The organism is Bacillus sp. AFS098217, from assembly GCF_002551815.1.
Lineage (GTDB): Bacteria > Bacillota > Bacilli > Bacillales > Bacillaceae_G > Bacillus_A.
In genome coordinates this window covers 1-57,671 of record NZ_NVPR01000163.1, presented here as the reverse complement: position 1 = coordinate 57,671, position 57,671 = coordinate 1, and the positions used below count along the sequence as shown (strand labels likewise).

At 36.2% G+C, this 57,671-nt stretch carries 62 protein-coding genes and 4 pseudogenes; 13 read left to right on the top strand and 53 right to left on the bottom strand.

Annotated features, from left to right (window positions below; all coding sequences use genetic code 11):
* Positions 1 to 132: 132 nt before the first annotated feature.
* On the top strand, positions 133 to 1,005 hold the full coding sequence (locus tag COO03_RS24900; protein WP_097899642.1) for a quinone oxidoreductase family protein: 873 nt from the start codon (positions 133 to 135) through the stop codon (positions 1,003 to 1,005).
* 29 nt (positions 1,006 to 1,034) lie between these two features.
* Positions 1,035 to 1,673: a zinc dependent phospholipase C family protein gene (locus COO03_RS24895; RefSeq protein ID WP_097899641.1), complete on the top strand. Its 639-nt coding sequence runs from the start codon at positions 1,035 to 1,037 to the stop codon at positions 1,671 to 1,673.
* Between the two features lie 60 nt (positions 1,674 to 1,733).
* On the opposite strand, the gene COO03_RS24890 is transcribed toward COO03_RS24895, so the two are convergent.
* From COO03_RS24890 to COO03_RS24870, 5 genes are all read right to left on the bottom strand, one after another.
* The gene (locus tag COO03_RS24890; protein ID WP_097899651.1) at positions 1,734 to 2,561 is read right to left on the bottom strand and encodes a sugar phosphate isomerase/epimerase family protein; all 828 of its coding nucleotides are present in this window, start codon (positions 2,559 to 2,561) and stop codon (positions 1,734 to 1,736) included.
* Positions 2,562 to 2,752: 191 nt separating this feature from the next.
* Positions 2,753 to 3,922 (bottom strand): DEAD/DEAH box helicase, encoded by a 1,170-nt coding sequence (locus COO03_RS24885; protein WP_097899640.1) that lies wholly within the window; start codon positions 3,920 to 3,922, stop codon positions 2,753 to 2,755.
* A 25-nt stretch (positions 3,923 to 3,947) separates the two neighbouring features.
* Positions 3,948 to 4,469: a hypothetical protein gene (locus COO03_RS24880; RefSeq protein WP_141523283.1), complete on the bottom strand. Its 522-nt coding sequence runs from the start codon at positions 4,467 to 4,469 to the stop codon at positions 3,948 to 3,950.
* A 90-nt stretch (positions 4,470 to 4,559) separates the two neighbouring features.
* The gene (locus COO03_RS24875) at positions 4,560 to 6,248 is read right to left on the bottom strand and encodes a formate--tetrahydrofolate ligase (protein ID WP_097899650.1); all 1,689 of its coding nucleotides are present in this window, start codon (positions 6,246 to 6,248) and stop codon (positions 4,560 to 4,562) included.
* A 99-nt stretch (positions 6,249 to 6,347) separates the two neighbouring features.
* On the bottom strand, positions 6,348 to 7,025 hold the full coding sequence (locus COO03_RS24870; protein WP_097899638.1) for a class I SAM-dependent methyltransferase: 678 nt from the start codon (positions 7,023 to 7,025) through the stop codon (positions 6,348 to 6,350).
* Between the two features lie 204 nt (positions 7,026 to 7,229).
* Between COO03_RS24870 and COO03_RS24865 the strand changes: the two genes are divergently transcribed.
* Positions 7,230 to 7,568, top strand: a complete 339-nt coding sequence (locus tag COO03_RS24865; protein WP_097899637.1) for a permease — start codon at positions 7,230 to 7,232, stop codon at positions 7,566 to 7,568.
* A 29-nt stretch (positions 7,569 to 7,597) separates the two neighbouring features.
* Here the strand turns inward: COO03_RS24865 and COO03_RS24860 are convergent, their stop codons facing one another.
* The 4 genes from COO03_RS24860 to ytfJ all read right to left on the bottom strand — a co-directional run bounded on the left by COO03_RS24860 (position 7,598) and on the right by ytfJ (position 9,614).
* Positions 7,598 to 7,810 carry a hypothetical protein gene (locus COO03_RS24860; RefSeq protein ID WP_097899636.1) on the bottom strand — a complete coding sequence of 71 codons (213 nt, stop codon included), beginning with the start codon at positions 7,808 to 7,810 and terminating at the stop codon, positions 7,598 to 7,600.
* 69 nt (positions 7,811 to 7,879) lie between these two features.
* On the bottom strand, positions 7,880 to 8,200 hold the full coding sequence (locus tag COO03_RS24855; protein WP_097899635.1) for a hypothetical protein: 321 nt from the start codon (positions 8,198 to 8,200) through the stop codon (positions 7,880 to 7,882).
* A 51-nt stretch (positions 8,201 to 8,251) separates the two neighbouring features.
* Positions 8,252 to 9,028 (bottom strand): oxalate:formate antiporter, encoded by a 777-nt coding sequence (locus COO03_RS24850; RefSeq protein WP_097899634.1) that lies wholly within the window; start codon positions 9,026 to 9,028, stop codon positions 8,252 to 8,254.
* 160 nt (positions 9,029 to 9,188) lie between these two features.
* Positions 9,189 to 9,614, bottom strand: coding sequence for a GerW family sporulation protein (ytfJ, locus tag COO03_RS24845; protein WP_097899633.1), 426 nt, complete (start codon positions 9,612 to 9,614; stop codon positions 9,189 to 9,191).
* A gap of 133 nt (positions 9,615 to 9,747) precedes the next feature.
* On the opposite strand from ytfJ, the gene COO03_RS24840 reads away from it, so the two are divergent.
* Positions 9,748 to 10,533 (top strand): GNAT family N-acetyltransferase, encoded by a 786-nt coding sequence (locus tag COO03_RS24840; RefSeq protein ID WP_097899632.1) that lies wholly within the window; start codon positions 9,748 to 9,750, stop codon positions 10,531 to 10,533.
* Positions 10,534 to 10,990: 457 nt separating this feature from the next.
* On the opposite strand, the gene COO03_RS24835 is transcribed toward COO03_RS24840, so the two are convergent.
* The 13 genes from COO03_RS24835 to COO03_RS24785 form a co-directional block, all read right to left on the bottom strand.
* Positions 10,991 to 15,439, bottom strand: coding sequence for a hypothetical protein (locus COO03_RS24835; protein ID WP_097899631.1), 4,449 nt, complete (start codon positions 15,437 to 15,439; stop codon positions 10,991 to 10,993).
* A 2-nt stretch (positions 15,440 to 15,441) separates the two neighbouring features.
* A complete protein-coding gene (locus COO03_RS24830) occupies positions 15,442 to 15,693 on the bottom strand; it encodes a hypothetical protein (protein ID WP_097899630.1) in 252 nt (83 codons plus the stop codon).
* 112 nt (positions 15,694 to 15,805) lie between these two features.
* Positions 15,806 to 16,555: a hypothetical protein gene (locus tag COO03_RS24825; RefSeq protein ID WP_097899629.1), complete on the bottom strand. Its 750-nt coding sequence runs from the start codon at positions 16,553 to 16,555 to the stop codon at positions 15,806 to 15,808.
* Between the two features lie 50 nt (positions 16,556 to 16,605).
* Positions 16,606 to 16,767, bottom strand: coding sequence for a hypothetical protein (locus COO03_RS27280; protein WP_154724619.1), 162 nt, complete (start codon positions 16,765 to 16,767; stop codon positions 16,606 to 16,608).
* A gap of 250 nt (positions 16,768 to 17,017) precedes the next feature.
* Positions 17,018 to 17,638 carry an HNH endonuclease gene (locus COO03_RS24820; RefSeq protein WP_097899628.1) on the bottom strand — a complete coding sequence of 207 codons (621 nt, stop codon included), beginning with the start codon at positions 17,636 to 17,638 and terminating at the stop codon, positions 17,018 to 17,020.
* A 31-nt stretch (positions 17,639 to 17,669) separates the two neighbouring features.
* Positions 17,670 to 18,095 carry a hypothetical protein gene (locus tag COO03_RS24815; protein WP_097899627.1) on the bottom strand — a complete coding sequence of 142 codons (426 nt, stop codon included), beginning with the start codon at positions 18,093 to 18,095 and terminating at the stop codon, positions 17,670 to 17,672.
* Between the two features lie 98 nt (positions 18,096 to 18,193).
* Positions 18,194 to 18,418, bottom strand: coding sequence for a helix-turn-helix transcriptional regulator (locus tag COO03_RS24810; protein WP_097899626.1), 225 nt, complete (start codon positions 18,416 to 18,418; stop codon positions 18,194 to 18,196).
* A gap of 130 nt (positions 18,419 to 18,548) precedes the next feature.
* Positions 18,549 to 19,496 carry a hypothetical protein gene (locus COO03_RS24805; protein ID WP_097899625.1) on the bottom strand — a complete coding sequence of 316 codons (948 nt, stop codon included), beginning with the start codon at positions 19,494 to 19,496 and terminating at the stop codon, positions 18,549 to 18,551.
* 265 nt (positions 19,497 to 19,761) lie between these two features.
* Positions 19,762 to 20,346: a hypothetical protein gene (locus COO03_RS24800; RefSeq protein WP_097899624.1), complete on the bottom strand. Its 585-nt coding sequence runs from the start codon at positions 20,344 to 20,346 to the stop codon at positions 19,762 to 19,764.
* A gap of 89 nt (positions 20,347 to 20,435) precedes the next feature.
* A complete protein-coding gene (locus COO03_RS24795; protein WP_097899623.1) occupies positions 20,436 to 20,852 on the bottom strand; it encodes a hypothetical protein in 417 nt (138 codons plus the stop codon).
* 322 nt (positions 20,853 to 21,174) lie between these two features.
* Positions 21,175 to 21,465: a hypothetical protein gene (locus tag COO03_RS24790; protein ID WP_097899622.1), complete on the bottom strand. Its 291-nt coding sequence runs from the start codon at positions 21,463 to 21,465 to the stop codon at positions 21,175 to 21,177.
* A gap of 159 nt (positions 21,466 to 21,624) precedes the next feature.
* Positions 21,625 to 21,750 carry a DUF3961 domain-containing protein gene (locus COO03_RS27275; protein WP_170958174.1) on the bottom strand — a complete coding sequence of 42 codons (126 nt, stop codon included), beginning with the start codon at positions 21,748 to 21,750 and terminating at the stop codon, positions 21,625 to 21,627.
* Positions 21,751 to 21,764: 14 nt separating this feature from the next.
* Positions 21,765 to 22,070: a hypothetical protein gene (locus COO03_RS24785; RefSeq protein ID WP_097899621.1), complete on the bottom strand. Its 306-nt coding sequence runs from the start codon at positions 22,068 to 22,070 to the stop codon at positions 21,765 to 21,767.
* A 162-nt stretch (positions 22,071 to 22,232) separates the two neighbouring features.
* On the opposite strand from COO03_RS24785, the gene COO03_RS24780 reads away from it, so the two are divergent.
* Both COO03_RS24780 and COO03_RS24775 read left to right on the top strand, forming a co-directional pair.
* Positions 22,233 to 22,421, top strand: a complete 189-nt coding sequence (locus tag COO03_RS24780) for a hypothetical protein (protein WP_097899620.1) — start codon at positions 22,233 to 22,235, stop codon at positions 22,419 to 22,421.
* A gap of 118 nt (positions 22,422 to 22,539) precedes the next feature.
* The gene (locus COO03_RS24775) at positions 22,540 to 23,007 is read left to right on the top strand and encodes a stress protein (RefSeq protein WP_097899619.1); all 468 of its coding nucleotides are present in this window, start codon (positions 22,540 to 22,542) and stop codon (positions 23,005 to 23,007) included.
* Between the two features lie 59 nt (positions 23,008 to 23,066).
* Here the strand turns inward: COO03_RS24775 and COO03_RS27270 are convergent, their stop codons facing one another.
* The 4 genes from COO03_RS27270 to COO03_RS24760 all read right to left on the bottom strand — a co-directional run bounded on the left by COO03_RS27270 (position 23,067) and on the right by COO03_RS24760 (position 24,941).
* Entirely contained in the window at positions 23,067 to 23,216 is a 150-nt protein-coding gene (locus COO03_RS27270; RefSeq protein WP_154724618.1) for a hypothetical protein, read from the bottom strand.
* Positions 23,216 to 23,539 (bottom strand): hypothetical protein, encoded by a 324-nt coding sequence (locus tag COO03_RS24770; RefSeq protein ID WP_097899618.1) that lies wholly within the window; start codon positions 23,537 to 23,539, stop codon positions 23,216 to 23,218. The genes COO03_RS27270 and COO03_RS24770 overlap by 1 nt, the downstream gene beginning before the upstream one ends.
* 134 nt (positions 23,540 to 23,673) lie before the next feature.
* Positions 23,674 to 24,045 (bottom strand): hypothetical protein, encoded by a 372-nt coding sequence (locus COO03_RS24765; protein WP_176524438.1) that lies wholly within the window; start codon positions 24,043 to 24,045, stop codon positions 23,674 to 23,676.
* Positions 24,046 to 24,392: 347 nt separating this feature from the next.
* Positions 24,393 to 24,941 carry a tyrosine-type recombinase/integrase gene (locus tag COO03_RS24760; protein ID WP_097899617.1) on the bottom strand — a complete coding sequence of 183 codons (549 nt, stop codon included), beginning with the start codon at positions 24,939 to 24,941 and terminating at the stop codon, positions 24,393 to 24,395.
* 622 nt (positions 24,942 to 25,563) lie between these two features.
* Here COO03_RS24760 and COO03_RS24755 point away from each other — a divergent pair.
* Entirely contained in the window at positions 25,564 to 27,075 is a 1,512-nt protein-coding gene (locus COO03_RS24755; RefSeq protein ID WP_097899616.1) for an RNA-directed DNA polymerase, read from the top strand.
* A 1,072-nt stretch (positions 27,076 to 28,147) separates the two neighbouring features.
* On the opposite strand, the gene COO03_RS24750 is transcribed toward COO03_RS24755, so the two are convergent.
* From COO03_RS24750 to COO03_RS24725, 5 genes and pseudogenes are all read right to left on the bottom strand, one after another.
* The gene (locus COO03_RS24750; RefSeq protein WP_097899615.1) at positions 28,148 to 29,278 is read right to left on the bottom strand and encodes a site-specific integrase; all 1,131 of its coding nucleotides are present in this window, start codon (positions 29,276 to 29,278) and stop codon (positions 28,148 to 28,150) included.
* A 688-nt stretch (positions 29,279 to 29,966) separates the two neighbouring features.
* Positions 29,967 to 30,992, bottom strand: coding sequence for a tyrosine-type recombinase/integrase (locus tag COO03_RS24745; protein ID WP_097899614.1), 1,026 nt, complete (start codon positions 30,990 to 30,992; stop codon positions 29,967 to 29,969).
* Positions 30,993 to 31,268: 276 nt separating this feature from the next.
* Positions 31,269 to 31,424: pseudogene (locus COO03_RS24735) on the bottom strand (GNAT family N-acetyltransferase); the annotation flags it as partial.
* Entirely contained in the window at positions 31,405 to 31,794 is a 390-nt protein-coding gene (locus tag COO03_RS24730) for a cupin (protein ID WP_097899613.1), read from the bottom strand. The gene COO03_RS24730 and the pseudogene COO03_RS24735, both read right to left, overlap by 20 nt.
* Positions 31,795 to 31,863: 69 nt before the next feature.
* The gene (locus COO03_RS24725; RefSeq protein ID WP_097899612.1) at positions 31,864 to 32,424 is read right to left on the bottom strand and encodes a GNAT family N-acetyltransferase; all 561 of its coding nucleotides are present in this window, start codon (positions 32,422 to 32,424) and stop codon (positions 31,864 to 31,866) included.
* A gap of 165 nt (positions 32,425 to 32,589) precedes the next feature.
* Here COO03_RS24725 and COO03_RS24720 point away from each other — a divergent pair, with 165 nt between their 5' ends.
* Positions 32,590 to 33,210 (top strand): DUF1648 domain-containing protein, encoded by a 621-nt coding sequence (locus COO03_RS24720; RefSeq protein ID WP_097899611.1) that lies wholly within the window; start codon positions 32,590 to 32,592, stop codon positions 33,208 to 33,210.
* Between the two features lie 145 nt (positions 33,211 to 33,355).
* On the opposite strand, the gene COO03_RS24715 is transcribed toward COO03_RS24720, so the two are convergent.
* From COO03_RS24715 to COO03_RS24705, 3 genes and pseudogenes are all read right to left on the bottom strand, one after another.
* Positions 33,356 to 34,450, bottom strand: a complete 1,095-nt coding sequence (locus COO03_RS24715) for a metallophosphoesterase (RefSeq protein ID WP_141523282.1) — start codon at positions 34,448 to 34,450, stop codon at positions 33,356 to 33,358.
* A gap of 361 nt (positions 34,451 to 34,811) precedes the next feature.
* Positions 34,812 to 36,032 (bottom strand): annotated as a pseudogene (locus tag COO03_RS24710) (IS110 family transposase).
* 397 nt (positions 36,033 to 36,429) lie between these two features.
* Entirely contained in the window at positions 36,430 to 36,852 is a 423-nt protein-coding gene (locus tag COO03_RS24705; protein WP_097899609.1) for a GNAT family N-acetyltransferase, read from the bottom strand.
* Between the two features lie 130 nt (positions 36,853 to 36,982).
* Between COO03_RS24705 and pdxR the strand changes: the two genes are divergently transcribed.
* Positions 36,983 to 38,383, top strand: a complete 1,401-nt coding sequence (gene pdxR, locus COO03_RS24700) for a MocR-like pyridoxine biosynthesis transcription factor PdxR (RefSeq protein ID WP_097899608.1) — start codon at positions 36,983 to 36,985, stop codon at positions 38,381 to 38,383.
* Positions 38,384 to 38,429: 46 nt separating this feature from the next.
* Here the strand turns inward: pdxR and COO03_RS24695 are convergent.
* Positions 38,430 to 38,798: pseudogene (locus COO03_RS24695) on the bottom strand (YitT family protein); the annotation flags it as partial.
* Between the two features lie 87 nt (positions 38,799 to 38,885).
* Between COO03_RS24695 and COO03_RS27905 the strand changes: the two are divergent.
* Together COO03_RS27905 and COO03_RS24690 are read left to right on the top strand one after the other, a co-directional pair.
* Positions 38,886 to 39,047: pseudogene (locus COO03_RS27905) on the top strand (GNAT family N-acetyltransferase); the annotation flags it as partial.
* Between the two features lie 26 nt (positions 39,048 to 39,073).
* Positions 39,074 to 39,793: a class I SAM-dependent DNA methyltransferase gene (locus tag COO03_RS24690; RefSeq protein WP_097899607.1), complete on the top strand. Its 720-nt coding sequence runs from the start codon at positions 39,074 to 39,076 to the stop codon at positions 39,791 to 39,793.
* A 44-nt stretch (positions 39,794 to 39,837) separates the two neighbouring features.
* On the opposite strand, the gene alr is transcribed toward COO03_RS24690, so the two are convergent.
* Positions 39,838 to 41,016 carry an alanine racemase gene (gene alr, locus COO03_RS24685; protein WP_097899606.1) on the bottom strand — a complete coding sequence of 393 codons (1,179 nt, stop codon included), beginning with the start codon at positions 41,014 to 41,016 and terminating at the stop codon, positions 39,838 to 39,840.
* A gap of 172 nt (positions 41,017 to 41,188) precedes the next feature.
* On the opposite strand from alr, the gene COO03_RS24680 reads away from it, so the two are divergent.
* Positions 41,189 to 41,650, top strand: coding sequence for a DinB family protein (locus COO03_RS24680; protein WP_097899605.1), 462 nt, complete (start codon positions 41,189 to 41,191; stop codon positions 41,648 to 41,650).
* A 77-nt stretch (positions 41,651 to 41,727) separates the two neighbouring features.
* On the opposite strand, the gene COO03_RS24675 is transcribed toward COO03_RS24680, so the two are convergent.
* From COO03_RS24675 to COO03_RS24595, 17 genes are all read right to left on the bottom strand, one after another.
* Positions 41,728 to 42,504 (bottom strand): Cof-type HAD-IIB family hydrolase, encoded by a 777-nt coding sequence (locus COO03_RS24675; protein ID WP_097899604.1) that lies wholly within the window; start codon positions 42,502 to 42,504, stop codon positions 41,728 to 41,730.
* 119 nt (positions 42,505 to 42,623) lie between these two features.
* Positions 42,624 to 42,824, bottom strand: a complete 201-nt coding sequence (locus COO03_RS24670) for a 4-oxalocrotonate tautomerase (protein WP_255257276.1) — start codon at positions 42,822 to 42,824, stop codon at positions 42,624 to 42,626.
* A gap of 15 nt (positions 42,825 to 42,839) precedes the next feature.
* Positions 42,840 to 43,628: a 2-keto-4-pentenoate hydratase gene (locus COO03_RS24665; RefSeq protein WP_097899603.1), complete on the bottom strand. Its 789-nt coding sequence runs from the start codon at positions 43,626 to 43,628 to the stop codon at positions 42,840 to 42,842.
* Positions 43,629 to 43,630: 2 nt separating this feature from the next.
* Entirely contained in the window at positions 43,631 to 44,656 is a 1,026-nt protein-coding gene (gene dmpG, locus COO03_RS24660; RefSeq protein WP_097899602.1) for a 4-hydroxy-2-oxovalerate aldolase, read from the bottom strand.
* Entirely contained in the window at positions 44,643 to 45,542 is a 900-nt protein-coding gene (locus COO03_RS24655) for an acetaldehyde dehydrogenase (acetylating) (protein ID WP_097899601.1), read from the bottom strand. Before COO03_RS24655 ends, dmpG begins: the two co-directional genes overlap by 14 nt.
* A gap of 30 nt (positions 45,543 to 45,572) precedes the next feature.
* Positions 45,573 to 46,352, bottom strand: a complete 780-nt coding sequence (locus COO03_RS24650) for a 2-keto-4-pentenoate hydratase (RefSeq protein ID WP_097899600.1) — start codon at positions 46,350 to 46,352, stop codon at positions 45,573 to 45,575.
* Between the two features lie 76 nt (positions 46,353 to 46,428).
* Complete coding sequence (locus tag COO03_RS24645; RefSeq protein WP_097899599.1) at positions 46,429 to 47,898, bottom strand: aldehyde dehydrogenase; 1,470 nt, start codon at positions 47,896 to 47,898, stop codon at positions 46,429 to 46,431.
* A gap of 12 nt (positions 47,899 to 47,910) precedes the next feature.
* Complete coding sequence (locus COO03_RS24640) at positions 47,911 to 48,369, bottom strand: RidA family protein (protein ID WP_097899598.1); 459 nt, start codon at positions 48,367 to 48,369, stop codon at positions 47,911 to 47,913.
* Complete coding sequence (locus tag COO03_RS24635; RefSeq protein ID WP_097899597.1) at positions 48,341 to 49,384, bottom strand: amidohydrolase family protein; 1,044 nt, start codon at positions 49,382 to 49,384, stop codon at positions 48,341 to 48,343. The genes COO03_RS24640 and COO03_RS24635 overlap by 29 nt, the downstream gene beginning before the upstream one ends.
* Positions 49,369 to 49,908, bottom strand: a complete 540-nt coding sequence (gene nbaC, locus COO03_RS24630; protein WP_097899596.1) for a 3-hydroxyanthranilate 3,4-dioxygenase — start codon at positions 49,906 to 49,908, stop codon at positions 49,369 to 49,371. The genes COO03_RS24635 and nbaC overlap by 16 nt, the downstream gene beginning before the upstream one ends.
* Before the next feature lie 28 nt (positions 49,909 to 49,936).
* Positions 49,937 to 50,485, bottom strand: a complete 549-nt coding sequence (locus COO03_RS24625; RefSeq protein WP_097899595.1) for an FAD synthetase family protein — start codon at positions 50,483 to 50,485, stop codon at positions 49,937 to 49,939.
* Between the two features lie 19 nt (positions 50,486 to 50,504).
* Entirely contained in the window at positions 50,505 to 51,251 is a 747-nt protein-coding gene (locus COO03_RS24620) for an IclR family transcriptional regulator (RefSeq protein ID WP_097899594.1), read from the bottom strand.
* Positions 51,252 to 51,404: 153 nt separating this feature from the next.
* Positions 51,405 to 52,877: a 4-hydroxyphenylacetate 3-hydroxylase family protein gene (locus tag COO03_RS24615; protein WP_097899593.1), complete on the bottom strand. Its 1,473-nt coding sequence runs from the start codon at positions 52,875 to 52,877 to the stop codon at positions 51,405 to 51,407.
* A 199-nt stretch (positions 52,878 to 53,076) separates the two neighbouring features.
* Positions 53,077 to 54,228: a stage II sporulation protein P gene (gene spoIIP / locus COO03_RS24610; RefSeq protein WP_097899592.1), complete on the bottom strand. Its 1,152-nt coding sequence runs from the start codon at positions 54,226 to 54,228 to the stop codon at positions 53,077 to 53,079.
* Positions 54,229 to 54,243: 15 nt separating this feature from the next.
* Entirely contained in the window at positions 54,244 to 54,495 is a 252-nt protein-coding gene (locus COO03_RS24605; protein WP_097899591.1) for a hypothetical protein, read from the bottom strand.
* 51 nt (positions 54,496 to 54,546) lie between these two features.
* Complete coding sequence (locus COO03_RS24600; protein WP_097899590.1) at positions 54,547 to 55,515, bottom strand: SPFH domain-containing protein; 969 nt, start codon at positions 55,513 to 55,515, stop codon at positions 54,547 to 54,549.
* 2 nt (positions 55,516 to 55,517) lie between these two features.
* Entirely contained in the window at positions 55,518 to 55,946 is a 429-nt protein-coding gene (locus COO03_RS24595; RefSeq protein ID WP_097899589.1) for an NfeD family protein, read from the bottom strand.
* Positions 55,947 to 56,351: 405 nt separating this feature from the next.
* Between COO03_RS24595 and COO03_RS24590 the strand changes: the two genes are divergently transcribed.
* Positions 56,352 to 57,569, top strand: coding sequence for an MFS transporter (locus COO03_RS24590; protein ID WP_097899588.1), 1,218 nt, complete (start codon positions 56,352 to 56,354; stop codon positions 57,567 to 57,569).
* Positions 57,570 to 57,671 lie beyond the last annotated feature (102 nt).

Below are 57,671 nucleotides of genomic sequence, written 5' to 3'. Positions count from 1 at the left end.
CATAAATTTTTATATACACGAATAAATCGTTTTATAACGTCTACTTATAGCCTTTTATAACAATTATATAATTTTCTATTTTATGATAGGTCTTTAAAATCATATATAGAATCTATTTTAGGGGGATATATTATGAAAGCTATTATTGTAACTGCATTTGGTGGACCTGAAACAATGAAGTATACAGAAATAGATATGCCGACTTTTAATGAAAAGCAAGTATTAATTCGCGTTATCGCGACAAGCGTCAATTTTGCCGATATTAAATCGCGTTATGGCAAAAAAGGGAATGGACAACTCCCATTTATTCCAGGTATAGATGCGGCAGGAATTGTAGAACAAGTAGGTTCAGATGTGAAAAATATTCGTGTAGGACAGCGTGTAATCGCCTTTCCTCTTACTGGTTCGTATGCTGAATATGTTGTCGCAAATGAAAACCTTACCTTTGTATTACCTGATGAAATTGACTTTACAACTGCAGCCGCTTGTCCTATCGTATCTTTTACGAGTTATAACCTGCTTGCAAATGTCGGAAGTGAAGCAAAAAAGAAAATCGCTTTAGAAGCTGGGGCTGATCATGTTATTTGTTATCAAGATGAAGATTTTAGTGAAAAGGTAAATGAACTTACTGGTAGTAAAGGTGCCGATGTTATTTTGGATTCGATTTCTGGTACAGTATCAGAAAAAAGCTTGGAGTGTTTAGCTTACTACGGTCGCCTTGTCCATTTTGGTAATACGAGCGGTGAAATTGGCACATTCCGTACAAAGGATTTACATACAAGCTGTCGTTCTATTCTTGGCTTTAGCTTTGGAACAACTCGAAAGAAACGTCCTCAATTACTCCGTCATACCGCTGATCAAGTTTTTCATTATTTACGTGATGGAAGCCTGCAAATTGAAATTGGTAAACGTTTTACACTTCAAGATGCAGGGAAAGCACATGAATGGGTCGAAAGTAGACAGAGTGTGGGGAAAGTTATACTAAACGTCCAGTCTACTCCCTAAAATGAATACATGAAATAGAGGTGTCATTCATGGGATCACGCATTATGCATTTAATTATTGCAAATGGTATTGCAGAGAGATTATCCATTCAAGATAAAACTTCTTTCTTGCTCGGCAGCGTAGCTCCCGATGCAGTTCATTCAAAAAAAGAAAAAGAAGCTTCCCATTTCTATGCTGGTACAACAAAGAACTATACAAGAAGAATTGATTATGATTCATTTTTTCATAAATATGAATCATTCATGGATTCCCCTTTTATTTTAGGATATTATACGCATCTTATTGCTGATGATAATTGGCTACACGGCTTTTTTCTTCCTTGGCTCCAAAATAGAATCGAGCATGACAAAACAATTTTACCCCTGTATCATAACGACTTTAAACTGTTGAATGCAAAACTATTACATCATTACGATAAAGAGCAGCAATTCCTTTCTATCCTTAATCAACATGCAAACATACCAAAGTTTGCGGAAGTAACAGAAGAAAATGTGCTAGCTTTTAAAAAGCTTATTTTTGATGATTTGCTGTACCCCAAGCAAGATTTGCATACAAACTTACAAGTGTTCACATTTGATCAAATCGTCGGTTATGTAGAGACTGCTATTGAGAAAGGAGTATTCTATCTAGAACAGCTCTCGAACAATAGATCTACTACAAAATTTTAAAGCCCTCACTTCTTTCATATGGGGGCTTTTTATCATTTTAATATAATTAAGACAGCCTCCCTAAATTATGTATGTATCACTTTCTTTTCCAACATCGAAATATTTCTTTAAAAAGCTTACCGACTGCTTCATCCCATTCATGTGATCAAAATAATTATTTCTTTCAATGATATTACAACCACTAAATTCAATTTCATCTAATACAGCGAATAGTGAATCAAAATCTACTTCCCCATTCCCCACTGCCACTTCCTTATAAACCCTTAAATCTTTCTCTTTCATTTTTTTACAATCTTTTATATGAGTTTGTATAACATAATCTTTCAAAAAATATAAACTCTCTATTGGATTTTCATTTATATCACTAATTATATTTGCTGGATCAAAGTTAATAGCTAGCCCTTTGGAATTTATATTCTTTAAAAACTCTTTTAATACTATCGCTTTTTCAGAACCGGTCTCAATAGCAAAAACACTACCCGTATTTTCCGAAATATTCCCTATGGCATAACAAACCTTTTGCATATTCTCATATAACTTACAATTATCATGGTCTGGAATTTTTCCAATATGGGCTGTTATAATGTTTGCCCCTAGCTCTAATCCCATATCAAGAATATATTTATATCGTGTAATTATATTCTCTATTTCATCACTTACAACGCCATTTTGCCCAAAATTAATAGCCAGTGATGAAACTGTAATCCCCTCAAAAGATAACCTCTCCTTTAAGCCATCAATTTCTAACTTAGACAAATTAGCTAAGTTGAACTTTTCATTTAAAGCATATAATTGAATGTAATCTAAATTCCACTCCCTCGCCTTCTTTATCCCTTCATTCACATCAATATGTTTAGTATTTAAAAACATCCCAAATTCCCTTTTCATTTTCATAATCGTTTCCTCCTATTATTTTATTTATTTATTTATTTATTCATTTAGTAATTACACTATATTGCATCGCTATTTCAACATAGTCCATTTAACAGTAACATTCGACATTCTCTATGCTGTTCCTTCTGACAAAATAAAAAGACGTAACTATGTTCTATCCATAGTTACGTCTTTCTTTTCATTATTTATCTAGGCTTCTTCTTCCCAGTAAATGCAGGTTTCTTTTTCTTTGGTGCTTTCGGTTTTGACTCTACAAAAGTACCTTTAAACATTTCTTGCTTTTTAAATTGAATGCCTAATTTTTTCGCAAATTGCAATAGTTTACGCTCTTCTTGCGGAGTAACAAGAGAAACAACTGTCCCCTCTTTCCCCATACGCCCTGTACGACCTGAACGATGAATATATTGATCTAATGTATCTGGTAATTCTAAATGAATTACGTGTGTTAAATCATCAATATCTAATCCACGTGCCGCAATATCAGTGGCAAGTAAGATTTCTAATTTCCCTTGACGGAATGCACGCATCGTCGCTTCACGTTCTTGTTTGCTTGCTTCTGCATGAAGTGCTGCTGCTTTCATCTTACGATACCTTAATTTTTCAGCAATCTCATCTAAACGATATGGATCATTTAAAAAGGCTACTGCTTTCACATTGCCAATATGCATAATTCTTCTAACATAATCATTTTTTTCACGACGCTCACAAACGATATACGTATGTTCAACTACACTTTTTGTTTCCGCGCGTTTAATGCGAACTAATTGTGGTTCTATCGCAAAATCACGTGCTACCTCTTCCGCGTCTTTTGTCATTGTTGCAGAGAAGAATACTAATTGACGATCGCGCATTGTTGATTTAATGACATCAAATACCGATTCCATCATCTTTTGTTTGACAATTTGATCAAATTCATCAAATACAATTGTCTTTACTTCGTGCATTTTTAATTTTTTCATGCGAATTAATTCTAAAATACGTCCTGGTGAACCAACAATTACTTTTGGATGTTTCTTTAGCTTTTCTACTTGGCGCTTAATGTCTGCGCCACCAATTAAAGATGCACCTGAAATATCAATTCCTGCTGTAAACTTTTGGACCTCTTCATGAATTTGCATAACAAGTTCACGCGTTGGTGCTAAAATGACAACTTGTGGTTGTTTCACTTCAGGGTTAATTTTATGTAAAAGGGGTAATAAGTACGCTAATGTTTTTCCTGTCCCAGTCGGAGATTCAGCTATAACATCTTGTCCTTCTAAAATAGTTGGAATCGCTTGTTTTTGGATTTCAGTAAACTCTTTAAAACCAGCCTTCTCCCAAGCTTGTTGCAAAAATGGTTGCATATCTTTTATCATTTGTTTTTCTCCTTTATCTCTATTTTTAAAGAAAATGTTGTATTGTTCGCACTGTTTCTATCATGTGAGAAATAACAGCTATTAAATCATCAACATGGTCTTCTGTAATCGCTTTTTGAAATAGAACTTCTACCTTATTATGATATGAAATCGCTCGCTTATTATATTCGTATGAAATTTGTTGCGTAATCATTCGTTCTTTTCCCCAGATAGATTGCAACAAATTTTCAATTTCTTGACACTGTGTTTCTGGGTGCTGCAATGGAAATGTAAATCCTAGTTTCATTTCGCACCCCGGTATAAACTGAGGTACTTCCAATATCTCACCCGATAAATTCTTCGCATCTACGGATAATGAAAATGTTGCTTCTACTAGCGTTTCAAACGATTCGTTTAATTGAAATGAAATATTATATATACGGCTTAATGAGGCAAGGTCCATCATATCTTTTCGATTCGTTACAAGAATGTCACCATGTAAATCAAAATCATAGACAGCTCCTTCAACGATTACTTTTAAATTTTCAAAAGCAGTTGGATCAAACATAATTTCCTCCAAAAAACAGGCGCCTTTCGATGGAAAGGCGCCACTTGATGTATATATAGTTTACAGATAAATGAGATGAATTACAACCTTTTAGAATAAACCTACTGCTTTTCCTTCTTCATTTACGTCCATTTGAAGTGCAGCTGGTTGTTTTGGAAGACCTGGCATTGTTAACATTGTTCCTGTTAATGCAACAATAAATCCTGCACCGATAGATGGCTTCAGTTCACGAATTGTAACAATAAAGTCAGATGGTCGACCTAATTTTGTTGCATCATCAGAAAGAGAATATTGTGTTTTCGCCATACACACTGGTAGGTTACTCCAGCCTTCACCTGCAAATTGAACCAATTGCTTACGAGCTTTTGGAGCAAATTCAATATCTTTTGCACCGTATACTTTTTGAGCAATTGTCCGAATTTTTTCTTCTAATGATAATTCTAAATCGTAAAGTGGTGCATACTTGTTATCACCTTTTTCAATTACTTTTAATACTTTCTCAGCAAGGTCTACACCGCCTTGGCCACCTTTTTCCCAAACTTCTGTTAAGGATACTTCATAGCCACGCTCGTTACACCATTCTTGTAAGTATGCAACCTCTGCATCTGTATCTGTAATGAATTTGTTAATTGCAATTACGAATGGAACACCGAAGCTTTGAATTGTTTCAACGTGTTTTTGTAGATTTTCCATTCCTTTTGCTAATGCATCTACATTTTCTTCTTTCAACTGATCTTTTGCCACACCACCGTGCATTTTAAGCGCACGAATTGTTGCAACGATAACTACTGCTTCTGGCTTAATGCCCGCTGCACGTGCTTTAATATCTAAGAATTTTTCAGCGCCTAAGTCTGCGCCAAAACCAGCTTCTGTAATCACATAGTCACCTAATTTTGCTGCCATTGTTGTAGCAATAACACTGTTACAACCATGTGCAATATTAGCAAATGGACCGCCATGAATAATTGCTGGTGTATTTTCTAATGTTTGTACTAAATTTGGTTTTAATGCATCTTTTAATAAAAGCGTTAATGCCCCTTCAACGCCTAAATCTTTCACTGTTACTGGTTGATTATCCAAGTTATAAGCAACTACAATGCGGGATAGACGTGCTTTTAAATCTTGAATATCTGTCGCAAGGCAGAATACAGCCATAATTTCAGATGCTACCGTAATATCAAAACCATCTTCACGCGGCACACCTTGAACTGGTCCACCAAGACCAATTACAACATTTCGCAGTGCGCGGTCATTTAAATCAACACAACGCTGCCAAACGATTTTACGTGTATCAATCTTAAGTACATTTCCTTGTTGAATGTGGTTATCAATAAACGCTGCTAGTGCGTTATTTGCAGTTGTAATCGCATGAATATCACCAGTAAAGTGAAGGTTAATATCCTCCATCGGTACTACTTGTGAATAACCGCCACCTGCTGCACCACCCTTTAATCCCATTGTTGGTCCAAGAGATGGTTCGCGAAGTGCAATCACTGCTTTTTTACCAACTTTGTTAAAAGCTTGACCTAAACCAACTGTTACTGTTGATTTACCTTCTCCTGCTGGAGTTGGGTTGATCGCTGTTACTAAAACAACTTTTCCGTCTTCTGCAGTTTGTAAGCGCTTAAAAATATCAAGAGATAATTTCCCTTTATAGTGGCCATAAGGCTCTAGTTCTTCTTCTAGAATGTTTAACTCGGTTGCGATTTCTTGAATTTTTTTCATGCTTGCTTCTTGTGCAATTTCAATATCGGATTTAAATGTTGTAGTAGTTGTCATATACCCTAGTCCCCCTTTAATTGGTTCTGCCCATATTGTATCAGTTTTTTGTATTTTCTGCACTTATTTCCCTCCTAAATTTGTGCATTTCTTCAGATGTTATTTTTTTAGCATAAATACCCATAAAAAGGTTAATGCTTGCTGGAGTTCTATTGACAATTGGCCGAGCATTTTTTCATTTACACCTCGTTTATATACACCAATTCCATCCACTATTTGAAATCCTTGCTCCTCTGCAAGCTTTTCAAATTCCCACGGCATCATCGTATTACAAACAACATCTTTTCCATATAAGCGAGAATAGCTATTTTCACGTGGTTTTGCTGTTGGTCCTAAAATAGCAATACATGCATATCCAGCAGGTTGCAAAACACGTTTTATCTCCTGTAATGCCCGCAATGGATCTTCCGTCCATTCTAATGAATTAATGGCTAATACTGCTGGAAATTGTTCATTTTCAAAAGGTAACGAAGAAAGATCTCCTTTTATAAACGATAAATTAGGCCCCTCTCCGCGCTCCTTCCCTTTTTGAATCATTTTCTCAGATAAATCGATTCCGCACGCTTTATATCCAGCAACACTTAATTTGTATGTACCATAGCCGTCACCACATCCAACATCTAAAACTGCAGTACTTTTTTCTACATACTTTTCAAAAAATGGGACGATTGTACTGCGGCTCCCATGATCCCACATTTCTTGACTATTTTGATTCCAAGATTCTGCATTATAATCCCATTTTCTTTCTGCTGATTCATGCCAATTAAACTTTGTCATACCTTCCCCTACCTTCACTCGTTTTCATTCATTTCATTCTACATCAATTTCCTTAATTCCTGTTTATTCTCATGAAGAGATGGATCAGGTAGCACCAGACTCTGTATTCTCCAAATTTTTCTTGACTTGGATATAACTCATACTCATGTTCTCTTCTTTATGAATAATAATAAGAGTACACCCAATTGAAAGAGAGGGATGTACATGCCTAGAAAGCGAACACATCACTTGAAAAGTGGTCAAAAAAACGAAGAGTATGCAGTTGAAATCTCACCGCAACATCTTCCGATTAGACAAAGGCGTAAAGAAATCGCACATGAAATAGAAGGTACCAATACTGGAACACTCATCGGTTATGTTGCACTATTTCTGTCTTTATTTTCGATTGCCTTTTATCCTGTTACACTCGGCTCCCTTTCCATTTTAATTGGCTTATTAGCTATCAATTTCGGGGCAAGAACCCTCGGATATACAGCAATTGGATTTGGTAGTTTTTCTATCTTATTTACTTTGTTATATCCGCTTGCTTTGTCAGCATTATAAAAAAACACACCAAGTTATACTTGGTGTGTTCATTCATGGTATAGCATAATATGTCCACATCCGCAGCAATGTTTTGCTGTAATCTCTTGAAATACTGGGTAGTTCTCTTCATCTCGATGTTCAATAAATACTTTCTCAAAACGATACATATTTGGTGCGTATGCCCAATCTTGTTTCGTACGAGCATATAATGTTGATGAAAAAAACTCTTCTCCCCCGCAAACAATACATGTTTTCTTCAACCCTATCCCTCCTATGCTTGTCTTACTTCATCTATATGAACATGAACATAAAAAAAAGACCTTCTATCATTAGAAAGTCTTTTCCGAAACAAAAAGAAATGTACCAAATATCCCCACTCCACTATACTCTTTCTTTTTGCCAGTCTCTGTTTCAAATGTTTGTTTCACTGTCATAAAGAATACACCATTTCGTGTATCCGTACTTATAAACTTCATTTTTTCTTCTGTTTTCCCTACATTTTGTGTGCATTCAAAGCTATTTTGATTACAGCTTAAATTATACTTATCCTCTATATACAACCAAAAATCAGATTCTTTCGGACAAGTTAAAAGTAGTACTGCAACGAGGATAATACTTACAATACCCACGATTGTATAATATTTCTTCATTTGTTCTCCTTTCAAAAAACAAGAAAACTTGACCAAACTCGTCAAGTTTTCTTAGTCCACAGCCCATTGCCATTCTTGTTCTTTTTTATCAAAAATAAGCCAGCCCGTTTCTGTTGCTTCTCCTTTTAATTCCTCAATATTATCTAGTACTTCATCCGTACTTTCATACGAACCAACTACATATACAGGAATCTCCAGACCTCTTCTTGACTCTATTTTCCCTGCTAAATCAATATACATTCCATCTTCCATTAACGGGACAAGTCCAAGAATAACTTCTTTTGAAATTGCAGGGAAAATTTTTGATTTTTGAAAGAAAGAGAAACGTTTTTTTCCAAATGAACCAAGTTTATAAGGAATTACTTTACTAAGCATTCCTACAAAATCAGAGATTCTACGGTAATACACTTTGTTGTACCAGCCGTCATCATGTGAAAAATAAACAAATCTATTTTTCAGCAGCGGAAAGAACGCTCTTCCAAGTGGTTCTTTTTTGTGAGCCAAATATAACAATTCTGCAATTTCTTTTGGCTCTAATTCATCTAAATCACTTGCATCATCAAAATCTACCCAACAGAACTCATCAAATTCATCAATCTCTGCTTTCATTAATTTATGTATGTTTTCTTCTTCGACATATTCGAATAAAGTATGATAATGAAAATCAGTCCACTCAAAATTATGTTTTAAAAGCAACACTTGATGAAGCGGTGAAGGGATATTACTTGCAAACTCTTCAAATGTAATTCCAGATGTAATAAAACAATGACCCCGACGATTACCATTAATATATATCATATTTTTTACTTGGTCAGATCCTCCAGACAAAGCACCTAGCCACCTTCGTTTTATATGTTTCAATTCTATAGCATATTTTAACATGAAAAATTTTAGAAACATAGAAAAAACTTCAAAAACTATTTACAATTTCATGAGTTTTATTACATAGTGATTACAAGAAAAAAAACCTGTTAAAAAACAGGCTTTTTTACGCAATTTCGTCTGGATTTTGAGGACGATGAGGTTCATCATGCTTTTCATTTTTTTGAAAAATAGATTGAATCTTATCAATCGTTTGTGGAGCAAGTTCAATCACTTTTTCAGCTAAGTGTGTCCCATTTTGTAAGTGAAGGATATTTACGCCATCCTTGTTCACAACAAGAAATGCTACTGGTGTAATCGAAACACCACCCGCACTACCGCCGCCAAATGCTGGATTTCCTTGTGTTCTTTGTCCATCATTCGTTTGGAAATCTGATCCCCCTGCTCCGAATCCAAATGCTACTTTGGAAACAGTTAACACTACACCGCCGTCAGCCGTCTGAACAGGCTCTCCAACAATCGTATTAACATCGACCATTTCCTTTAAATTTTCCATTGCTGCTTTCATTAATCCTTGAATTGGATGATCCACCGTTCATAACCTCCTTTGTCATATCTTTCCTAGTTTTTCCGAAACTTTGTGAACTAAACATAAAATTTTATATTGCATTCAAAAACAATAAGTAATAATATTTAGAAAAAACAAAATAAAAGGAGAGTTATTTATGATACGGGAATTGACAACGAGTGATCATGAACAAGTACTTGCATTTCTAAAGGAAGAAGCCGCAATTAACTTATTTATCATTGGAGACGTTGAGGCATTTGGTTATGATACAGATTTCCAAGAATTATGGGGAAAATTTGCAGAGAATGACAAAATACAATCCGTATTACTACGCTTTCATGACTCATTTATACCATATGGAAAAGCAGACTTTTCCGCAGACGACTATGAAGGGATCCTTTCAGGTTATAACCCATTAAAAATCTCCGGTAAATCAGACGTTGTAGAAAAACTTGAAAACATACAAAGCATACAACTAGGTCTAAAAAATAAAATGTATTTTTGTGAATGTAAAGATGATACCAGCTTACCAACTACTCCAATTCACGAAACAATTAAAATTGCTTCAATAGATGATGTGGAACGAATTATGAAGCTTCGAAGTAACATTGAAGAATTCCCTAGCGCAGACCAATCAGAAAAAATTTTAAGACAATCCATTGAAACGAATACAGGACGCACTTACTATCTTGAAAAAGATGGAGAAATCATCGCTTCCGCCTCTACCTCTGCCGAAAATTCCTTATCCGCAATGGTTGTTGGAGTATGTACACATCCAAATTATCGTGGGAACGGATATGCTTCACTCATATTACAAAAAATGATACAAGATTTTATTAAAGAAGGAAGAACACTTTGCTTATTTTATAACAATCCAGTAGCTGGACGAATTTATAAGCGATTAGGATTTAAAGACATTGGGATGTGGACGATGTATCGATAACAATGTACGTGTTTTAATGGTTACCGATAATATAGACGTTGAAGGCGTTTAATGAGGAATGTTTTTGTTCAATACGGTTGTTGATACCGTTCACTCTTAACGATGTATATCATTATCCACATTTTACCCTACATCTTACTATTTGTACAAGCCGTAACATGTGACTTTCGGTAAATAAATATCGCAATAAATTACGTATTCCGACGGAATTATCCACAAAAAAAGCGGCGACAAATCCTTCCAATCGTGGAAAGACTCGTCGCCTCTGTTGTTATTATTTACGCAATACATTACGATATAGCCTATCATAATACAATTACCTTCTTTCGGTGTGTAACAGGCGCATGTATCTCTAATTAATCGTTTTACTTGCGTTTCTACTCTCATGCTCTCGCTTCCTTTCGTCTATAAATAAAAAAAGAAACGGATACCTCGTTAGAGATACCCGTCGTTATATTTACCACCCCATTTCCGTACCAAGTTGTCTAAGTACTCGTTTCTGCTTACGTAATGCTTGTGCCTCTGACGTACCTTCCGGCAATTGGATGTTTACCGTAGGCTGGAACGAATTCTGTACTGACGCACTACGTAATGTACCGCTATCTAATACACGTCCCTTAATTGCGTTCACACCGTTAACGTCATTAGGTCTTACGTTTATTTGCTCCGGTTTCATCCAATCGGTTGCTTCTAACGCTGTTCTCTCGACCGCTCCTTGCATCGCTTTCATTCCGTTAATCCAACCTTGCATCATGTTAACGCCGATCATATCGCGCATCCATCTACTAGGCGAATGGATATCAAGCGCTGACTGAATTACCGCTTTGATTGAATTAGCGATAGATTCTGCGACTGCCATCAGTTCCGGACGCATACCTTGCATACCTTGCATTAGTCCGCGAATTGCGTTCGCTCCGATATCTGGTAATGTAGCCGCCATTGCGTTAAATTCGAATAACGTTCCCGTATTGATTTCAGCGATTTTCGTTGCGAATTCGCCTTCTAGTAGCGCTAGTTCTTTCGCTGATCCGCTTCTCAATTCATCAAGTTTCTTAAGCATATCGTCTTTCATAGATTTCATTTGATCCGTCGAAACGATGCGAGCTTGTTCCATTTTAATAAGCCAAAGGTGATTGTACTTTCTTAACTCTGCGTCCGTCATTTTAGCGAGAACAGCCACTTCTCCCGCCGCCTTTGGACCCATTTGTTTAAGCTGATCTAGTAAACCGTTGTCTAACCCACGGCTTAAAAGCGATTGAATATTATCCGCCCATTGGTCAACGACATCTACTTGACTAGATAAGTTACCAAGTAAATCTTCTGCGGTTAATTCCGTTGTACCTTTAGCTTTATCGAAAAGTCCAACGAAATCAGTAATCGAACGCGCACGGTCTGAGACGGCTTTTTCGTATTCCGCGGTTATCGCCTTTTCTTGCTCGATTAATTTATTATTTATCGCCTGAGCTTTCGATACGTATTCCTCGTTAATTTGAAGTAATTTATCGTTAATTTCCTTCTTAACGCGTACTACTTCTTTATCCGCTTCCATACGTTCTTTTGTACCTTCAGCAAAACGACTTTGCACACGTTCCCATGCGCGGAGTTCGTCTGTTAACGACAGTTGCTTTAACGCTTTCTTATCTACGATCCAGTTTTTCGACTCTTCGAACGGATATTGCATCGCCCTAGCTAACTCATTGGCTGCTTGTCCTACTGCGTTCTTTTGACTAAGCATACCGATAATAAGTCCTGCTCCGATGTTCTTACCGACCTCGTCACGCATTACACGGGAAGGAGAGTGAATATCGAAGAAACTAGTCAATGCGTCTTTAATATTGCTACCAATTTCCTTAACAGCATTTATTGCACCACTAGCCATTGACTTAATACCATTGATTAAACCGTTAATGATATTTTTACCAATTTGGACTAAATCAAGATTTTCGAACGTAGATTTGATGTTATTCATGATGTCAGTAGCAATCTGCTTCGCTGTATTGAAAGCGCCTTTCCAGTCACCAGAGAATAATTGCCCGACCATTTTGACTAATCCTTTTATAACAGTTACAGCATTCTTGATAGCTAGTTGTATATTGGCAAAAGCGATTTTAACGACGCCTTCGACAATAGGGAATATCATTTGGAATAGTCCTTGGATAAAGGAAAGAGCTGCTTGTATAACTTGTTTAACATTATCAAAACCGCTAGACACGATAGTTTTGATTCTACCCATAAGGTCATTGTCCCAGATCCCTAACATACGAGGAATGATTGAGATGATCCCTACACAAAACTCTGTCAAGATTTTCTTACCCGCTTCAAGCATTTGAGGTAAGGAATCCCATAAGATTGTAAGAATTTTAACTGTTATATCTATAATAGCCGTCACTAATTTAGGTATGATTTGGATAATACCGTCTATTAATGCCATCAGAATTTTAATACCTGCGTCAAGGATTTTCGGTAGATTTTGCATTAGTGTATCAGATATCTTTATAATCAAATCTAACGCTGTATCAATCAACTGAGGAAGTATCTGAATAATTCCATCAACTAAAGTCATTAGAATTTTTATGCCGGCATCAAGTATCAATGGTAAATTCTGAGTCAGCATGTCACTAATAGTAGTGATTAAATCTACTGCTAATTGAATTAAATTCGGTAACATCAATACTATTCCGTCAAGTAAGGACGTAAGTATCTGTATGCCCGCTTCAGCAATCATAGGTAAATTTTGTACCAACGCATCAGATAAAGTCGTGATTACTTGAATAATCGCCTCGACAATTAACGGTAAATTTTGAGTAATTCCGTTTATTATCGCCATTAAAATCTGCATTCCAGCTTCAAGCAAAACAGGTAATAAAGTGCCTATCAATTCTGTTAGTGTACTCATCAAAGTAGTTACTATAGTAACTAGCGATTCTATAATAATAGGGAGAGCTTGAGTCAGACCGGTAATAATATTCGTTATAATTTGCACTCCGATTGTCACTAGTTGCGGTAATGCCGTCGTAAAAAAGGTTACTAGATTCGTAATCAAAGTATTGATAACTTCTAGAATAATAGGCATTCCAGCTGTAATTGCCTCTGCGATAGTCGGTGCGAATCTTGCCGCGGCTATCATAATTGCGGGAATCCCACCGAGTAAATAGCCGACAATCGTTGGGGCAATCGTTGCAAAAATCGTCGTTAATTGGCTAAAATCTCCGCTAAATGCCGCTTTTATCGCCTCAAAAAGACTTAGAAGCCCTTCCCGAATGGAAACGACCGCCTCACCGATTACTTGCGCCGCATTTTGGAATCCTACAGGTAAATGCGTAATCCAGTCGTTAAGGGCGTCACCGTCTAATGCTGCGAAGAGTAGGTATTTACCTAACGCTACCAACGCTTGTCCGAAAGCGTTTATACTACTTAACACCTCGCCTATTGACTGCGCAATACCTTGTAGTCCTTCCGGTAAATGAGTAATCCAATCATTAAGAGTATCACCGCTTGCTGCTGCCCAGAATAAGTATTTACCTAAGTCAATTAACACTTGAACGAAAGCATGGACTTTACTCAACGCCTCCCCAATCGCTTGTGCCACACCTTGCATACTTTTTGGAAGGTGCGTTAGCCAATCGTTCATTGAATCGCCACTAGCTACCGCCCAAAATAGGTACTTACCTAAATCTAATAACGCTTGTCCAAAGACTTTTAGACTAGCGACTACTGACATGACGCCATTTCTAAACGTCTCGCTCGTTTTCCACAAATGGGTCATTCCGACTACAAGCCCTGCGATAGCTGCCGCAACAATCCATACAGTAGCACTCATGGCAGCGAATCCTGTAATGATAGGCATTATTGCCGGTTTTAGCATGAATAGAATCGCTCGTAACCCTTTGAAATAGCCAATACCTATTGACAATGGCGATAGTATTAACATCAATGCGGGAACTAACATCATCGTACCTTGTATAAATTTAGCTAAAGCCGGATGCGCTTCGTTGAATTTTATAATTAAGTCGGCTATGCCTGCTATAAAATTAAATAGTGGGATCATTACGGCTGCAAAGGCTTCTTTCATCGGGTTAAATGCTTCCCCTAGTTTCTCGATCATGTTCCCATAGGCTTCTGCATACTTCGGATTCATTTCCATATTAGCGCTATGCAAAGCACCATATAGCATAAGAGCGGACGCCGCCGCCATGCCGAACACCATTGGGAATGCCATTACTTGCTTGTCAATATCACGCATAGTATTTTGTAATTCTTTCATACTAGCGGTCGGGCCTAATAATTCTAAAGCTAGTTGTGCGGAACTACCGCTATTCGCCACTTGCTCTAGTGAATTTGCTAGTGCTAAACCCGCTCTATTCGCGGATAATAAAGGGTTACCCATATTAGCATAGTTAGTAGATATCCTACTAGCGGTGGTACTCATGTTGTTCATCATACCGATTGTCTGTAACATCGACACCATAGCCGTTTTATTAGCATTTAGCATCGCATCTGCCGCTTTCTTTTGTTGTGCGCCTAGTTCGGTAGCTTGGCTTATAAGTTCTTCCGTTGACCCCGAATAACTATCCATACCGTTAGCTAACTCATAAAAACCTTTTTCAACTTCAAGCATTTGACGGCGGAAAGGCATTAACGCCTGCTCATTAGCTAACCTCATCTCGTTCCGCATAGCGCGTATTTCTTGCTGAAGCGCCCGCATCTCTTGGTTAACGCGTGCTGCCTCGCTAGATACTTGTCCCATGCCCGAACTAAAGTTACCTGTGTTAGGCGCTGGTACATCTATGTTTAAACTACTCATCGTTTGTTTGAAATTATCCGCTGCTGCCGTCACCTGCTTAAAACCGTTTGTTATATTAGAAATATCAGCAATTAATTTTACTTCTACCACGTTACTAGACATTTTTAATTACTCCCGCGATTTCTGTACATTTCGTACTCTAAAATCAGCCCTTTTTTCTCAATGAAGTCACGCAAACGCTGAATTTCATAAATCTGCTGAAGCATTGCTTCTGAAACACCATTTGTTCTCATTAGCTCTTCGTTCATCATTACTAGTAATTGGCTAATATAACTTCTCAGCTCGTCTAAATCCTTCGTATTTGCTAGTTTCTCGGTGATTTCATGCATTTTTTGTAACCTCGTTAAAGCCTCCATATAATCTCTCCTTTAAATTTTTAGTGATATAAAGAAAAAACACCCACGCTCTTTTGGCTCAGGTGTCATCCTAATTAAAAGTATTTATTTCGCATCATTTACTCATACTGCACTATCTTACTCCCATAAATTGTTTCTTTCTTCGCCATTCCCATGCGATGTCATCGCGGTGGTCATTCAACGCGGACCATAATCCGACATCTGAATTCACATCAATCTGTGCTTGTCCAGTGGCAGCGCGTGTTAGATCATCATATAGTTTTCTAATACGCATACTTTGTAACGGGTCACCGTTATGTAACGTATCTAAATGCGCTTTAATATTAACGAAATTAGACAACACCTCCCGCGCAACTTCAACGTCCATATATGTGATTTTCTCTTCTATATAAGAAATAACTTCTTTGATATTAGGTGTCATAACTATATGAGAAGTGATGATGCCAGCCTCCTGCTCTACCTTATGTGGATCGTACTTAGTTTCAGTTTTTAACGAAGCAACACCGGCTTCTTTCTTTGCTTCATCTAAACGAGTACTAAGTTCTTCTTTATAAATACTTTGAATTACATCAAAGGATAGATTATATTTTTCAACTAAGGCTTGTGTGTCTTCTTTCTTCGCAACATCTGTAAGGCGATCACTCGTTTTAATTGCCTGCTTTTCTTTCTCAAAGTCGCTTAAATACTTTGTAGACTGATCAATCAAATGTTTTAATTTAAAATTATACGGATCTTTAGCCTTACCCTCTCTGATTAATTCGCCGGCCTTTTTCTCAGTAAACGCGTAAATTTTACCTTGCTCTCTATAACTACCTTCAATCTGCCCACTTTCCAATACGTAAACATCTCTGTATTCAGTCATAATACATTCCTCCTAAATTTTTTATGTTTATCGCCTAGTATGGCGTACTTTTATTCATCTTCGTCTTCTCTATCAGTACTTAATGATTTAAATTCGAAAGTACCATCCGTATAGTAAAATAGTCGTTCTTGTGTCTGTTCATCATAGTTTCCGTAAAATACATTCACGATTTCTTCACTAGCTACTACTTTCATATCATCGATATCCTCCATAGCATCAACTCCTTTCTATCTTCAAATCAAACACATAATAACCGTTTTCTTTTGCCGCTAAATAAATATCTCGTACCGACCGGTTTATATCATCTACAATCTCAAATACATATTTGGCGTATGTATCTGAACAGATAACCTCTCCAGTTAAATAATCGATCAAATACAAAGTCACAACCAAACCAACGGTCGGATTTGTAGAAACAAATATTTGCCCTATAGCTTTGTTAATGTAAACCACTTCTTTCTTTTAATCATATTCTATTAGAGTACGTGAAATTTTAGGTCTAAAACCTTTCTTCGATGCACAGTAAAGCATGTCTTCCCAAAGCATATCTTGAAATATGTCTAACTTTGACTGTCCGCTTAATTCAGCTAAATAGTTGATAATTACTTCTAATCTTTCCATCGTAAAATCTTCGTTCTGACGATAATACTCGAAGATTGACATATCACCTTTCCCGCCTACACGGTTACACTCTCCGCAACATACTACTAAGTTATCAATACGATGTGGTCCCGCAAAAGACATTGGGACTACATGATCGATTTGCAAAGTTTTCATCGTTAACGATTTACCACAGTACATACAGGAATTAAATCGTTCGATTAACACTCTTACTTGTCCATTTGTAATATCCGCAAAAGTATTATTTCTCGTTACTCGATTACGACCATTACGATTTACTCGACTCGCTTTACCTTGTGGGGTTTGCTCATAAGCACTTTTTGACTCCGCATCACAATTTCGGCAATACCATTGATAACCATATTTATGATGTAGTGCAAAATCCTTTACCGGTTTTTCTTCTTTACATCTACTACATACCTTTGTTTCTAATTCGATCTTTTCCGCATATTTTGCGCTCATATTTTAGACCCTCCATTTTTAAAAGTTAATATTATATATCTGAAACGACGCTTTCTTTACGCAAGATGGCATCGTTAATCAGTAAAGAAATCTCTTCATGTTTTCGACTAAGCATCGGAACAATCCGAATAACTACTTTCTTATTAAAAGTTGGTTCCAATATCTTTTTTAGTTTCATACCACGGTGAAAATGTGGCATATCACTACGTATTCTTACTAGTTTGGTATCATCGGGTATTTCACTCGATAATTGTTCTAAAGCATGCAAGATACACTTATTAGTCGATGTCACGTCCTGGTTATCAATGTACAAGCTAGCAACTTTAAATGGCTCATATCGATAGCTACCACCTTCAACATGTCGATATTGGAAAGAAGCCCCTGCTGCAAATACGCCATCCTCAACTTTACGTATAGCGATATCTAACGTTACAATCTCATTTTCGTTAAAATTCACTCTACCGCCACTCCCTTTCTTATTGACCTTGCAAATTTTAAATCGTATAATATAATTGGATATTTATAATGTTTTTTAATCGAAGTGAAAATAAAAAATTATGATTTAATTACCTGGCAGTAACGATCTAACTCTTCATATAATTCCGGAGTAAATTCATACGCCTGCAAGAGATTCACTTGTAATTTTTTCGAAATTGGACAATACCCATTCTCGATACTAGAAATTAATTCTCTTGAAACTCCCAAATGTTTTGCAAATTCTTGTTGTGTCATCTTCCCTCGTAATCTTAATGCTCTTACTTGCCACCTAGTAATATTCATTCCTTTCACCTACCTTGTTAAAAATGTAGTTTTTATATTAAAAATGGTATATTCGAGGTAAAAATTAGAGATTTTTCTATTTAACCTCTATACTAATTTGTATAAACCTCCGAGGTATTAAAGTATAAAACTAGGAAACTCGTGACCAAATCTCTCGGAGCTGATCACCGCATTTGCCGGCGTCTGTATATCGTTCAGAACATTTCCCTTCTTCTAATTCACTAATAGAATACGTGGTAACTGTCCCCCAACGTATGTCATGTTTCTTTTTACCAAAACGCGGGACGTATTCACTCAACTCTTTATAGTCCTCTGATCCCTCTAGCTCTGACATCGAATTAAACCCCGGTTTTCTCTGATCGTTCATTGCGAATTCAGATTTCACTTCCGAAACAATCTGTTCTATCTCATCGGATTTTAATTCGTTATAATCCCCGATATGATTCAGCTCATATGGAGAATAAAACGTATAATCTAATTGCTGACGTCTCCAATCACGCATGTACCGCCCTTCACCTTCGATATTATGCTCGGCTCGGTTGTACTCTTTCCGTTTACGAGTACTGTCTTTAATCCTACGACAAGATTCACCGCATATCTTTGCGTTACCTGCCCTGGACTCGTCTATGAATTTCCCCTCACATACCTCACATTTCTTTATCCGTTGTAACTCCTTGTCCGTTAAAGGCGTTAAACCGTCCTCTAGTCGTCGAAACTTACGTGCGCCTTCGCCAAGCGGGACGTATTCGGATTTTTCCGTTCCTTTTTCGCGTGGTCGATCCGTTAACATGACGCCTTGATTAAAGTCGTCAGCAAGAATAAAGTTCGTTAGCTTCTCAAGTAATACTGAACGCTGTCTAATGCCCACACCGTCATATAATGCAACCAAGGCACTAAAAGGACTGGCAACTCGCATACGTGTATCAATATCGAATGAACTATGTAACCTGTAATCGTTCTTCTTATAGTCGGGAAATAGCGTATGGATACTATTACGTAAATCATCAAATTTAAATTTCTCTATCGGTTTACTATGATTTCTATCTAATGAAGACTCAATTTCTTTCATCGCTAACATAGAATTCCTCCTCTGCCGCTCTATATAATGGAATGTCCAAAAGGAACACACGGCTTGTCTTTCTTTCTATTTCTTTTAAATTCCATCGATTCTATATATTGATAATTAATTTAGCGATAATAAGTAAAATAGTAATTATTTTCGTTAGAAAATGATTACCAAGGCTTGTGAGCGTAAGCGAATAGCCTTGCAATATGTTGCTTACTTATAAATATTGCTTACTTAAAATATTGCTTACTCTTCGTTCCTTTCGAACAAAAAATCGTTATAGATAGTCCATAATGGACAATCCATCGTTATCAGAATGTTCCTTTTGGACACTCGGCACTTTTTTAGCTTCATGACTTATTCGGATATCATCGTATAATCGTTGTCTTTGCTTCTCATAACGACGTTCTCTATCCGTTTTATTTCTTGCTTCTATTTCGGCAGCTTTATTTAAAAATTCATCTACGTACTGTCGATACGTTGCAAGAAATTCAGCTCGTTCTAATGGATCATGAACGATAAAATAGTCCTTATTTGCCACTATTGGCGATTTCTTAGTTTCCACCAATCCATACGTAACTAACACACTTAATCTAGTATTGAACGCTTTTCTACCAAGTCCGGATTGTAACTGTAAATATTCACGACTGTGCCATACGGTATATAACAAATCTTCATTACTTGTATTCCGCCAAGAACGCATGTAAGCATATAAGCCCACTACATCGGAATTAAAGCCTGGTAATAGCGTATATAGTCTCACCAACGAATTAGATACTCGAGAAAATCCTTCAGTTGCACCGAAATGTTTCATAAGTACCTCTTCCGTTAGAATGTCAGCCTCTTCAGTTTCTTTCTCCATGCAAACGTCCTCCTTTTCCGTTACCTAAACGTTTAACACGCACTATATTTTAATTAACTACGTAAGAAGGCAGCCGAAGCCGTCCCCCTTTATTCAATTTCAATTTTATAAATATGACCATTAGCGTCTTTTTTAGCATACACACCGTAAGTCCCGTCGCCTTTAGCAAAAGAGAAAGCAAGTGCTAGTCCGTTTAATACTTGTTTATGATTATCACGGGCTTCAAACGGCTCCAACTTTTTATTTACGTAACATGGATCAGAAATTAAAATCTGTCCACTATCAACGCAAACTTTACCAAGGTATTCAACATCCTCGCAATCCTCTTTTATCATCAATAAGAACTCAATTATTTCTTCTAGCCCACGATGGCACTTTTGTATCTTATAACCTTCTGGAAGACATCTTTTTCTATCCCACAACTCCTCCCAAATCTCAATGTGTAGGATATCCACAAGAATTTCTTCTCCTTCTTCTACCGCCACAACCTCATAAATATTTTTCATAATCTATCTCTCCCTTTTTATAATTTTTAGCCTTCTACATAGTAGGACGCATCACTTTGTTACTTCGCACACTTTTTCGTAAATTTTTTTTTCGACTTTTAACCCCTACACTATGTATGACGCATGACTCACCCATTTCGCGCAGAAATCTTGAAATTTTTTCTTACACTTACTAAGTCGCGTGAGTTTCTTATTTCGCGCACATATTTCTAAATTTTTTCCGTTCTTACTTTAGATGATGCTCGAGATTGTAAAACCGCGCACTTTCCGTATAAATATACGCAAAAAAAGCACGTGTGTAGGCCGCACATGCTTTACTCGTTTAAAAATTCGGTTGTCCCTCTAATAACATTTCGATAAATTCAACCGCCAACATTCCTTCAATGTTGCCTTTTATATTTTCGCAGTAAATCTCAAGTGCTTTATACCGATCCGAATCGTATACATTTATCTCCGTTTTACCTCGCTCTCGCTCCGGTATTTGACGGAAAGTAACAACATTGCCGTTAATTTCGTAGTAGATTGATTCCGTCAATAAGTAAGCCTTGTTTCTCGTAACCTTCAATCCGTCTATATCTCTGTATTCAAAAGTAATTGTTATTTCTTGTCCCATTTTCGTTTCCCCCTTTTATTTATAGGCCGATGACGAAAATCACACACAAACGTAAGGTTGCCGTCCTTACGGCTCCATGTCATCTTGACGTATCACTTAGGTCGCTGATTCACCTGCCTGCCTATCACAGGCGAATGCTACGACTCACCTATTCGAATTTTATAGAATAACCGCTATGAACATATCGATTAAAAATAATAGTGTTCCGATAATGAAAGTGCCATAATACCAAGTGCGATCCGCCAGTGACTCAAGCCCAAAGAATTCGTTCATCTTTTCGAACATCTCCAACGCCTCCCTTAATGTAAGTCCTTTTTAATCGCCGCAAGTGCAAGTAGAAACTCCAATGCCGTCATATTTCCGATTTGAGTAATATCGACCAAGCTTTCGTCTAAATCCCCTTGTAAATCTAATACCGTTGCGCCAAGAATAATCTCGTCATTATTGCCATAAGTGAACTCTTCGATTGAGATTCCGTCCTCATATATTGATAGAACGTGTCTATCCGTGATTTTAAAAGCCTTCTCTACAAATGCTACTTTCGAACCATCCCCGTTCTCTACCGTGATATTTACATTTACCTCTTTGATATTTTGTAAGTTCATAATTTATTATTCCCCTTTCATAATCCGAAGTGATGTCACCTTGATTCGTTAATCACATTATAAAAGTGATGTCACCTTGAAGTCAATAAGAAAAATCAAATATTTAAAAATTAATTTAAAAATGCTATCATAATGACATCACCTAATAAGGAGCGAATATAAATGGCTACAAATAAAAAAGCGTTTACTTTACGTTTACAGGAAGATAATTTTAAGAAGATACAATTCATTTCTGAAAACGAACATCGATCGATTGCGAATAAGATTGAAGTGTTAATTATTGAAGAAATTAAAAAATACGAACAAGAAAAAGGAGAAATCGTGATAGAAAATGAGGAGAGCGCTGAATAAGCGTTCTTTTTATTTGAAGATTTAATCGTCCGAAGTACAGAAAACTACATATCCCCAGGAAAATATATACATTTATTGTTATAATTAAATTCGTAATATATTTTAGGGAGGATTTAACGTGAAAAAGGTATTAATTGTTGGGGCATTATGCTTATCATTAGCTTCTCTAACTGCATGCGGTAGTGGTGGCGAAAAATCATCCGCTGAGCCGAAGCAAGAAGCGAAAAAAGAAAAGAAAGAAACGAAGGTAACTGTAGATTCTATTATTACGGAGTTTAAAAACGCTGGTTTACAAGCTGAAAATCCAACTGATCTACCACAGAAGGAATTCGGTAACACACGTAAAGAGGGGAAACGCATCTTGGTGCCAGCTCTCGGCGAAGATAACGGCGGAAGACTATTTGAGTTTACTAAAAAAGAAGACTTAGAGAAGGCAAAGAAATACTACGATGAGCTAGGAAACAATGCCCCTATGCTATTCTCGCATACATACGCAAAGGGTAATTTCCTTTTACAAATGAATGGCGAAATGAAAGACGAAGAATTCGTAAAATATAAAGACGTAATGGATAAACTACTGAAATAAACGCAAAGAAGCCGCCCGTAATAGGCGGTCTTTTCTTATATGTATACTACTTGCTTATTCTACGCTTCCTTTTTCTTATTTTCTTTCCAGCTTTTCCTTGTAATCTCGATAATCTCCATCAATAGTTCCCATAATATTTTCTTTACTTTATCATTACTCAATATCTTATTAAGTAATTTAAAAATAAAGCTCGTTATTTTCTTTAACATTATTTCTCCCACCATTTCTCTTTTAACATACTTGATGCTAATTTTCGCATAAATTTGCTGTCACTATGTGAAGAAATATCTTCTAATAATTTAATAGCTATTTGCTCATTTGATTGTTTTTCATCTATATCTAACATTTGTTCCACTTTCTTTGAAAGTTCCACTGTATCTACACTGATTCCCTTTTCAACTGCTTCTATAATTGACTGATCCATAGGTAACTTAGATTCTGCTTTAGCTAATTCTAATGCTGTGTTAGAAACTCGCTTCTCAAAGTTCCTCTGAATTAATTGCAGTTCATTTTGAGTATTATTATCTGACATTTTCATTTACCTCCCTTAAATTCATATATTAACATAATATCATTAAAATGTATTTTATACTAACCTAGTAAATGGTGAACAAAAACCAAAAGTAACCGCCCTCACAGGCGGTTTTATTATACGCAACTATACCGTTAACCCTCCAACTCCGCACCCATTTCGTTCAATACGTGCTCCTTCAGATACAAAAACGCTGCTACCTCTCCCTTCGTCATTCCCCTTTGCGAACACATGCCGTCCAATAATAACCACTCCGTATCACCTACAAAATTCCGAAAGTGCTTCCTATCTTCTTCAAGTACTAGCATCGTTTCTAATTCTTCCAGATCTACTATCGCTCGTTTTCTACCTAATTCGTCCACATAAAACACCGATACCGTATCGATTGCTCGATAGATTTCGAAAGTAAATACGTTATTGCCTCGCTTTACGTCCGCATGATACCACATTAACTCCTGTCCATCTGATATCGATATTTTGTATAAACTTGACGGTAAGTTCCTCATTACTACGTCTCCTTTTACGTTATTTGCTTACGTGTAAAATTTTAACAGTTAGATATTAACGGAATATTAAGCTGACGTGAAGCTTCGGTATAGATTTACGCATTAGCCACTGTATTCCACATTTTAAAGCCGTTTTCCCTAGAGAATTATCAGCGAAATTGAGTACGTATATCCTACGTACTATAAATACATTCAAAACTACTCCTATCTCGTAAAACATAGAGTATTATCTAGTAAATTAGACCCGAAGTTTTAAATTTTGCACGGATTTTCCAGGCACCTGGCGAAACAAAACTCCGAAAACCTCCCCGCCCCCCAAAATAAAAAAGCCGGTATTATTTTACCGACTATAATTTAAACGTTTTTAATTTATCTTCGATTTGTTCTTCCGTAATTCCAATATATCGTAGCGTTATCGAAGGATGACTGTGATTTAATATCTTTTGCAACTCTGCGACGTCCTTATGTTGCTTGTAATACCAATATCCGAACGACTTCCTTAACGAATGATTACCAACGCTTTCTACTCCTGCAAAGTCTGCGGCTTTATTTAGCTGACGATACGCCTGCGTTGGCGAGATCGCTTTGTCTCCCTTGCGAGATGGAAACAACCACTCGCTATCGACTGTAGCTACATACTCTTGTACCTCATCGTATATAGAGTCCAGGTATATAGTACGTTTCTTTTGGGTCTTGCCTTCCTTAACGATTGCCTTACGCTTCCCTTTTACATCCGATACCTTTAGCTTCAATAGATCACCGACACGTAATCCTGTATTAATACCGATCAAGAATAATATGTAATCTCTTTCACTACAATGTCTGCGTAAACTCCACTTCATGTTATCGATCTGTTCTAAATCTCGAATAGGTTGTACGTCCTTCAATTGATTCATGCGAAATACCCCTTTCACGAAGACAGTAATATCAATGTTTTGAATGTACGATTTTTTAAGATAAGTCTATTTTATCGCCAATATCTCACAACGTCAATAGAATAAACGAAATGAATGTACGTTTTTATGTAGAATCATACATTTGAAATAAGACCCGAAGTTTTCGAGTCACGTCTCCGTCGGAGGGGCGAAGCTGGTCTAATCGGAAAATTTCGGAACGTTACAAAACAAGTTTCTTCTAATATATGCACCGTAAAATCAACTCTTCCGAAAGTTCCAGTCGGCTACCTGTAAGACAGCGGTGACTGCCGAAATGTAAACCGATGTAAACTCCCGAATCCATTTCCTACTATATATAGCGAAAAATAGGACGCTTTACATGTGCGGTAAAAGTTTCGGAAGGGTTGCGTGTAACGAGCGGAAAGCTGACGAAATGGGAAGCGTTGGGAAGTCATTATTACGGTTGCTTCTATATATACGAAGGAAAATCTTCACTTCCCATCGTTAGGATATTACGCGGATTACGATGCACGGTTTCCGTGCGTGACGTGCGTTCAACTGTTAAAATGTATTATAAAGATATACAAACCTCTCGAGAATGAAGGTAGATAAGGAGTATGTTATGGCGAAAAAATACTATGAATTTATGAGTGACTTGTCTTCAAAGGAATTGTATGAAGGTCTTTTAGGGCACGGGTTGTTTAGTAACAAATTACCACCATTTTTAACCTCAAAAGGATTTCTTGATTATTGTAATAAACATGAGCCGGAATTTACTAACACTAAGAAGGAACAGTCATATATCTTTTATGAAAACATGAGAAATATAAACATACCTCGTCCTTTAGGGATACCTACTCCAATGTCCTATCAACGCCTTTGTTTGCATTTAGAACGTAACTGGAATGAAATATTAGAGCATTTTAAAAATAAAACTCAGGATGAAGAGTATAAGATGAGTCGGATTCATATTAGAAAAATGAAAGGTCATCCTAAGATTTTTAAGATGAATTATAGTGACTTTAAAAATGACGGAACACCAGAACCTGACTTATTAATAGGTAAAAGATATCAAGTAAATGCTGATATATCTACTTGCTTTCCTAGTATGTACTCTCATTCAATTACATGGGCGCTTGTAGGGAAAGAAACAGCAAAGCAAACTAAAAATAATCGTGATTTATGGTATAACCAATTAGATTATTATGTTCGAAATACGAAGAATGGTGAAACAAATGGATTATTAATTGGTCCGGATGCTTCGAATTTACTATCAGAAATAATATTAACTTCTATTGATTACGAACTTCGTAAACTAGGATGGGAATATGTAAGAAATATCGATGACTACACCTGCTATGTTACCAACTATGAAGAAGGTCAGCAATTTTTAGTACAATTATCAGAGCGGCTTCGGGCGTATGATTTAATACTTAACCATAAGAAAACCCGAATCAGACCATTACCTCTTGCTTCTGTTGAACATTGGGTCAGGAAGTTAGGTGCTTATGCCAATTTTAATGGGAGGGAGATAGTTAACTTTAAAGATGTTAGGGGTTATTTAGATTTATCAATACAATTAATGCAGGAAAATAGTAATAACTCTGCTATATTAAATTTTGCAATTAAAGTCCTATCAAAGAAAAAAATGACTACCCAGGCTATCGAGTATCTTGTTAAAACTATTTTTCATCTTGCGATTATATACCCTTATTTGATTCCTTTGCTAGAAGAAAATATATTTAACGTGTTTCAAGTAGAAAGTAAAATGATTAGTGAATTTTCAGCATTGATTTATACAGAGGGTATGAAGAATAACAATTTTGAAGCAGTATCTTATGCCATTTATTATGCACTCAAGTATCGGTTTGTTATCGAAAAATTGGATTTTACCGAAATAAGAAAGAGTAATCATTGTATTCTACTATTACTAGCTTTTTTATATTGTAAGCATCATAATTTCTCAAAAGAGATGAAAGAGTTTAAAAAGGTGGCGAGGGGTTTAAGTACAGATGAAGAAGACTTTAATCGGAATTGGTTATTTGTATATGAAGTCTTACCGAAAACGCTTTTAAAGAGTGATTGGAAAAAACTCAAAGAAAATGAGGTAACGTTTGTAATGGGTTTCAAATGAAATGCGTTAGGAAATAACTGCATTATGGTAGAAGAACTCACCGCATAATACATTGAAGGAAGATAAATAGAGACCGTCAGGAATGACGGTTTTTCTTATTTTATCTTCCTTACGAATCGTTTCTTTCCGTTCTACTTCTCCTATTCTTTCGATAATACCTTTAATACATAACTTATTACACAAGTACTGATCGATAAAGAAGAGAAGCCTTAATTGTATTGACTTTTATAAGTGCTCCAGGGGAAATTACGTTTCAAAGTAAATAAACCTATTAAATTATGTTTTTTATGGTAAAACGCCCAAATAAATGTAGCCTTGAACTCTATAAATCGGTATAATGGAATCATGATTTAACGACAAAAAGCCCACTACGTATTGGTAGTACGTAATAAGCTCATCGTCGTAAGAAAGGCGGTGAGAGAATGGATTTACAAACAGTTATCGCTTTGTGTGCAGTTTTAACTGTGGTCTTTACTGTAGTATTTGGAATTCTTAATCTACTAGTAAACATTCTCACCAAAAAGTAGTATTTATTATTTTTAGCTTCTCAGTGTTGGTAGCACCGAGGAGCTTTTTCTATTATTTATGGTTTTTAAAATACGGAGTAAACACATCGTTTACTTTACGGGCATAAATTGCCTTCGTTTTTAACTTAATAGCAAAGTTTCCTCTCAGGAAACCTATAAGTAAAAAAAAATAATACGATTCACTTTAACGAAATCCATCTAAAGTTTACTCTAAGTAGCCTTCTATTGAAAAAAAATATTCCGTATAATCCGTAAAAGTTCTCATTTTGCGAACATCTAGCCTAAAAAAATTTTCCTTCAAGGAAAGTTAACGTAAAGTCAAAGTGATACTTTTTGTATCCTTATAGCAACATTATACTTGACTAAAAGTCAACTTACAATAGATTGTACGTATTTTACATATGCTTTTTACCAATTCGCATATACGTTTTGCCAATTAGTATATACGTTCTTACGGATTGTAAAACAATCCTTTTCGCTTTCTGAACAATAATTATCTTTTTTTATTATTTGTTCGGATTAAATACCACACAAACATCTCATACTCACCCAAATATCTCATCCAGCTTATCTGCGACCTCGCGCTGCATTGTCGGAAGCACATGACTATAGGTATTCAAAGTAGTTTGAATATCGGTGTGGCCAAGCCGTTCTGATATCAGTTTTACATTTACATTCTGTTGTATTAGCATGGTTGCGTGCGTATGACGTAAGTCGTGGAAGCGTATCTTTGGTAAACCGAGTTTCTCCGTTAGGTTATAAAACTCTTTTCGAAGATTTCGAGGAATCATCGGCCGACCGTTACGCGTACATATTACTAAGCCATGATCCCGATAATCTCGTTGATAGTATTTCTTCTCTTCAATTATTCGTTTTTGGTGCATTTTTAGTTCTTCTATTAGTTTCGCTGGAAAATGTACATTGCGTACACTCGCGTTATTTTTAGCACCAGACTTAATTTTAGCGGTCTGGGTTAACGTTTGTCTTACGTATATGATTTGATTCTGAAAATCGATGTCAGTCCAACGCAACCCCATAATCTCACCTTGTCTCATACCTGTTAATAATGCAATTACGAATACAATATAACATCTAGTAAGTCGGTGAACTTTCTTCGACTCATCAATAAAATAGTTAACTTGTTCTAAGCTCCATACGTTTATTTCTGGCTTTTTTCTCATTTTCGGTAGCGTAATCCCTATCGTTGGATTATCTCTAATCAATTTTAAAATTTTTGCTTTTCGCAACGAAGCACTAATTATTCGATAAACAAGATGAACTGTTGCTGGCGAATAACCTACATCAATAACTAAATCGTTAACAAACTTTTGCATATGTATCGGTTCAATCTGCCTTAATTGAAAATGCCCTATCCTCGGTTTAATTACGTTTTCTAAATACATTTTGTGAATCTCGTAAGTAGTCTCCTGTAAATGAAATGATCGCTCTTTCATCCACTCGTCCACAAAAGTAGCGTACGATAGTTTCGATAAGTCCGAATGCTCACCGCCTAACATTTCCGCTTTTAACTTCACCATAGCATCGTGGGCTTCACGTCTCGTTTTGAATCCCCTTCTACGGATTTGCCTCCGCTTCCCAGTCATCGGATCTCTTGTAATATCGAAACCAAACATCCATTTTCCTGTCGCTTTATCTTTCCTTACTGAACCACCCATAATTATTGATTCCCTTCGTTATATATTTCGTATTTTCTTCTTGACTTGATCACTCTGTCCTTCATCATGGGATGAGGGTAAGGAAAACGGCTAGGACAGAGGACGTCTACCTTACATCGCTAAAACAAATAGTTAAAGCGACATAAAGTAGACGTTCATTGTCACTTCTCATGGTCTATCGGATTAAGGTTTCCGTGTAGTGTACACCCTGTTGGAACGTCGGTTTTCACCCACAACGAACTTTTTACAAGTAATGCTTGTCCTACTTGCAGAAAGACTTAGGGAAGGAATCGTACTACTGACGTTATCCTTAATTACTCGTAACCTAATTACGCCTTTCCATGATCGTCGCTACCCGTGCCGTAACACGCCAAGCAACCGTCCAGACCTTTTTATGGCAGTCCTCGCCTAGACTAGACACAAACGGCAACAGGGAACGTTTATAACGTGTCTACGCTGTTTTATATGCATCGGCACAGCTAACCTTTTACGTGTTTAAATTAACGACCTGGTACGGCTTCCACGTCGTGACTAACCCGATAGTTAGCTAAAAAAGACAATACTTAAGAACCCTTGCATCCTCGAATTTTTTTCGATAAAATGAAGGTAACGAATATCGGATTGAGTCCGTTATTTAGTTATATGCGAATGTTTTGAGTCTCCAGTTGGCGCTGGGGACTTTTTCTTTTTATCTCGTTCTTTTTAGTTTGGTTAACGGTGAATACTCATCGTGACTTTTTCTCATTTCTTTAACATCCATTTGTATATAGCGTCTCATCGTCCGAATATCCGCCCATCCACCAATCTTTTGTAATGTGAAAACATCACATCCGTTTAGTATCATGTTTTTAGCCCATGTGTGACGATATACGTGCGCGGATACTTTCTTCCCTTTCACTCCTGCTTTATCTGCATAATGCTTCAATCGTTTATTAAAATGAATGGTAGTCAATGGATCACCGTAACTTGTTAAGAATATCAAATCGCTTTTAAAATTAGCTTTGTTTTCATTTACGAGTTGTAAAACTAACTTAGTAACATGTGTAGAAATCGGTACTAAACGTGGCTTCCTATTTTTACTTCTATCCGGTGAAATTGTTATAAAACGTGATTGAAAGTCAATATCTGTAATACGTAAACTAACAAGCTCTCGAATCCTTAAACCGGAATCAAGTAGCAGATTAATTGCTACAAAATCCCGAAATCCTACGAAATCTCGTAAGTTAGGTTGCTGTAATATTGCTTTAACTTCTTCGTCCTCTAAACAATTCGTTAAATCGATATCTTGTCTTAACAATTTAACTCTTTCCATCGGGTTTACTTGAATAATTTCTTCTCTTTGCAAATGATTAAAAATCGATCGTAACGTCCTAAGGTTTATATTTATCGTTGTATCTGCTAAGCCGACTTTTTTATTATCCGTGTGTATTAATTTATGAGTGTCATATCGCCTTTTATCGTGCTTCATGTAATTGATATACTCTCGAAAGACTTCCGTTGTTAATTCATCGATATACTCCACTTCGTAACTAGCAAATAACCAATCAGTGAAATACCGCCACATTTTGATATAATCCTTTATAGTCCTTTCCCTACACCCTTCTGCACGCTTGCCTGAGATAGCAAGGTCAAGCGCTTGTTGAATTGTTAGCTTAGGGTATTTTTTTCCGTCATTAGATATCTTCGTAATCCTTTTTCTTTTTTTTAGCGACAAAATAAACGACCTCCCTAACGATATAAATTCATCGCTAAGAATGTCGTTATCCATAACCGTTTATTGAACAATTTAGTATTGTTTTCATCCCCTGAATACGCTTGTTTTTATACGCTCACTCTACCGTTATCCACAACTCTTTTCCCATCTTTCCGTTTTCCAAAACCGCTACAATCCAGTAGCTGGACGAATTTATAAGCGATTAGGATTTAAAGACATTGGGATGTGGACGATGTATCGATAAGTTTAAAAGCCGATTCTAAAAATCGGCTTTTAAACTAAATAATATGCTCCGTTTTCCAATAAAGGCTTTGTAATTTCAATTGCTTTTTCTATGCTTAACTGGCAATTTTCTCTTGTTCCTTCAAAAAGCGATTGTGCAGCACAATTTAATATTTGCTCCGTTTCGTTCTCACTCGCCTTCGTGATCATTCTTTTCTCCCTCCAGCTCTCCAATCGGCATTAAAATACCATTTTCAAGATTGTCTGCCTCAATCACAATTGCCATAAGTCCATTTTCCGTATTTGTTTCATGAAACTCTCCCTTTTCCCAAGAAACAGCTTGCCCTGCTTTTACTTTCACTTTTTCTTTGTCTGCACCGCAAACAAACCCTTCTCCTTCTACGATAAGAAGCAGTTGAGGTACAACTGCTTCATGATATCCAATACTTCCCTTCGCTTGTAAATGCATGCAACCAATATGTATATTCCCTTGATGTTTTAGTATTTTTGACATAACAAAATCAGATTGAAATATCGATATGTGATTCCCTACTTTTTCACTGAAATCAAATATTTTCATTCATTATCCCCCTTATATGTATAAGACCATCCTCATTGTTTGCAGCATACATCTTTCTTCACTTCTTTGTTACATGTAACGCTTCGCTTCCCATTCTTCACGAATCATCCCCATACGGATCGAATCATAATATGTACCGTTATAATAGCGACATTTCCGCATTCTTCCTTCTAACTGCATACCGATTTTTTCCGCGACTTTCATCATTCGTTCATTTCCAGACCAAGTTGTTAATCCAACTCTACCAATCTCCATATTTTCAAATAGCAAGTCTCTATACAATCGTAAAACTTCTGTACCGTAACCGCCATTCCAATATGCTGGGTCATAAATAACAATGCCCATCTCTAGCCAACGCGTCGGCTTATGTTCCCAATAAAAACTTACCGTTCCGATTATTTCACCTTCATTTTCAACAATAAGCTGGGATAATGGTTCTTCTTTTAATCGTAATTGTAAGTTTTCTTTGTACACCGAATACTCTTGAATAGAAAACGGAAAGTATGGTGCATCCCATTTCTTCCATTCTGGATTTTCTTCCTTAAATACGAGATCCCATAATAGCTTTATATCACTCTCTTCAATTGTGCGAATCGTAATTTTATTCCCCTTTAACATGACTTTTTGCATAAGCTCCTCCTATACATTTTGTTATTTAATATATACAATTATAATATTTTTTCTGAAAAATCAAAACAAAAACCTTAATTGTATTGTATAATTTTGTAAGAAAATCTAATATTTCATAAATATTTAAATCATCACTTTTTTAGTATGTAGAAAGCAGGTGAAACGATGAAAAATCCTTTCGGCATTATCCTCTTACTTATTATTATCGCAACAAACATCGCTTTATATTTCTTTTTACCTTCAGACATTGTAACGAAGTGGGACTTTAATGGAAACCCCACTTCATCTATGGATAAGAGTACTTTTATCATTATTAATTTAATATTATGTTCTTTTTTAGCCTTTCTATTTTGGTGTTTTTCGCAAGCAATGGAAAATCCAAAATTCTTTTTATGGATGGGAAATACAATGCTACTTTTTTTATTTTTTACAGACATTATGATTGCATTGATCGCCCTTGGCTTCCCTATCCCACTTGAAACTCTTGTCTTTTTCGCAGTAGGTTTACTTCTTATATTAACCGGCTACTTCAGCTCAAAAATTGATGCTACAAAATCAACTGTATCATTTCAATGGAATCATAAACATCTTGAGAGGAAAGCAACAAAAATTTGTAGCGTATCGCTTATAATAGCTGGTATTTTCATTTGCCTTCTTCCCTTAACTATTCCCGCTCCATATAGGGAATACGGTATCCTTGTAATCATTTTAGGTATGACTATAGTTATAATACCTAGCACTATATATTTACTTATACAAGATCAAAAACAATCTTCTAAACTTTAATTTTTGTACGTAATTAAGGTGGCAATTATCGGGGGGCAAGTTCCAAAAATGTACCAACGTTTTCAAGAAGAAAATGAGCTAATAAAAAATAGGAGGATCTCCCTCCTATTTTTTATTAGCTAAACACCTTTAACTCCTTCTCACTTCATTTAAGAAGACCTTTCTTAATCCAGCCTTCCAAACCATCTTTTTTTATTAAATCATATCCTGTACAGCTGTCATCAATAAGAGAAACAATATCACCTTTCCTTACACTTATTTGCGCACAAGAAATATCTGTTCGAGCAGTAAAATCACCTGATTCATTTTGCTTTATATATTCGTTTTTAACATATAATAGTTTATTTGTTTCTATTTGTTTGCATATGGTAAAATCATCATTTTTTTCAACTGGTACAATATGATAATACGGATACGTAACTCCGCCTTGCATCATTAATTTTGCATTAAAATTTTCTAGCACTTCATAATGCGGAAAGTGATCTACATATGTATACGAAAATACATCTTTAGGAATTGATCTATGAATGATAAATGCGTTTAATTGTCCCGTTTCTTTAATAGAATTTCCGCCATCAATAGCAATTATTTTTTTGTTTTCATTGATAACCGGATTATTAGATGGCGCCTCGTCAGAATAATTAACAACAGGCCAATGCCCAACTATTACATATTTATTTGTACGATGGGCTTTATTTAAAAACGCTGGCATTGCAATCGCATTTTTTCGTTCTGTCTTCTTCCAATCTTCTATATCCTCAAGTCCTGCGTGCACAAAAATATAGTCCTCTGTTTCAATAGCAGTTGGCAATTCTGTAAGCCACTTAATTTCTTCTGAAAAGTGACTCGTTAATATACCTTTTACTTCACGAATATCCGTCTCTTCATTAATATGAAAACCTAATTGATCCAGCCATTCATTAAATATAGAATGCTTTCGCGTACATAAATAGTTGATTAATCCAGGATTTTCATTTAAGAGAGCTTCAACTAACGCTTCACAATTTCCTTCAATAACATGAACATTTGAATTATGAGCTGCAAGTTCCATTACATAGTTTACAACACCTATACTATTTCTCCCTTTTTCACAAAGATCACCATTAATGATTACATAATCTTCTGTACTAAAATGAACTTTACTTAACAGTGCCTTAAAAAGATCTAATTCCCCATGAATATCAGAAATAACGATGACTCTTACATCGTGTGGAATTGATAGTTTCTTTATTTTTTCCAAGATAGACGCCCCTTTTTTCAAACATTATCCACATTAAATATTGCCATTTCATAGTAAACTATTCGACAAAATATTTGATTACACCTTTTTGGGAACTTATTTACTATATATACATCAATTAAAAAACTGACATAAAACCCCTCTTTTTAGGTGGGAGAGAGGATCTGGCCATGCATAGAAGCGGTCAGGGCCTTTCTTACGATTAGTCAAGTAGTTTTATAAGAAATGATTAGAGGTACTGAATTTGAATTTGGAGGAAGGGGGTACCCCCTTCCTCCAAATTCAAATTTTCGCATATCAAATAGACCTAACGATTTCCTTTTTTCGCAAGGTCTATTTATGATATACTAGTTTCACACGATTACGAAGGTGTTGAAGCGATTTCGTAATCGTAGGGTATATTGTGTGTAATAAGATGAAATGCCACTTTCAATAGCTTATTCACACATACAATGGATGCAACTTTATGACATTTGTTATAAGGTTGCATTTTTAATTTATCATAGTAATCCACAAAATGATTGTTCCCAAAACGTCGTTGGCGAATCATATTTTGTATCGTAAAATAAAGGATTTTACGTAAATGGCTATTGCCACGCTTATTTATTTTATCCCTATAAAACAACGTACCCGATTGAAAACGTCTGATATCGATGCCTGCGTAGGCATTCAGTTGCTTATGATTATCGAATCGGCTTATATCACCTATTTCTCCAATCAAACGAACAGCTGTATTTTCACCTATGCCAGGGATACTTGTTAATATTTGACATTCACTTCGTTCTTTTGAGAGCACGACCATCCGTTCGATTAATTCCCCTCGTTTTCTCAAAATGGCTAAGTATCTTTTCGCATAATCTTTTAACTGTTCGCATTGAATATCATTTTGATTCACAGCTGGATAGGAATCCTGTGCGGCTTCTATTAACTGAATTGCTTTTTTCTCCGCTGTTTTAGGAGCTAATTTTTTGTCCGTATTGGCGAGTAATCGATTGCGAACAACAGTTTTAGAAAGCTGTTTGACGCAATCCACATGAGGGAATAGCTGTAAAATATTTAAAAATAGTTCGGACTTTTGTGTGAAAAGCGATTCCAATTCCGGGAAAGTCAGTTGTAGTAACGTATGCATTCGGCCTCAAATTACCTTTAGTTCTTCATCTAAATCATGATAGTATCGTGAAAGTGCACGCATTTGATCGAAGTAATTGTTCTGTGTTTTTTTCACTCTTCGTTTGGTATTGAAATGACTTTGGGCCAAACGGTGGGCATCACTTTTATCGGTTTTATACATGCGCATAGAAGCTGTTTGAAGCTTTGACTCGAGCGGATTTAATAGACAGTATGAAAAACCATTATCATTCATAAATCGCTCTAATTGCCTGGAATATACACCTGTTGCTTCAAATACGATGGAGGGAACTTGACCGTCATTTCGCACTAAAGTAACAATTTGTTCGTATAACTTTTTGAAATGTGTTTGATTATGAAAAATCTCACCCTCAAAAATACAAGATTGTGCTGAACCATAAATAGCCATATAACTTTTCCCCATACTGACATCGAAAGCAATCACGCTTTGCATAAGTATACCTCCTCATTTTATTGTAGAAGTCTTCACATCACCTTATCGATTCCTTTTTCTTACACGATCTTAAGGATCCAACATACTGAAACTGATTCTTATAAGGACAGTGAAGTATGTCAGTTTTTCATACGAACTCGAGGTTCTGGGCCTGACTCGACCTATTCTTCACTTCTACTATAAAAAAATAGTAGCACAGACCATGGCCGTGGTCTGTGCTACTAATCTTAGTATGTTTTTCTGCCACATACGAAGTAAAAACAGAACGAGTGTAGGTTACTTTTTTATTCTGCATACCAGAGATTTAGATGTCGAAAAATTAAAATGGATTTATCTACAACATAAAAAGCAGATTCTATACCTTATTACATGTAGAATCTACTTTTTTCCTTATCTATTATAATTCTTTATGAAAAGAATAACTTACCTTGTCATATCCTTCTCTTTCATAAAATCGATGCGCGTCAACTCTCGAAAACGCGGATGTCAGAACGATAGAACTGCACCCTTTTTCTATCCCCCATTTCTCTATATATAACAAAAGAACCTTTCCATATCCTTTTGATCGATGTGATTCCGCCGTTACAAGATCATAAACAAAAACATGTTTTTTATTATAAAAGTTCGTACAAACTGCTACACCAGCAAGACTAACAACTTCATCTTCGTTATTACATAATGAAAACAGTTTGTAATTCTCTTCTTTCATTTGTTGGAATAAAGAACTTACCTCTTCTTTTGAAAGCGCAGTTCGTAATTGTTGCAAAACAGGTAATACCTCATGTAACTGTGCTTCTGTTTTCACTTCTCTAATATTCATTATACTCTCCCCTAACTATTTATAAAATTTTCTAAATGTTATATCATCATTGTAAGTAGAAACTGCCTTTTGCTTAAGTGACAGTTTATCTATTTTTTATAAGGTCAGTTAGGGAGGTGAACTGTATACGATGGATTTTACGATTCCGTTACAATTAAAGAGCACAACACCCATTTATATACAAATTTACGACCATATAAAACGAGAAATATTGAAGGGAATGCTTCCTGCTGGAACTCGTCTTCCCTCGCACAGAAACTTAGCATCACAACTTAACGTTAGCCGTATTACAGTTGAATCTGCTTATCAACAATTATCTGCAGAAGGATACGTAGAAAGTAAACCGAAGCGCGGTATATTCGTTGCAAAAGTTGATATCGATGTGATTCCAATTGAACAAAATAGCTTGTCGTACGAAACTAGCAAACGAAAAGAGGAACAATACGATTTCGATTGTAGTCAAGGGATAATTGATCAAACAGCTTTTCCGATTTCAAACTGGAAAAGAGCATTACAAGAAACCTTACTCCAATACGAAAACCATTTATTTTCTAGAGAAGATCCACAAGGTGAATTCATTCTTCGAGAGCATATTTCAAAATATTTATATCATGCTCGCGGCGTAAACTCTTCACCTGATCAAATTATTATTGGGGCTGGTACACAACCTCTTCTTTGGCTGCTTCTTCAACTACTTGGTCCTACAAAGGTATACGGGATCGAAAACCCTGGATTTCATCGCGTAAATGCGATTGTTAAAAGCTGCGGGCTCCCAATTCATCCTATTCCATTAGATGAAAAAGGAATTGATATTTCAGCTTTACGTAAATCACATACAAACGTAGCATATGTCACTCCATCGCATCAATTTCCGTACGGAATGATCATGCCTTTATCTAGAAGACTTGAATTATTAAAATGGGCCAATGATTGTGGCGGCTATATTATTGAAGATGATTATGATGGAGAATTTCGCTACGTAGGAAAACCCATTCCCTCCTTACAAGGACTCGATTCGAATGAACGTGTTATTTATATGGGAACTTTCTCAAAGTGCTTTTTACCCTCTTTACGAATGGGATATATCGTATTACCAAATCATCTGTTACAAGCGTATAAAGAACTCGGGGGCATCTTTAAACAAACTGTTTCAACGATGCAACAACTTGCTTTTGCCACCTTTATTCAAAAAGGAGACTGGGATCGGCATATAAATCGAATTCGTACGTTATATAAAAGAAAACACATCGCGTTAGTTACATCCATCACGAGTGAAATGGGGACTCGCGTTAATATACTCGGGGAACAATCAGGACTTCATATCGTACTGCATGTTCATAACGGCATGACCGAACAAGCACTTATTGACGCTGCCGCAACAAAACGAATCAAACTGTATCCTCTTTCTATATACGATTCCGTGCATGATTTACGAAAGGAATCATATGTATTACTCGGCTTCGGCGGTATTCAAGAAAATTGTATTGAAACTGTTGTAAAATTACTGAAAGAAGCTTGGTTTCCAAACTAAAAGTAGCTCCGCGCAATTATAATTGCGTGAAGCTACTTTTTACACACTATTTTTCTAATGTTTTCCCTAAACATGTTGACATCCCTGGACGCTTAACACCAGTTGTTTCCGTTGAATAAGAAGCTTCAATTATGGCACTTGAATCTACAGAGAGAACGAGATCTTTCATCTTTGGATAAATAAAGCGGTTTGTAATGCAATAAATGATTCTTTGGTGTTCTCCTAAAAAACCACCTTCTCCATGTAGATACGTAACAGAAAGTTGCAACTCCTTCATAAGAAATTCACCAATCTCTTTATTTTTACTCAAAATAATCATGACACTCTTGCCTTGATTAATGCCATCTAATATGAAATCAATCATCTTCGTAACAATATAGAAAATTGCTAGTGAAAACATTGCTTGCTCGATTGAAATTGAACTACCCCCACCTTCACTTGGTTTAGAGGAGGGGGGCTTCTCGGTTAAAATGATAAGCAGTCGGTAAGAATTACACTACCCCTATCTGGCTTCGCTGTGCATCCTTTTTATCCAGAAAAAGGATACAGAAGAAACATCCTAGAATATATCGTATATACACTAGTCGCTGAATGACCTACAAAGATTGGATTAGAAGTTGAAACAAAAAACCGCAATGCTCTAAAACTTTATGAACAATTATAATTTGGCGGAATACAAGGAGGATACATATGCCAAACAAAGTCATTTATTCTGATTATGATATTTTCGCATCTATTTATAATAAGCATTGGGGACACTTTGCTGAGCAAGCCTACCCTGCGTATGAAAAACTACTTTTGCACAACGCACCACAAAATGCTCATGTGTTAGATCTTTGCTGTGGTACTGGTCATCTTACAAGAAAACTAGTTGATAAAGGGTTCACTGTAACAGGAATAGATGGATCATCCAAAATGATTCAACACGCACGCGAAAATGTACCCGAAGCATCTTTCATCGTAGACGATGCTCGTTTTTTTAGTACTGAAGAAAAATTTAATTACGTCCTATCTGTTGGAGATAGCTTAAATCATATTATGAATTTAGAAGAACTGACAAATGTATTCTGTAACGTTTACTCTATACTAGAAAACAATGGTATCTTCGCATTTGATGTCAATATGGAAAATGCATTTATTGACGGCTGGAAAAATCCCTTTCATATTGTAGAACCTAATTATATATGTACAGTAAATCCCAGTTATGATCATATACAAAAAATAGGGAGAATGGATTTTATACTTTTTAAATATGATAGAGAAGATATTTGGAGGAGAAGCGATTTCTCTTTCACAGAAGCTTGTTATCCAAAAGAAGACATTATCTCTTCTCTGCAATCTGCCGGTTTTAAAAACATCCAATCTCATGGTGTAAATAGAATGATCTTTATATGTCATAAAGTGAACTAATACGTAAAAAGGCCGAATCATAACAATATGATTCAGCCTTTTCCTCATTTATTTTTTCTTAATATATTCACCACGGTAGTTATTTCACCATTTTCTTTATAAACACGTGGAATTCTTCGGTCTAACATACAAGTCACTTCATAGTTAATTGTTCCTAGTAAATCTGCAATTTCCTCTACAGAAATTTCTTCCTTACCTTGTTTCCCGTAGAAAACTACTTCATCTCCTACATGTACAGGCATTGCCTTTGTAACATCCAGCATTAATTGATCCATACAAACACGGCCAAGAACCGGCACACGAATTCCATTAATTAGTGCAGATCCTTTATTAGATAATTGACGATTGTAACCATCCGCATATCCAATTGGTACAGTCGCAATCCATTCCTCACCCGTTGTCACATACGTATTCCCATAACTTACACCACGATTTTTTTTCGCATGCTTAATATGAGCTACTTTCGACTTTAATGATAATGCGGGCTTTAAAGACACAGCTGTATGATCTACCTCTTTTGAAGGGTACATACCATAAATCCCAATTCCAACACGAACCATATTTTGAAACGTATTACCAAGCTCCATTGATCCCGCACTATTTGAACTGTGGATATACGGGAGATGAATTCCTAGTTCTTTTGCTGTATTTACAGCTTTCTCAAATAAACTCATTTGCATATTTGTATACGTTTTATCAACTTCATCAGCTGTAGAGTAATGTGTAAACATACCTTCTACTTCTATATATTTCATGTTTTTTAGTTCCTCTAAAAACGGCAAGACTTCCTCTTCTTGTAGACCAATCCGGCTCATTCCTGTATCGATTTTCACCTGAATACGAGCTCTCTTTTCAAGCTGATTGGCAATTTCGTTGATACCTTTTAAATCATCTATTCTATATACCGTTGTCATAATATCATGTTCAATCGCATCTTTAACAGCATCCACTGGCGTATAGCCTAAAACTAAAATCGGTACAGTCACTCCTGCCTCGCGCAGTTCAATTCCTTCATCTACAAATGCTACAGCAAGTTGATGAATTCCTGCCTCAATTGCCGCTTTTGCCACTTCAACTGATCCATGACCATACCCATTTGCTTTGACAGCTGCCATCATTTTAATATTTTCATCATTCACACGTTTTTTAAATTCTCTCACATTATGTTTTACATCATCTAAATTCACTTCAACAATTGTATCTCTTCCATATATCGAACTCATCGATCTAAACTCCTAACTCAATAATTGCTTTCCATTCTATTTCTCGTTTAATATGACCTTTTACAATATAATATTTTTCATTTTTTTAGTCAAACTACTAGAATTTTCGGAATTTTGAGTATGATATAATACTCTTAAGACACTATTATATATGAAAATGAGGAGAATTACAATGTTTGTTCAAGCTGCGCTGCATCAACTTAAAGTTGCCATTGATACATTTATAAAAATACTTAATCAATTCGACGAAAAAGATTTACAAATTAAACGACTGCAAAACAAAAGATCGCTATTTGAAATGTGTACTCATCTCTCACTGATTTGTCATGCTGATTTACTTATTTTAAATGGCGCTACACAAGAAGAGTTAAATACCTTTTATTTAGAACAAACATCAAAAACAATTCCTCAAATGAAAGAAATGCTACTCCAAGGATATGCACTTCTTTCTAAAACGTTCTTATCTTATTCAAATAATGAACTAGCTGAAGTTATGACCGCATATTGGGGTGTTTCTTATTCTCGATTCGAGTGGCTACTTGAAATTGTTTCCCACATTTATCATCATCGTGGACAAATTCATATTTTATTAGTTGAACATGTTAAGGACCCCAAAATTTCTTTATTCGAATGATTTTTTCATTCGAATAAAGAAATCAATAAGAACACGAAGAATTCCTTAATTAAAATTACTTAACTGGTGATTGTCCTTTAAATGATACCAAATTTCGTTAATGCGTAGTCTATTCCGCCTTCGCTTGCCTTTTTTGTAACGAAGTCCGCCTTTTGCTTTAGCCTTTCCCCACCATTCCCCATGGCAATTCCTAAACCTACATACTCCAACATATCAATATCATTTCCACCATCCCCAAAAGCGATCGCTTCCGATCTACAAATATTGAGATAATCCAACACCTTTTTAATAGCCGTTAACTTAGACACTTCAGTATCTTCAAGTACATTCGTAACGTAACCGTGAAAACGTTCGAATTTGAGTGTTGGAAATCTTTCTAGAAATTTTTGAGCTTCTGTTTCATCTGCATACAAACACACGCAATAAACTTCTTCTGAAAGTGATTGCATTCTTTCAGGATATTGTTGCAGATTTAAAGTCTCTTTTAATGCTTTCATTACCCGTTCATCATTAGAAGCCATACCATTCATTGCAAATTCCTCTGTAAAATAAGAAACACCATGACCATTTAACTCAGCAAAAGTTGTGATATCACGAACTATTTCTCTCGAAAGCACTGATTTATGTATAACTGTATCATTAAACTTTATATGAGCACCATTCGCAGAAATAAACGTATCTATGCCCATCTCTTTAAATTCTACACATAAATTGTAAGGTCTCCCTGTTGTCACTACTACTATAATTCCTTTTTCAATCAATTTCCCAATCGCTTCTTTTGTACTCGCAAGGATACTTCTGTCAATTTCACTCAATAACGTACCATCAATATCAAAAAATACAATCTTATACATATTGTCCCCTCTTTCCCTTATCCTCTTTAAACAAAGAAAAATATTAACACGTTATTTCTGATTTTTCAAACAAATAAGCGATTCTTATTCCTAATAAGAATCGCTTATTCCCAACAATATTATTTTTCTTCCACACTACCTTTTGTCTTTCCTCCAACACCCCAATGTGAACCCGGAATCTCATTTACTAGTACACGTACACGTTCAGTCTCCACATCCAAACTTTTTGCGACTGCATCCGTAACATTCGAAATGAGATTTTGAATCTGCTCCTGTTTTCTGCCCTCAATAACTTGAATTTGTACAATTGGCATACCCATCTCTCGCTTTACCCTTTATTCACAAAACATCGATACACTACCCAAACCGTCAAACTGCGCAATAATAGCGTCACCAGTTTTGAAAGCAATCGCTTCAGATAGTGCCCCGCTTAACACAATATCACCTTTTTTAAGCCCTTCATTCTGTAAACCAAGCTTATTTACCGCCCAAGCAATTGCCGTTGCCGGATGCCCAAGTACAGCTGACCCCGTTCCAGTTGTAGCCATTTTACCGTTTTTCGACATGACCATCCCGGTACTAGCTAAATCTATTTCTTCCGCATTCACCCATTTACTTCCTAATAGAAATTTTGAGGATGAACAATTATCTGCGATTACATCAGGCAATGTAAATTTAAAATCCAAATAACGACTATCAATAATTTCCAAAGCTGGCGTAACATATTTTGTCGCCTTTAACACATCATTCGCTGTAACGTTTGTACCTTGCAAATCCTCTCCCATTAAAAAGGCAATCTCTGGTTCTACTTTTGGATGAATCATTGTTTCATACTTTACTGGTTCCCATTCAAATGCTAACATATCATGTAATAAATAACCGTAAATTGCTTCATCAATTCCCATCATTTGTTGCTTCGCCTTACTCGTTAATCCAAGCTTTACACCAACTCGTTTAGATCCTTCTTTTATCTTCTGTTCAACTAATTGCTTTTGCAATATGTAAGCATCTTCTACCGTTAAATCAGGATGCTGATCCGTTACTTTTACCACTTCTTTTCGTTCCCTCTCAGCTTGAAGTAAATATTCAATAATCTCTGAATCCACTCCTTTAACTAAAGCCATTTTTACACCCCCGCTTTTATTTTTGCTAATTCGGCTGTAACATCTAAAATCATGTCCTCTTGACCGCCAACTACCTTTCTTCTTCCAAGTTCTATTAAAATATCACGAGCATCTACGCCAAATCTATGAGCTGCTCTCTCAGCATGTAGTAAAAAGCTTGAATAGACACCCGCGTATCCCATTACAAGGCTACCTTTTTGGATTTCTTGCGGCCCTGGTAACAGAGGAGCAACAATATCCTCTGCCAAATCCATCATTTTATACAAATCTATATCTAGCTTATATCCCATCCGATCCAATACAGCTAGTAGTACCTCTGTTTGCGCATTCCCAGCTCCTGCTCCTAAACAACGGACACTTCCATCAATACGGGTTGCTCCTTCTTCAATTGCAGTAATCGTATTCGCTACTGCAACAGAAAGGTTATTGTGACCATGAAACCCGATTTCAATATTTAGAGATTGACGTAATGCCTGAATTCGCTCGCGTACTTCGTGTGGTAATAGAGCTCCTGCTGAGTCTGTCACATATACAGCTTGTGCTCCATAGCTCTCCATAAGTTTTGCTTGTTCTACTAATTTCTCAATTGGTGCAGAATGTGCCATCATTAAAAATCCACACACTTCCATACCTAATTCCCGTGCAAAATGAATATGCTGCGCCGAAACATTCGCTTCTGTTACATGAGTTGCTACACGAACAAGATTTGCTCCAATACTTCGTGCTTGTTTTAATTCGTGGATTGTACCAATACCAGGAATAAGTAAAACAGCTACCTTGGACTGTTTACATTCTTCAACTGCCGCTTCAATGAGTTTCATTTCATCTACCAATGACTTTCCATATTGCAGAGTAGAGCCACCTAATCCATCTCCATGACTTACTTCAATATGATGCATACCAGCCTCATCTAACGACCTAGTTACAGACCTAACTTGTTCCTCTGTAAATTGATGCCCCATTACATGACTTCCATCACGCAAACAAACTTCCGTTATTTTAATTGGCATATCACTATTTCGTTTCATTCATCACACCTCGCTTCTGCTCTGCAATAATTCGGGATGCAAAGCCTTCACTGACTTTTAATGCCGCTGCTGTCATAATATCTAAATTACCAGCATACGGCGGAAAGTAATCCCCGGCTCCTTCTATCTCTAAAAATACAGTCACACGGTTCCCATCAAACATTGGCTCTTGTTTTAAAGAATACCCCGGAACATACGACCTAACTACTTCAACCATCTTATAAATTGCTTGCTTAATGGAGAATTCATCCATATGCTTAACTTCGCAATATACTGTATCCCTCATTAAAATGGGCGGATCTGCAGGATTTAATATAATAAGTGCTTTCCCACAATCTGCTCCTCCAACCTCTTCAATCCCACGCCTTGTTGTAATCGTAAACTCATCAATATTTGCCCGCGTACCTGGGCCTGCACTTAAACTAGAAATTGTAGCAACTATCTCTGCATACGTAACGTCCGCTACTTCATTGATTGCATGAACAATTGGTATTGTTGCCTGCCCTCCACATGTAATCATATTGACGTTTCGCATTTCTACATGAGTACTATCTTGTATAGCTGGGCAAACAAATGGGCCACATGCGGCTGGGGTCAAGTCAATCACTAGCTTCCCTAATTTTCTTAAGACTTCCGCATGACGAATATGAGCTTTGGCTGAAGTTGCATCAAATACAATATCTGCTATGCTAGGATTCTCAATAATTGCTTGTATACCATTATCAAAAATCTCATATCCTTCTTCCTTTGCTCGCTTTAATCCGTCTGATTCAGAATCTATTCCTATCATGGCAGTCATTTCAATTACTTCACTTTTTCTTAATTTATACATTAAATCCGTACCGATATTTCCAGAACCTATAATAACCGCCTTCACTTTCCCCACATATATTCCCTCCTTTTCACAACCATAAAACTATACGAATTTAATAGACACCGAACCAAGAGAGCCAAAGTCAGCTTGAATGACATCATTACATTGAACTGAAACAGCACCCGATAATGCACCCGGTAAAATTAATTCCCCAGCTTTCAATGAAATATTAAATTCACTCAGTTTATTACCTAACCAAGCAATAGCTTGTGCAGGGTGTCCTAATGCAGCTGCCCCTGCACCTGTAGCAAATAATTTATTATTTTTATACAGCGACATTCCAGCTGTACGCAAATCTACTTCAGATACATTAGAAAACTTGTCACCAACAACTACTTTTGCAGAAGAGCCATTATCCGCTACTGTATCGGCAAGCTTAATCTTCCAATCTGCAATACGACTATCAATAATTTCAAGTGTAGGTACAATATATTTCGTCGCCATTAGCACATCTACATATGTAATATTAGGTCCACTCAAATCTTCAGCTAAAACAAATCCAATTTCCGCTTCAACTTTTGGAGATACAAACGAATCTACCGAAATTATACTTTCACTTTCTACCTTCATATCATCTAATAAATGTCCGTAATCTGGTTCATCTACCCCAAGCATTTGCTGCATTGCACTACTCGTAAGTCCAACTTTCTTCCCAATCACTGTACGGCCTTGTCTTAACTTTCTTCCCACTACTTCAAGCTGAATGTTATATGAATCTGAAACTGATAGATTTGGATACCTTTCCGTAAAGGGCGAAATTGGCCTACACGTTTGTTCTGCCTGCATAAGTTCATCTGCTAATTCCTTTATTAACACTTGCATTTATTTCACCTCATTTTTTAAATTTATATTTATAACACATCAGTGGAAATACCATTCCACTGATGGAAGTTTCACTTTATAATTTCATCGTAACTGTCTTTGCTTCTGTATAAAATTCAAAGCTGTGACGTCCACCTTCTCGGCCAATACCACTTGCCTTAGAACCACCAAATGGGGTACGCAAATCTCGCACATACCAACAATTAATCCATAGTAATCCCGAATCAATTTGCGAAACAACTCGCTGTGCTCTTCTAAGATCATTTGTCCAAACAACTCCCGCTAGACCATAAATAGAATCATTTGCGATACGAATTGCATCTTCTTCTGTTCTAAATGGTATAACAACTAAAACGGGACCAAAAATCTCTTCTTGAGCTACACGCATACGATTATCAACATCATATAATACAGTAGGTTCATAAAAGTTCCCTTGTGCTAAACTCTCGATTCTTTTTCCACCGTGAGCTAATTTTGCGCCTTCTGAAAGACCTATTTCCACGTACTGTTCAACTGTTTCTAGATGTGACTTTGAAACAAGTGCTCCCATATCTGTATCTTCATCAAGAGGATCTCCCACTTTTATCTTTTTCACTGCTGTTACAAATTTCTCTAGAAACTGCTCATATACGCTTTCCTGTACAAGTAATCTTGAACCAGCTAAACAAATTTCTCCTTGATTCCGATAAATTGCTTCAATTGACCCTTGTACCGCTTCATCTAAGTCAGCATCTTCAAATACAATATTCGCTGATTTCCCACCTAATTCTAACGAAACTGGTATTAAGTTTTCTGAGGCATTCCGCATAATTGTTTTCCCTGTATTACTTTCTCCTACGAATGAAATACGTCTTACAGCAGGATGTGTCGTCATTTTTTTCCCTACCGTACCTCCTGGCCCTGTAATAATATTAAGTACGCCTGGAGGTAGCCCGGCCTCATTCGCAATTTCACCGAGCATGACTGCACTCAGAGGTGTATATGATGCTGGTTTCACAACCACAGTATTTCCAGATGCTAATGCAGCTGAAGCCTTCCATGTCATCTGCATAAATGGTAAATTCCAAGGAATAATTAGACTCGTTACTCCTGCAGGTGCATATTTTGCATATGACATAAAATTATGTTTATCATAATGTTCATGCACCATATACTTTGCCATCTCAGCAAAAAAACGAAAGTTATGAGCGGATCGTGGAATATCAAAACCCCGGCTCTCTTTAATTGGCTTTCCGACATCAAGTGTCTCTATATATGCTAATTCATCTACTTTTTCTATAATTAGATCAGACATTTTGCATAAAATTTCTGATCTCTCTTCCACAGGCATTTTGCTCCAAACACCACTTGTAAATGTACGCTCTGCCACGTCTATCGCTCGTTTCGTGTCCTCTTCATTTGCTTGTGCAACAGAGGCAAGTTTCATATTTGTCGATGGATTAAATGTATCGAATGTTTCACCGGACATCGCATCGACGTATTGACCATCAATAAATAACTTCGCATCTTTTACTTTCATTTTTTCAGCTAATAGTTCTTTATTCATATTCCTTACCTCCTACTCCACAATTTCTAAAACCATCTCGATTTCAATTGTTGTATTATTCGGTAGTTGAGCCATTCCAACAGCGGAACGAGCATGCTTTCCCTTTTCCCCAAAAACATTGACTAATAAATCAGATGCACCGTTCATTACTTTCGGTTGGTCGATAAAATCTTCTGCACTATTCACAAAACCAAGCAATTTTACAACTCGTTTCACCTTATTTAAATCACCGAGTTCATGCTTTACAACACTTAATAAGTTCAACATAGACTGCCTTGCTGCCTTGTATCCATCTTCTACTGATACATCTTTACCTAGTTTTCCATGGTACTGGTCAACACCTTGTCCAGCAGTAAACAATAAGTTTCCGACCCTTACACAACTTACATAATTGCCTACCGCTGGACGAATAGCTGGTAGTGTGAGTCCCATTTCATTTAATTTACTCTCTGGTGTTTGTACTTTCTGCATATACTACACCTCTTTTTTTTATATCAATATTTAAGAAACTCGCTGCATTTCCGCCAAGCATCGCTTCCCTTTGCTCCTCTGATAACTCAAGTGTCTCGTCAATTACTTTACCTGGCTGAATTTCTCGTAGTAAAAACGGATAATCCGACCCCATAAAAATCTTTTCATGTCCAAATCTCTCAATCATATATTTAAGATTAATTGGATCATAGTTTAGAGAATCGAAATAAAATTTCTTTGCGTAATGGCTCGGAGGATATGTAGTTAATCTCAGATGTGGCCATACTTGCCATCCTTGATCTAATCGCGGCAAAATATACGGAAAAGAACCTCCACCATGAGCAAAGCAAATTTTCAGCTTAGGAAACTTCTCCATTATCCCGCTCCATATAAGTGTGGCTGCGGCAAGAGCCGTTTCACTTGGCATTCCGACTGTATACATAAAATTATGATGTGGCATTCTATCACGACCTAATGTTTCCCATGGATGAATAAAAATTGGGACTTGCCACTTTTCAGCCATTCGGAAGAATTCAATAAATGACGGATCATCTAAATTTTTTCCATTGACATTCGTGCCAATTTCAATTCCATGTAAGTTTAATTCTGTTATACAGCGCTCCATCTCACGAACTGCCGTTTCTCCATCTTGCATCGGTACTGTTCCTAACCCAACAAAACGATCTGGATATGCCAATACTGTTTCTGCAATAAAATCATTTTGAATACGCGCCATGCTTTCCGCTTCTTCTGGTTTTGCCCAATAGGAAAATGTAACAGGAATTGGTGATAATACTTGTATATCAACACCTTCACGGTTCATATCTTCAATTCTTTTCTCTGGACACCATACCTGGTCTGTCACATCGCGAAAGCTCTTCCCTCCAACCATAATGGTTGCACCACATGTACAAGTCCGATTTAATATCGGCCACCGGCCACCACCAAACTTCTCTTCAAAATCCGGAAATGTTTCAGGAATAATATGTGTATGAAAATCTATTCGCACTTCCATTCCTCCACTTCTTCAGGCATAATATGTCCACAGTTTTTACATGCACGAATTTCCTTATTTGAATTAAAGCTATAAATTGCTTCTTTCACTTGTTTTTCGATATCGCTTAATTGAACCCGTACACGATGCATTTCATGGTTACACTCATCACAGAACCATACAAAATCCTCAAGTTCTCCTTGGTTACGTTTTCTTTCAATTACTAATCCATATGTGTCTGCAACGCGATGTGGTGAATGCGGTACCATAGCTGGCAGCATAAATACATCGCCTTCTTTTACTGTCACGACTTCACGTTTTCCTTCTTCCGTAATACATTCCACATAGCATTCGCCTTTTATTTGATAAAAGAATTCATCTGAAGGATCCACATGGAAATCACGTCTTCTATTAGGTCCTCCTAAAATCATGGCAATAAATTCCGAGTCTTGCCAAATTACTTTGTTATTTACTGGTGGTTTTAATAACTCTTTATTTTCATCAATCCATTTTAGTAAATTAAAAGATTGTAATGTTTTTGACATGCTTTTTCCTCCTTATAGTTCATTCCATTTATATTGTCTTGAGAGGCCACCCTAATAGTGAATGAGATCTCTGTAATTCTCCTTGAAATAAATGATTTCTGATCCTCGTGGAAGAAATTCGTTCACCGTCTTCACAGCAAACCTCTTCGACGATAGAAACATCAAAGTATTTCATCAGTAGGTCTATATCACCCTCGCGATTTTTTCCAAATCGAAAATCTTCTCCAACATAAATTTCAATTGGGCATAATCTTTGTAATTCTTGAATAAAGTAACTAGCCCTTCTCGTTACATACGACTCATCAAAACGAATAACGATTACATGCTCAACACCTAGTTCCTGAAATCGATTTAACTTCTCATTAATTGGCGTCAGCACTTGTGTTCCCTGAAAATAAGAACGTGGTGGTGGATCAAATGTATACACGACATTTGTAATCTTTAATTTTTTTGCTCTCTCTATTGCATTTCTAATAACGGCCTGATGTCCCTTATGCACACCATCAAATGCTCCAATAGAAACAATCGATTTTGTTAATTCAGGTACACTATGATCATGTATATAAATGATTCTCACCTCTCTTTTACAGTTATGGTTAAATGTCTAAATAACCAAATTCCTTTGAAATTAAATTTGCAGTATTCATCACACTTTGAATCATGACTTGGCTATTGCTTCCTTGCATATACGTTTTCGGACCAACAATATTAAGAGCCGCAATGGTCCTCCCAGTGTAAGAACGAATAGGAGCTGCAATGCCATATAACCCATGTTCATTTTCATTATCACTTATGGAGTAACCTTGCTTACGAATTGTCTGTAACTCTTCTTGAAATCTCTTCATACAAGTAATTGTGTTTGGCGCTCGAGGCAACAGCCCATTTTCTGGAGTATATTCTAAAGAAGAAGGATTAAATGAAAGAAGAACTTTTCCTGTACTTGTGCAATATGCAGGTTTTCTTGATCCGACATGAGTTGATATTTGAACAGAGTCCTTTGATGAAACTTTCAAAATAAATACAACATCTCCACGGTCAAACATACCGATATGCACCGTCCCATTAAATTTCCTTACAAGTTCTTCAACAATTGGAATCGCCCCGCTATATATCTCTTGTTGAAACATCACTTGATTGCCCCACTCTAACAATTTCCAACCTAATCGGTATTTTCTCTGCTCATCTCGAATTAACATTCCTTCTTCACACAATGTACGGACAAGATGGTGAACCGTACTTGGATTCATATTTAATTTCGATGCAATTTCAGAGTTTCCTAGAACTGGCTCATCGTTCGTGAAACAATTTAGAATTTTACAAATCTTACTGATAGATGCTATCAAAATCACTTACCTCCTCTATTTCAGTTACATATAACTTGCCCTCCATATATAGCTAAAACATATAAGAAGATTTTCATCCTAACAGTAAAATTCTTTATACTTACTTAACGCTCCTTCCTTATTCACTAAAATGTAAGCGTACTCATTTTAGTATTAACTTAATGCATTCTCAGACGCATTCGTTTGCAAAGCACTGTCCACGAGCGAAAAAGATTGTTGCTTTTTATATGCATTATAAAACATACCCATTTTTCGAACTGGATCGCCAGAGTAATACCGCTCATATTGTAATAAACGTTGTCCAAATGCTTCACCACATAAATCCCAAGCTAACTTAAACAACCGAACGCGCTCTTCTGAAGATACTCCTTCACGACCAATATAGTATTTATGCATATCATCTTGAATCTCAGGATTCATAAAGTCAGCACCGGTTGGCGACATAAGAAGTCCACCCGCACCAATGGTTTGAATAATCTCAATGGCACGCGGATACATTTTAGGTAATAAGCTGCGTATCGTATCAAGTGGCAACCTTGCAGGTATAGCTTCACCGTATGCATTCATTTCATACTCATATTCAGCTACTTGCAAGAGTGCCCGGATTGTCTCTACATCCTGCATTAATTCTGCTAACTGATTCTGTACATTTAAAAAGCCGTCTACTCCAATTGAATCTGCTAGCTTTATAGCTACTTCTGCGGCAAAAGAAAGTTTCACTAATCCTCTGACTCCCGATTGGTGTGCCGGTTGATGTCCAATTCCTGTTTTTGGATACAGTTGATTTCCAGCCTCGACACTTTGATAAATAAACACTTTATCCCACGGGATAAACACATTATGAAAAACAAGGAGTGCATCTATTTCTTCAAACCTTGATGCAAGCGGATGATCAAACAAGGAGCGTTTTCCATCTTGCATTGGCTCGCGACAAAAGATTCTTAACCCTGGCGCATCAATAGGAACTGCAAAAGAAATTGCATGACGCTCATCACCAGGTTTAAAACTTGGATATGAATAAATAATCACTTCATCCGTAATTGGTGCAAGTGTCGCTAACATCTTAGCTCCGCTCACATACATTCCTTCTTCTGTTTCGTTCACTACACCTAAATGCATCGTTTCATCTTCTTGCTGATATGAAGCTTTGCTTCGATCATTCTGTGGATTGATAATCGCATGTGTTAAAAACAAATCTTGATCACGTATATGTTTATAATAATTTTTTATATTGTTCCCCCATGAGGAATCAAATTTTTCAAAAAACCATGCATTGCTCGCCATTGAAGTAACTGTAACATTTAAAAAGTCTGGTGTTCTACCCATTAGACCGAATGTAGCCTTTGACCATACTTCAAATAATTCACGACGTGCTTTTAAGTCCTCATAGTTTTTCGGAACTAAAAACGCATTCGAAACTCGTTCTCCTGTTTCTTTACATATATAGGTAATTTTGTCTTGGTATTTAGGATCATGCTGCATATCATATAATTTAGCAATTTGTAGAATCGGTTCCCGAAAAACATCTTCATTTACAACATCTGTTACTCTTCTTCCCCCAATCCAAATTTCAGGATTTCTCGCCTTTAATCCCTCAATATACTGAGCCCCTGTTCGAATCGCCATTTTTTCCCCTCCAATATATACATTTTGAAATTTACTATACAAATAAGTTTAGAAATTCTGCCCTTCTTTAAATTGACAGAATTTTTAATTATTATAAACCAATCCCTATTCGAAACTACTGCCTTATTTCACATTATGAAATTCTACTAAATTTTTTAAGGAACATGTAAAAAAGGGACAGTTCCCTATCCCTCTTACATCATCCATTCACTTTCTCTGCTTCCCAATAATATTTACTAAACACTTCAGCGAGTACATCAATCGTGTTATATAGCTCTTCTAAAGTATTATCAACGCCACCAACTTCGATAAGCATTGCATTTTTTGATAAATCTTGATTATAAACGCCATTTCCATCCTTTTTATATTTTGGGAAAATCCCTCGACTTAATCCGTAATAATTTTCATCTAGATATGAATTTATCGCTCTTGCAATCTTTTCATTATTGGAATGCCCTTCGTTTTCCATTCCTATTATAAAATATAACCTTGCATAGGATTTTCCATTAATCACTTTTGTCGTGACATCCTTCCGCCTATCGTCCCTATGAATGTCGATTGGAAACATAATTTTTTTATTTTGCGCTAACGCTTCTTTCACATAACCATGAGATGCATTATATGCTTGATACCACTTTAATTTCTTATTCGCTAATAAATCTCCCATATTTGTTTTATCATGAAAAACTGGTATTCCTTGTCCCTCTAATTGTTCTTTTAGACGCTCTCCTAAAAGCGAAACATTTACATCTGGACTCGATGGACTTTTCGCTCCAGGTAATAATGGATAGAAAGATTCCCAGCTATGTGTATGATAAATAAATACAGCACTTTCACCTTTTACATCGCTTTTATTTTTTTGTACAGGATTCTTTTCGTCTGCTTCTTTAACTTTCTCCTTCGCTACTTCACGTTCTTTCGTTACCTCTTCAATTGGCACACTAGATTCATTGGGAATATTCGTATAATCTGTTCCTTCTCCAGCTACGATAATATTAGAATAGTACTTTGACATCCCAGGCACTTCTTTCCCAACGAACGTTCTTAAATCTTGTATTTTAAGATCCGTCGCAATAGAAAATAACAAATTCCCAACTGATTCTCGCTTATTTGTTTTAAAATAATCAAATGCAAAATAATGATTTTCATTTTCCAACATTCGAACAAAACCTTGCATCGAGACCTTCCCAAACCACTGATTCACATAATAAGATTTCATTGTATGTAAAAGCGAAGTCACAATAGACGCCGTTGCTACTATTACAAATGCATAAGATAAAATAAAAAGTAGTAATTTTTTCCCACGTATACGAGTTGCATACTTTTTCAATGTATCACCTTCTTTATACATTGATATGTACAAGCTTTATGTAATATACATTTTCAATACACTGATTACATTTAGTGCAACTGCTAAAAAGAATAGGAAAGCAAATACCTTTTTATTTGATCTATACGCGTTGATAGAACTTAACGAGAAACAAATACTATATAGCCAATGTAACCAAACAGAATAATTTAAGTATGAATTGAAAATGATATCTTTCATTACCCAACACCAAATCAAAACAAATACACCCACCATACAAATCTTTAAAACATGTAAAAATCGTTTCATTGAATCCCCCTAAAAAAAAGAGAAATGGCAGCCCATTTCTCTTTCTCGTTTCTATTGTTCTTTTGGTGTATCAGAAGAAGGTAATTTCTTCGCTTGTTTTTCTTTAAAAATTTCACCGATTGCACCAAGTGTGCCGAGTGTTTCAATTGCATTTGATGGGATGAAGACTTTATTAGCTGGCCCTTTTGCAACTTCAGCTAATGATTCGAATGATTTATAAGCAAGAACGCGCTCATCTAAATTCGCTTCACGTATTAATTCAATACGGTTTTGTTCCGCTTTCGCAATAGTTTCGATCGCCCTTGCTTCCCCTTGTGCTTCTAGTTCTTTTGCTTCTCTTATACCCTCTGCTTCGCGAATACGTGCTTCTTTATCCCCTTCAGCCATTAAAATTTTACTTTGCTTTTCCCCTTCAGCACGAAGGACTTTATCTTGTTTAGCCGCTTCTGCTTCTAATATAATCGCACGCTTATTACGCTCTGCTTTCATTTGTTTTTCCATCGATGCTTGCACGTCTTTTGGCGGATTAATATCAACCACTTCTACACGTTCGATACGAACGCCCCATTTTTCTGTTGCTTCATCAAGCGCTAAGCGGATTTCTGTTGAAATTTTCTCACGGCCAGATAATGTTTCATCCAGTTCCATTTTACCAATAATTTGACGCATCGTTGCAGAAGTAATATTACGAACACCGTATTCATAGTTTGAAATACCGTATGTCGCAAGTTCTGGTTCAACAATTTGATAGAAAATAATTGTATCGATTTCTACTTGTACGTTATCTTTTGTAATAACTTTTTGCGGTGGTACATTCGTTTGTTGAATACGTAAATCATGGTATACGCGAACACGATCTACAATTGGGATTAAAAGATTTAACCCCGGATGCATAATACGTTGAAATTTACCAAACCTTTCAACAACCCCAACTTTTTGCTGTGGAATAATTTTAATTGCTAACGCTACAAATACAACGACAATTAATGCGAAAATAATCGTTAATGTTAATGCTACCATCCTTATTCACTCTCCTTTTTCACATATAAAACAGTACTGCTCCTCTTTATAACAATGACTCTTTCTCCAGCAGAAATGGGGACATCTGAAATAGCAGTCCAAATATCTCCATCCACTTTCACAATCCCATTTTCCTCGCTTGTAATCGCTTGCATGATGATACCCTTTTTACCAGCAAGTTTATCGACAGTGTCGGTAAATCCTTTTGCCTCTCGAAAGTTTTTGGAGATTCTTTTCGTAAAGAAAGTTAAAGTTAAACTCACAATTGCACCTACAACAACTTGTAGAAATAATGCCTCTGGAGCAAATAGTGCAATAAGACCTCCGACAACAGCTCCAATTCCGAGCCACAGCATGTAAAAAGTAATTGATAACATCTCTGCAATAAATAAAATTCCAGCTATAATAAACCAAACTACCCATCCATCCATATGCCACCCTCACTTTCTTTTCTATTTTCTACATGTATATGAGAAAAAGAATTGTTTATCCCGCTATTCGCGAGCAGCAACTCCCCCGTCTAAAGATTCAGAGAAAACAAGGTAGACTTGTGTAAACGGATAAATAATTGTTCATAAAAGCTTAATCCGTGAAGACTAACCATCAATAGCAGATAAAAAATTACACTCACCTACTCCATTCGGGGTCCATTACTAGAAGCTATTATACATATTCACTGTCGCAATGGGTATTAATAAAATAGTATATTAATATATTCTTTATTATACATGAAAATCCTTGTGTAAAAGTTACAAAAATAAAATTCTTTCCAAAATTTATTTTGCAGATTATATTAAATATAAAGAAAAAATGACTATTCAAAGGAGGCAGCTTTATTGCACAAACAATCCTTATCCTTTTATTGGATGTCTAAAGTGTGTATTACTCTCGCTGATGTTGTTTATGTTATGATTCTTACTACTCATATATATATGACAACCAAATCAGCTACTATCACAGCCCTTTTTCCATTATTACAAGTTATTACAAACCTAATCGCTAGTACATCTGCACCACTTCTAATGAATCGTTTTCCGTCTTATTCATTACTCTTTACACTACAATGGATCAAAACAATCTTTTTAATTCTCTTAACGATTTTATTTCCTATTTTATCATCAAACGTTACTGTTCTTTTAACTTTCGTTATCCTCATTTCATTATGCGGTGGCTGGAGTTCTCCTTTATTATACGCTGTTATTCCACGCCTAACACCACAAGAAAAGTTAGTAAAAGTAAATAGTGTCTTTTCTTTTTCAACACAAATCGTTCAAGCTGCTGCTTATTCCTTTACAAGTATAATTGTCCTTCTCATCGGGGCCACTTCTACACTTATCTTCAATAACATTTTAATGATTTTTGGATGTATTACATTATATGTTTCATTGCGTTCTATACAAGTTGAAAGAACTTCAGATAAATCTGTCTCCAAATCCGCTGCATTAATAGAAGGTTGGAAACTATTATTCCAGCACCCCTCTCTCCGTACAGTTACATATATGGATTTAATCGAAACATTTGCTGGAACAATTTGGATTGGCGGCGTTACCATGGCATATGTAACGACTGCTCTTCATAAAGGCGAAGAATGGTGGGGGTATATTAATACGAGTTATTATATTGGAACATTGCTAGGCGGCCTCTTAGTATGGCGAATAAGCACGTATATTCAAAATAATTTAATACGTTCAATGGCTATAGGATCACTTATATTTAGTATACTTACTTTCTTATATGGCATAACGAGTAACGGATTTATTGCACTATTTCTTTGTGTGCTAATGGGACCTTCTTATCAAATGAGAGATATTTCTCAAACAACTGTTTTACAAACAAGTGTAGCACCTTCTTTATTATCAAAAATGTACACCGCTCACGGTACACTCACTTCAACCGCTTCAGGTCTCTCAATGCTAAGCGTTGGTATTATTACCGATATTTTCGGTGTACGTACGATTTATATCATTGCTTCCTTTCTTATTTTATGTTCTGTTTGTTTATCTTTTATTTTACTAAAACACACAAAACAGCAAGAAAAGGACGTTTCTCTTTAACTTTATATAGTAGAAAAAGGATAGGGTGCTCTATCCTTTTTCTACTATATTAATCCATTTTCATTTTTCGACATCTAAATCCCTGCTATGCAGAATAAAAAG

Coding starts and splice junctions, on each gene's coding strand:
- COO03_RS27275 (WP_170958174.1), bottom strand. CDS start 21,750: ATGTTCGAAAAGATGAACGAATTCTTTGGGCTTGAGTCACTGGCGGAT.
- COO03_RS27270 (WP_154724618.1), bottom strand. CDS start 23,216: ATGTTAAAGAAAATAACGAGCTTTATTTTTAAATTACTTAATAAGATA.
- COO03_RS24730 (WP_097899613.1), bottom strand. CDS start 31,794: ATGAAAATATTTGATTTCAGTGAAAAAGTAGGGAATCACATATCGATA.
- pdxR (WP_097899608.1), top strand. CDS start 36,983: ATGGATTTTACGATTCCGTTACAATTAAAGAGCACAACACCCATTTAT.
- COO03_RS24770 (WP_097899618.1), bottom strand. CDS start 23,539: ATGTCAGATAATAATACTCAAAATGAACTGCAATTAATTCAGAGGAAC.
- COO03_RS24705 (WP_097899609.1), bottom strand. CDS start 36,852: ATGAATATTAGAGAAGTGAAAACAGAAGCACAGTTACATGAGGTATTA.
- COO03_RS24690 (WP_097899607.1), top strand. CDS start 39,074: ATGCCAAACAAAGTCATTTATTCTGATTATGATATTTTCGCATCTATT.
- COO03_RS24635 (WP_097899597.1), bottom strand. CDS start 49,384: ATGGAAGTGCGAATAGATTTTCATACACATATTATTCCTGAAACATTT.
- COO03_RS24785 (WP_097899621.1), bottom strand. CDS start 22,070: ATGAACTTACAAAATATCAAAGAGGTAAATGTAAATATCACGGTAGAG.
- COO03_RS24615 (WP_097899593.1), bottom strand. CDS start 52,877: ATGGCGATTCGAACAGGGGCTCAGTATATTGAGGGATTAAAGGCGAGA.
- COO03_RS24725 (WP_097899612.1), bottom strand. CDS start 32,424: ATGCAAAAAGTCATGTTAAAGGGGAATAAAATTACGATTCGCACAATT.
- COO03_RS24810 (WP_097899626.1), bottom strand. CDS start 18,418: ATGAATATTACTAGGTGGCAAGTAAGAGCATTAAGATTACGAGGGAAG.
- COO03_RS24645 (WP_097899599.1), bottom strand. CDS start 47,898: ATGAATAAAGAACTATTAGCTGAAAAAATGAAAGTAAAAGATGCGAAG.
- alr (WP_097899606.1), bottom strand. CDS start 41,016: ATGAGTTCGATATATGGAAGAGATACAATTGTTGAAGTGAATTTAGAT.
- COO03_RS24765 (WP_176524438.1), bottom strand. CDS start 24,045: ATGAGGAACTTACCGTCAAGTTTATACAAAATATCGATATCAGATGGA.
- COO03_RS24680 (WP_097899605.1), top strand. CDS start 41,189: ATGTTTGTTCAAGCTGCGCTGCATCAACTTAAAGTTGCCATTGATACA.
- COO03_RS24825 (WP_097899629.1), bottom strand. CDS start 16,555: ATGACTGAATACAGAGATGTTTACGTATTGGAAAGTGGGCAGATTGAA.
- COO03_RS24600 (WP_097899590.1), bottom strand. CDS start 55,515: ATGGTAGCATTAACATTAACGATTATTTTCGCATTAATTGTCGTTGTA.
- COO03_RS24885 (WP_097899640.1), bottom strand. CDS start 3,922: ATGATAAAAGATATGCAACCATTTTTGCAACAAGCTTGGGAGAAGGCT.
- COO03_RS24880 (WP_141523283.1), bottom strand. CDS start 4,469: ATGTTTGATCCAACTGCTTTTGAAAATTTAAAAGTAATCGTTGAAGGA.
- COO03_RS24755 (WP_097899616.1), top strand. CDS start 25,564: ATGGCGAAAAAATACTATGAATTTATGAGTGACTTGTCTTCAAAGGAA.
- COO03_RS24795 (WP_097899623.1), bottom strand. CDS start 20,852: ATGAAAAATATTTATGAGGTTGTGGCGGTAGAAGAAGGAGAAGAAATT.
- COO03_RS24900 (WP_097899642.1), top strand. CDS start 133: ATGAAAGCTATTATTGTAACTGCATTTGGTGGACCTGAAACAATGAAG.
- COO03_RS24820 (WP_097899628.1), bottom strand. CDS start 17,638: ATGAGCGCAAAATATGCGGAAAAGATCGAATTAGAAACAAAGGTATGT.
- COO03_RS24835 (WP_097899631.1), bottom strand. CDS start 15,439: ATGTCTAGTAACGTGGTAGAAGTAAAATTAATTGCTGATATTTCTAAT.
- COO03_RS24890 (WP_097899651.1), bottom strand. CDS start 2,561: ATGAAAAGGGAATTTGGGATGTTTTTAAATACTAAACATATTGATGTG.
- COO03_RS24640 (WP_097899598.1), bottom strand. CDS start 48,369: ATGCAGAAAGTACAAACACCAGAGAGTAAATTAAATGAAATGGGACTC.
- COO03_RS24875 (WP_097899650.1), bottom strand. CDS start 6,248: ATGACAACTACTACAACATTTAAATCCGATATTGAAATTGCACAAGAA.
- COO03_RS24760 (WP_097899617.1), bottom strand. CDS start 24,941: ATGAATCAATTGAAGGACGTACAACCTATTCGAGATTTAGAACAGATC.
- COO03_RS24870 (WP_097899638.1), bottom strand. CDS start 7,025: ATGACAAAGTTTAATTGGCATGAATCAGCAGAAAGAAAATGGGATTAT.
- dmpG (WP_097899602.1), bottom strand. CDS start 44,656: ATGAAACGAAATAGTGATATGCCAATTAAAATAACGGAAGTTTGTTTG.
- nbaC (WP_097899596.1), bottom strand. CDS start 49,908: ATGTCAAAAACATTACAATCTTTTAATTTACTAAAATGGATTGATGAA.
- COO03_RS24800 (WP_097899624.1), bottom strand. CDS start 20,346: ATGGAGAAAGAAACTGAAGAGGCTGACATTCTAACGGAAGAGGTACTT.
- COO03_RS27280 (WP_154724619.1), bottom strand. CDS start 16,767: ATGGAGGATATCGATGATATGAAAGTAGTAGCTAGTGAAGAAATCGTG.
- spoIIP (WP_097899592.1), bottom strand. CDS start 54,228: ATGTATAAAGAAGGTGATACATTGAAAAAGTATGCAACTCGTATACGT.
- COO03_RS24895 (WP_097899641.1), top strand. CDS start 1,035: ATGGGATCACGCATTATGCATTTAATTATTGCAAATGGTATTGCAGAG.
- COO03_RS24605 (WP_097899591.1), bottom strand. CDS start 54,495: ATGAAACGATTTTTACATGTTTTAAAGATTTGTATGGTGGGTGTATTT.
- COO03_RS24750 (WP_097899615.1), bottom strand. CDS start 29,278: ATGGGTGGTTCAGTAAGGAAAGATAAAGCGACAGGAAAATGGATGTTT.
- COO03_RS24670 (WP_255257276.1), bottom strand. CDS start 42,824: ATGGGTATGCCAATTGTACAAATTCAAGTTATTGAGGGCAGAAAACAG.
- COO03_RS24720 (WP_097899611.1), top strand. CDS start 32,590: ATGAAAAATCCTTTCGGCATTATCCTCTTACTTATTATTATCGCAACA.
- COO03_RS24855 (WP_097899635.1), bottom strand. CDS start 8,200: ATGAAGAAATATTATACAATCGTGGGTATTGTAAGTATTATCCTCGTT.
- COO03_RS24830 (WP_097899630.1), bottom strand. CDS start 15,693: ATGGAGGCTTTAACGAGGTTACAAAAAATGCATGAAATCACCGAGAAA.
- COO03_RS24805 (WP_097899625.1), bottom strand. CDS start 19,496: ATGTTAGCGATGAAAGAAATTGAGTCTTCATTAGATAGAAATCATAGT.
- COO03_RS24840 (WP_097899632.1), top strand. CDS start 9,748: ATGATACGGGAATTGACAACGAGTGATCATGAACAAGTACTTGCATTT.
- COO03_RS24865 (WP_097899637.1), top strand. CDS start 7,230: ATGCCTAGAAAGCGAACACATCACTTGAAAAGTGGTCAAAAAAACGAA.
- COO03_RS24675 (WP_097899604.1), bottom strand. CDS start 42,504: ATGTATAAGATTGTATTTTTTGATATTGATGGTACGTTATTGAGTGAA.
- COO03_RS24650 (WP_097899600.1), bottom strand. CDS start 46,352: ATGCAAGTGTTAATAAAGGAATTAGCAGATGAACTTATGCAGGCAGAA.
- COO03_RS24790 (WP_097899622.1), bottom strand. CDS start 21,465: ATGGGACAAGAAATAACAATTACTTTTGAATACAGAGATATAGACGGA.
- COO03_RS24665 (WP_097899603.1), bottom strand. CDS start 43,628: ATGGCTTTAGTTAAAGGAGTGGATTCAGAGATTATTGAATATTTACTT.
- COO03_RS24595 (WP_097899589.1), bottom strand. CDS start 55,946: ATGGATGGATGGGTAGTTTGGTTTATTATAGCTGGAATTTTATTTATT.
- COO03_RS24780 (WP_097899620.1), top strand. CDS start 22,233: ATGGCTACAAATAAAAAAGCGTTTACTTTACGTTTACAGGAAGATAAT.